Annotated in this window: 40 protein-coding genes, 6 tRNA genes, 2 pseudogenes and 1 riboswitch; of the genes and pseudogenes, 22 read left to right on the plus strand and 26 right to left on the minus strand. The window is 34.9% G+C overall.

Going from position 1 to position 44,349, the window contains the following annotated elements:
* Positions 1–110: 110 nt before the first annotated feature.
* Complete coding sequence (locus BM018_RS07815) at positions 111–269, minus strand: hypothetical protein (RefSeq protein ID WP_159428163.1); 159 nt, start codon at positions 267–269, stop codon at positions 111–113.
* A gap of 174 nt (positions 270–443) precedes the next feature.
* Between BM018_RS07815 and BM018_RS04610 the strand changes: the two genes are divergently transcribed.
* From BM018_RS04610 to pth2, 7 genes are all read left to right on the plus strand, one after another.
* Positions 444–518: transfer RNA gene (locus BM018_RS04610), tRNA-Pro, on the plus strand.
* 8 nt (positions 519–526) lie between these two features.
* Positions 527–600 (plus strand) — tRNA-Arg (locus BM018_RS04615).
* 11 nt (positions 601–611) lie between these two features.
* Positions 612–685 (plus strand) — tRNA-His (locus tag BM018_RS04620).
* A gap of 9 nt (positions 686–694) precedes the next feature.
* Positions 695–768: transfer RNA gene (locus tag BM018_RS04625), tRNA-Arg, on the plus strand.
* A gap of 48 nt (positions 769–816) precedes the next feature.
* A tRNA-Leu gene (locus BM018_RS04630) sits at positions 817–898 on the plus strand.
* A 31-nt stretch (positions 899–929) separates the two neighbouring features.
* Positions 930–1,001 (plus strand) — tRNA-Gly (locus BM018_RS04635).
* Positions 1,002–1,054: 53 nt separating this feature from the next.
* Positions 1,055–1,420 (plus strand): aminoacyl-tRNA hydrolase, encoded by a 366-nt coding sequence (pth2, locus tag BM018_RS04640; RefSeq protein ID WP_092319105.1) that lies wholly within the window; start codon positions 1,055–1,057, stop codon positions 1,418–1,420.
* Here pth2 and BM018_RS04645 read toward each other — a convergent pair.
* The 3 genes from BM018_RS04645 to BM018_RS04655 form a co-directional block, all read right to left on the minus strand.
* A complete protein-coding gene (locus tag BM018_RS04645) occupies positions 1,412–2,374 on the minus strand; it encodes a radical SAM protein (RefSeq protein WP_092319108.1) in 963 nt (320 codons plus the stop codon). The two genes, pth2 and BM018_RS04645, sit on opposite strands and share 9 nt — an antisense overlap.
* A gap of 2 nt (positions 2,375–2,376) precedes the next feature.
* Positions 2,377–3,789: an aminopeptidase gene (locus tag BM018_RS04650; protein WP_092319110.1), complete on the minus strand. Its 1,413-nt coding sequence runs from the start codon at positions 3,787–3,789 to the stop codon at positions 2,377–2,379.
* Positions 3,790–3,900: 111 nt separating this feature from the next.
* Positions 3,901–4,626 (minus strand): hypothetical protein, encoded by a 726-nt coding sequence (locus tag BM018_RS04655; RefSeq protein WP_092319112.1) that lies wholly within the window; start codon positions 4,624–4,626, stop codon positions 3,901–3,903.
* Between the two features lie 157 nt (positions 4,627–4,783).
* Between BM018_RS04655 and BM018_RS04660 the strand changes: the two genes are divergently transcribed.
* The gene (locus BM018_RS04660; RefSeq protein ID WP_092319114.1) at positions 4,784–5,908 is read left to right on the plus strand and encodes a hypothetical protein; all 1,125 of its coding nucleotides are present in this window, start codon (positions 4,784–4,786) and stop codon (positions 5,906–5,908) included.
* Positions 5,909–5,963: 55 nt separating this feature from the next.
* On the opposite strand, the gene pyk is transcribed toward BM018_RS04660, so the two are convergent.
* The 14 genes and pseudogenes from pyk to BM018_RS04725 all read right to left on the minus strand — a co-directional run bounded on the left by pyk (position 5,964) and on the right by BM018_RS04725 (position 22,223).
* Complete coding sequence (pyk, locus tag BM018_RS04665; protein WP_092319116.1) at positions 5,964–7,376, minus strand: pyruvate kinase; 1,413 nt, start codon at positions 7,374–7,376, stop codon at positions 5,964–5,966.
* 13 nt (positions 7,377–7,389) lie between these two features.
* The gene (locus tag BM018_RS04670) at positions 7,390–8,970 is read right to left on the minus strand and encodes a hypothetical protein (protein WP_143280417.1); all 1,581 of its coding nucleotides are present in this window, start codon (positions 8,968–8,970) and stop codon (positions 7,390–7,392) included.
* A 105-nt stretch (positions 8,971–9,075) separates the two neighbouring features.
* The gene (gene nifJ, locus BM018_RS04675; protein WP_092319120.1) at positions 9,076–12,609 is read right to left on the minus strand and encodes a pyruvate:ferredoxin (flavodoxin) oxidoreductase; all 3,534 of its coding nucleotides are present in this window, start codon (positions 12,607–12,609) and stop codon (positions 9,076–9,078) included.
* A gap of 35 nt (positions 12,610–12,644) precedes the next feature.
* Complete coding sequence (gene recR / locus BM018_RS04680) at positions 12,645–13,244, minus strand: recombination mediator RecR (RefSeq protein WP_092319122.1); 600 nt, start codon at positions 13,242–13,244, stop codon at positions 12,645–12,647.
* A 3-nt stretch (positions 13,245–13,247) separates the two neighbouring features.
* Positions 13,248–13,553, minus strand: a complete 306-nt coding sequence (locus tag BM018_RS04685) for a YbaB/EbfC family nucleoid-associated protein (protein ID WP_159428180.1) — start codon at positions 13,551–13,553, stop codon at positions 13,248–13,250.
* 17 nt (positions 13,554–13,570) lie between these two features.
* Complete coding sequence (dnaX, locus tag BM018_RS04690) at positions 13,571–14,887, minus strand: DNA polymerase III subunit gamma/tau (RefSeq protein WP_092319126.1); 1,317 nt, start codon at positions 14,885–14,887, stop codon at positions 13,571–13,573.
* A gap of 63 nt (positions 14,888–14,950) precedes the next feature.
* Positions 14,951–15,076 carry an iron hydrogenase small subunit gene (locus tag BM018_RS08285; RefSeq protein ID WP_407640965.1) on the minus strand — a complete coding sequence of 42 codons (126 nt, stop codon included), beginning with the start codon at positions 15,074–15,076 and terminating at the stop codon, positions 14,951–14,953.
* A gap of 138 nt (positions 15,077–15,214) precedes the next feature.
* A complete protein-coding gene (locus BM018_RS04695) occupies positions 15,215–16,642 on the minus strand; it encodes a [FeFe] hydrogenase, group A (RefSeq protein ID WP_200778568.1) in 1,428 nt (475 codons plus the stop codon).
* 38 nt (positions 16,643–16,680) lie between these two features.
* Positions 16,681–16,740 (minus strand): annotated as a pseudogene (locus BM018_RS08290) (hypothetical protein); the annotation flags it as partial.
* Between the two features lie 213 nt (positions 16,741–16,953).
* Positions 16,954–17,241: pseudogene (locus tag BM018_RS08295) on the minus strand (NADH-ubiquinone oxidoreductase-F iron-sulfur binding region domain-containing protein); the annotation flags it as partial.
* 241 nt (positions 17,242–17,482) lie between these two features.
* Positions 17,483–18,169, minus strand: a complete 687-nt coding sequence (locus BM018_RS04710; RefSeq protein WP_092319130.1) for an ABC transporter ATP-binding protein — start codon at positions 18,167–18,169, stop codon at positions 17,483–17,485.
* A gap of 7 nt (positions 18,170–18,176) precedes the next feature.
* Positions 18,177–19,670, minus strand: a complete 1,494-nt coding sequence (locus BM018_RS04715) for an ABC transporter substrate-binding protein (protein WP_159428181.1) — start codon at positions 19,668–19,670, stop codon at positions 18,177–18,179.
* 128 nt (positions 19,671–19,798) lie between these two features.
* Positions 19,799–19,899: riboswitch (TPP riboswitch) on the minus strand.
* 33 nt (positions 19,900–19,932) lie between these two features.
* Positions 19,933–20,466 carry a hypothetical protein gene (locus BM018_RS04720; protein ID WP_092319132.1) on the minus strand — a complete coding sequence of 178 codons (534 nt, stop codon included), beginning with the start codon at positions 20,464–20,466 and terminating at the stop codon, positions 19,933–19,935.
* Complete coding sequence (locus tag BM018_RS04725; RefSeq protein ID WP_092319134.1) at positions 20,463–22,223, minus strand: adenylate/guanylate cyclase domain-containing protein; 1,761 nt, start codon at positions 22,221–22,223, stop codon at positions 20,463–20,465. The genes BM018_RS04720 and BM018_RS04725 overlap by 4 nt, the downstream gene beginning before the upstream one ends.
* Positions 22,224–22,377: 154 nt before the next feature.
* Here BM018_RS04725 and BM018_RS04730 point away from each other — a divergent pair, with 154 nt between their 5' ends.
* From BM018_RS04730 to BM018_RS04745, 3 genes are all read left to right on the plus strand, one after another.
* Positions 22,378–23,496, plus strand: a complete 1,119-nt coding sequence (locus BM018_RS04730) for a GAF domain-containing protein (RefSeq protein WP_092319136.1) — start codon at positions 22,378–22,380, stop codon at positions 23,494–23,496.
* Positions 23,497–24,121: 625 nt separating this feature from the next.
* Positions 24,122–24,274 (plus strand): hypothetical protein, encoded by a 153-nt coding sequence (locus BM018_RS07820; protein ID WP_159428182.1) that lies wholly within the window; start codon positions 24,122–24,124, stop codon positions 24,272–24,274.
* An 847-nt stretch (positions 24,275–25,121) separates the two neighbouring features.
* Entirely contained in the window at positions 25,122–25,847 is a 726-nt protein-coding gene (locus tag BM018_RS04745) for a hypothetical protein (RefSeq protein ID WP_092319142.1), read from the plus strand.
* An 85-nt stretch (positions 25,848–25,932) separates the two neighbouring features.
* Here the strand turns inward: BM018_RS04745 and BM018_RS04750 are convergent, their stop codons facing one another.
* From BM018_RS04750 to BM018_RS04765, 4 genes are all read right to left on the minus strand, one after another.
* Positions 25,933–26,442 carry a GNAT family N-acetyltransferase gene (locus BM018_RS04750; protein WP_092319144.1) on the minus strand — a complete coding sequence of 170 codons (510 nt, stop codon included), beginning with the start codon at positions 26,440–26,442 and terminating at the stop codon, positions 25,933–25,935.
* A 78-nt stretch (positions 26,443–26,520) separates the two neighbouring features.
* A complete protein-coding gene (efp, locus tag BM018_RS04755; protein ID WP_092319146.1) occupies positions 26,521–27,078 on the minus strand; it encodes an elongation factor P in 558 nt (185 codons plus the stop codon).
* Positions 27,075–27,440, minus strand: a complete 366-nt coding sequence (locus tag BM018_RS04760) for a hypothetical protein (protein ID WP_092319148.1) — start codon at positions 27,438–27,440, stop codon at positions 27,075–27,077. The genes efp and BM018_RS04760 overlap by 4 nt, the downstream gene beginning before the upstream one ends.
* The gene (locus BM018_RS04765) at positions 27,430–28,521 is read right to left on the minus strand and encodes a M24 family metallopeptidase (RefSeq protein WP_092319150.1); all 1,092 of its coding nucleotides are present in this window, start codon (positions 28,519–28,521) and stop codon (positions 27,430–27,432) included. Before BM018_RS04765 ends, BM018_RS04760 begins: the two co-directional genes overlap by 11 nt.
* A gap of 148 nt (positions 28,522–28,669) precedes the next feature.
* Between BM018_RS04765 and BM018_RS04770 the strand changes: the two genes are divergently transcribed.
* The 9 genes from BM018_RS04770 to BM018_RS04810 all read left to right on the plus strand — a co-directional run bounded on the left by BM018_RS04770 (position 28,670) and on the right by BM018_RS04810 (position 38,447).
* Positions 28,670–29,542, plus strand: coding sequence for a tetratricopeptide repeat protein (locus BM018_RS04770; RefSeq protein WP_092319152.1), 873 nt, complete (start codon positions 28,670–28,672; stop codon positions 29,540–29,542).
* Between the two features lie 26 nt (positions 29,543–29,568).
* Positions 29,569–31,284 carry a hypothetical protein gene (locus BM018_RS04775; RefSeq protein ID WP_143280419.1) on the plus strand — a complete coding sequence of 572 codons (1,716 nt, stop codon included), beginning with the start codon at positions 29,569–29,571 and terminating at the stop codon, positions 31,282–31,284.
* 76 nt (positions 31,285–31,360) lie between these two features.
* Complete coding sequence (locus BM018_RS04780) at positions 31,361–32,569, plus strand: RNA polymerase factor sigma-54 (RefSeq protein WP_092319156.1); 1,209 nt, start codon at positions 31,361–31,363, stop codon at positions 32,567–32,569.
* 12 nt (positions 32,570–32,581) lie between these two features.
* Positions 32,582–34,510, plus strand: coding sequence for a DUF342 domain-containing protein (locus tag BM018_RS04785; RefSeq protein WP_092319158.1), 1,929 nt, complete (start codon positions 32,582–32,584; stop codon positions 34,508–34,510).
* Between the two features lie 74 nt (positions 34,511–34,584).
* Positions 34,585–35,427, plus strand: a complete 843-nt coding sequence (locus BM018_RS04790; RefSeq protein ID WP_092319160.1) for a hypothetical protein — start codon at positions 34,585–34,587, stop codon at positions 35,425–35,427.
* Positions 35,428–35,437: 10 nt separating this feature from the next.
* Positions 35,438–35,815, plus strand: a complete 378-nt coding sequence (locus BM018_RS04795; protein ID WP_092319162.1) for a bactofilin family protein — start codon at positions 35,438–35,440, stop codon at positions 35,813–35,815.
* Entirely contained in the window at positions 35,815–36,735 is a 921-nt protein-coding gene (locus BM018_RS04800; protein WP_092319164.1) for a PdxA family dehydrogenase, read from the plus strand. The genes BM018_RS04795 and BM018_RS04800 overlap by 1 nt, the downstream gene beginning before the upstream one ends.
* Before the next feature lie 56 nt (positions 36,736–36,791).
* The gene (fliS, locus tag BM018_RS04805) at positions 36,792–37,196 is read left to right on the plus strand and encodes a flagellar export chaperone FliS (protein WP_092319167.1); all 405 of its coding nucleotides are present in this window, start codon (positions 36,792–36,794) and stop codon (positions 37,194–37,196) included.
* 15 nt (positions 37,197–37,211) lie between these two features.
* A complete protein-coding gene (locus BM018_RS04810; protein ID WP_092319169.1) occupies positions 37,212–38,447 on the plus strand; it encodes a hypothetical protein in 1,236 nt (411 codons plus the stop codon).
* A 134-nt stretch (positions 38,448–38,581) separates the two neighbouring features.
* On the opposite strand, the gene BM018_RS04815 is transcribed toward BM018_RS04810, so the two are convergent.
* A complete protein-coding gene (locus BM018_RS04815) occupies positions 38,582–40,078 on the minus strand; it encodes an ABC transporter substrate-binding protein (RefSeq protein WP_092319171.1) in 1,497 nt (498 codons plus the stop codon).
* A gap of 135 nt (positions 40,079–40,213) precedes the next feature.
* On the opposite strand from BM018_RS04815, the gene BM018_RS04820 reads away from it, so the two are divergent.
* Together BM018_RS04820 and BM018_RS04825 are read left to right on the plus strand one after the other, a co-directional pair.
* Positions 40,214–41,623 carry a cation:dicarboxylate symporter family transporter gene (locus BM018_RS04820; protein ID WP_092319173.1) on the plus strand — a complete coding sequence of 470 codons (1,410 nt, stop codon included), beginning with the start codon at positions 40,214–40,216 and terminating at the stop codon, positions 41,621–41,623.
* Between the two features lie 14 nt (positions 41,624–41,637).
* On the plus strand, positions 41,638–42,966 hold the full coding sequence (locus BM018_RS04825; protein WP_092319175.1) for a CoA-disulfide reductase: 1,329 nt from the start codon (positions 41,638–41,640) through the stop codon (positions 42,964–42,966).
* Positions 42,967–42,992: 26 nt separating this feature from the next.
* Here BM018_RS04825 and BM018_RS08300 read toward each other — a convergent pair whose 3' ends face one another.
* The 3 genes from BM018_RS08300 to BM018_RS04840 all read right to left on the minus strand — a co-directional run bounded on the left by BM018_RS08300 (position 42,993) and on the right by BM018_RS04840 (position 44,032).
* Positions 42,993–43,211, minus strand: a complete 219-nt coding sequence (locus tag BM018_RS08300) for a hypothetical protein (protein ID WP_407640966.1) — start codon at positions 43,209–43,211, stop codon at positions 42,993–42,995.
* Positions 43,142–43,534, minus strand: coding sequence for a DUF2147 domain-containing protein (locus tag BM018_RS04835; protein ID WP_092319177.1), 393 nt, complete (start codon positions 43,532–43,534; stop codon positions 43,142–43,144). Before BM018_RS04835 ends, BM018_RS08300 begins: the two co-directional genes overlap by 70 nt.
* 159 nt (positions 43,535–43,693) lie before the next feature.
* Entirely contained in the window at positions 43,694–44,032 is a 339-nt protein-coding gene (locus tag BM018_RS04840) for a hypothetical protein (RefSeq protein WP_092319179.1), read from the minus strand.
* Between the last annotated feature and the right edge of the window lie 317 nt (positions 44,033–44,349).

Here is a 44,349-nt window from a genome sequence, read left to right on the forward strand (position 1 = left end):
CTAGAAAAGCAAGATGTTTTTATATTTAAGAATGAGTAGTTTAAGAAAAAATTGACTCCTTTTTAATTTTGATTTATAATAATCATGCAACATCTTAGCTGACAAGATGCTTATCCGGTTTCTGGATTTTTAGTAGACAGCATTTCCGTACCCCTATTATTAGTATAGCAGCCTGCAGAGGCTCGTACGTTTCTGGGCGGTGCGATAATTTTGCCATATAGCCAAGATGTTGCAGCGTGCGGCTCTGCAGGTTTTTCTATCCCAGGCAAGCGCGCTGGCAAATTGGCACTATCTCAGGTTATTTGGGGCAAACTTCTAGAGAACAACGTGCAGTAGTCCTAGATTATTGTACGTTGTTTTTTAAGACATTAAACAATAAGGAAAAAATACCAAAGAAAAATATTGACAAAATTTAAAAAATACAGTAGAATAATCGTACTCAACGGGGTATAGCGCAGTTCGGTTAGCGCACCTGCTTTGGGAGCAGGGGGCCGTAAGTTCGAATCTTACTACCCCGAAATGGAATGTGCCTGTAGCTCAGCTGGATAGAGCATCGGCCTTCTAAGCCGCTGGTCATAGGTTCGATTCCTATCAGGCACGAATTACATATGGTGGATGTAGCTCAGTTGGTTAGAGCACCGGATTGTGGTTCCGGGGGCCGTGGGTTCGAATCCCATTATCCACCCATAAATTTGCGCCCGTAGCTCAGCTGGATAGAGCGCCGGACTTCGAATCCGTAGGTCGCAGGTTCGAATCCTGCCGGGCGTGCAGTATTTGACAAAAAAAAATTATGTGTTATAATAAAAACACATACATGCGAGAGTGGTGAAATTGGTAGACACGCTAGATTTAGGATCTAGTGCCTTAAGGCGTGTGGGTTCGATTCCCACCTTTCGCACGGTACTGACATAAAACATGAATTACATATTGCGGGAGTAGCTCAGTGGTAGAGCATCGCCTTGCCATGGCGAGGGCCGAGGGTTCAAATCCCTTCTCCCGCTCAGAAAAACCGTCCTTATCTCAAGGCAGTTTTTGCAGGTTTTTAGGATAAATAATGAAACAAGTAATTATCATGCGTACCCAATTTCCTTCTATTAACGGCATCCGTAAAGGTAAATTAATCGCTCAAGGAGCTCATGCTTCTGTTACAGCTGTATTTGATGGGCTTTCTCATTCGAATACAGAAAACATGATTAAGCAATGGATACAGCAAGGACAAAAAAAAATTGTTGTTTGCGTGAAAACAGAAACAGAATTACTAGAATTATGGGAAAAAATAAAAAAAACAACACTTCCTAAAGCATTAATACTAGATACCGGTAAAACTGAATTCGGAGAACCAACGTATACTGCTATAGCAATTGGCCCCGGACCAAATAATCAAATAGACCAAATTACTAATACTTTACCTTTATTTTAAGTTTAACCTTGTATATACAATTTTCCCATTAATAATTTTTACTATTATTTTATTTTCGCGTTGTAGAATATCTAAGTATCCTCCTATTTTTTCAGCAGACATACCTGTCATTGCTTGTAAATCATCTAAAGATAAGGAGCGTCTTGCCAAGCTTTCTAAAACAACTGTTTCTATGCTTTTTTGATAATTTAGAATATCATTCCGGTTTTTACACTTACCAATAATCTCTATATTACTTAAACCAGCATCAATAAAACATTGTTTCATGTGCAATAAACTTTCCATACTAGCTGGCTGCAATGTAGACATCGTACCGGCTCTATCTAAACGATTGAGCTGCACGATAGAATATGGAATATTTTTCAATACATCAATAAAACAAGCAATTTCATGATCTGTATCATTTAGTCCTTCAACAACAAAAATTTCAATCCATAATTGTTTATTAGGATATGATAAAAATTTTTCTGCAAATTCTTTCAGGTTTTCACTTACCTTGCTTATATCAAGATTACTAGCTGGTGCATCAATTTTTCTAAAAATATCTTCACTGACTGCATCAAGCGATGGTGCAATAAGATCCGCATCTAATAATTCATTATGCAATGCTTTATCATGCAGCATAATGGAATTCGTCAAAACTGCCAATTTGATATGAGGATATTTTTTTTTCAGAAAAGAAAGCATTTCACCAAGCCGGGCATGAAGTGTAGGTTCACCAGATCCCGAAAAAGTAATAAAATCGGGAGGAATATTACACTCAAGGAAATCGTCAATTTCGGAAAGAATAGATTCAATAGAAATATATTCCTTACGCTCTGTAGTAAAATTGTTAGTAGCCCCACATTCGCAATAAATACAATTCAAAGGGCAAGTTTTGTGCGGAATAGGATCTACTCCCAACGAAATTCCTAAACGTCGTGAAGGTATCGGGCCATAAATATGCTTATACATAATCAAGCATTTTCAAAAAATGAGCGGTATCCTTTGATCATATGAAACAGATCCGCTTTACTGATAATTTCATATGGAGAATGCATTCCGATAACTCCTATACCGCAGTCAATAACCGGAATACCAAAACGCGCTATCAAATGCGCTATTGTTCCACCGCCGCCTTCGTCGACCTTGCCCATTGAGGATGCCTGCCATAAAACACCATTATCATTAAAAATCTTTCTGATCTTAGCCACTAATTCTGCAGAAGCATCAGAACCAGCATATTTTCCACCAGAACCCGTATATTTTTTAATAATGATACCGCAATTGAGAAAAGATGCATTATATTTATCGTGAACAGTAGCATACATAGGATTCAAAAGTGCGCCAACATCTGCAGATAAACAACAAGAATCTTTAAAAGCCCGGCGCAAATCCAGATCAGAATAATGAATTTGTTGTTTAAGGAAAATTTCTCCTATAAATAATGGCAATGCCGGAGATGCCGTCCCTGTAATACCAACCGATCCGATTTCTTCTTTATCTGTGAGATAAACAATACTAGTCCGGGACGGAATATCTTGAATTTGTGTTAACGCCTCAATGGCAGCAAAAGAACATACTCTATCATCATGAGCATAGCCTGCTATCATGCTTCTATCCAATCCCAAATCTCTAGTACGAAAGGCAGGAACTACTTCCAGTTCTGCAGAAATTAAATCTTCCTCAACAATACCAAACTGTTGATAAAGCTCTTGCAAAATCCATGCTTTTACTTTTTCTGTAAACTCCTCATTTTGAATCGGCATCGAACCAACAAATAAATTCAAATTCTCGGCTTCTATACCATCTAATAATTTTTTTTCACCTTGTATTTTGCGTGACAAATGAGGTAATAAATCAGATATAACAAAAACAGGATCATTTTCTTCATCACCTATGCTAATCTCAATTGATGTGCCATCACCACGAATTACAGTCCCATGAATTGCTAATGGAATGTTGAGCCATTGATACTTTTTTATGCCCCCATAATAGTGAGTTTTGAGCATCGCAATACCGAATTCTTCTATTAAAGGTCGGACTTTGAGATCTAAACGAGGGGCATCCAGATGGGCCCCTATAATATTAACACCATTTTTGATAGGCTCACTACCAATAATTGCTAAAAACATATTTTTATTTTCATAAGAAAAAAATACTTTATCTCCTGGCTTTAACTCGGAAAAAGTTTCCAATGCTTTAAAACCGTTATTCTGAGCATAATTCTGCACCCAAGACACAGCTTGACGTTCCGTGCGAACTTCATTGGAAAATGATTTATATAATTCAGCAGCAGCAAAAATTTCAGCAACTTGTTCTTTTGAGGACTCTTCCCAAATATTTTTCGGTTCATACCCATATGGTGACCTATTTTTTGACGGCGGCATAAATAACTCCTGAAAATATTATTATTTCTATGACTTTTGAATATTTTTTAGCTCTAATAAAAAACCTACAAAAGTATAACAAAAAAAGAAAATAAAAGCAACTTTCAAAAGTTATACTTCGAGAGTTTTGAAGTTATGTTTTTCCTGCTCCCGACGACAGTAATGGATATAATATGCTAAACGGTACGCATCTTCCTGAGCCATATTTCGATAGCGAAATACAAACATATTTTTCTTATTATAAATAAGATCCGCATACATACGGACATTAAGACCTTTGAGGTAGAGCAAAAGATTATCAGTCTGCCGCTCAACGTGCAAAGCATGCTGTATTTGATGGTCTTCTATATTAAGAACCACTTTAGAACTGTTGAAACCTAACAAATGGCCGTAACTCCATACATTGATTTTAGGAAGATGGATGCCAACATTTTTTCGATCTTTATCCCGTGAAGAAAGAATACTTTTTTCGGACTGCCGGATCGAATGAGCCAAGAGGCTGAGATATTTAATAATAGTCTCTACAATACTTTCTACATTCTCGGAATAAGGAATCAGTCCTTTAATTCCGAAATTTTTAAGATTTTGTAGATCTTCGGTGGATAAAGTTGGATGATAAAGAAGAAAAATATCTGTATGAGGCACACGTTTTTTGAGCTGCTCGTAAAATTGAGGATTGGTTTCTTCACAGATGAGTATCGCATGCTCATGTCTCGACAACAATGCCGGAATTTCTTCTGCTGCTTCAGCTTCGATAGAAGTAATTTTTCTTCCGGCAAGCGTAACTGCAAGTTGATGAGAAAGTAATCGGTCATAGACCCCTATGATTAGTTTCATTCATGCCTCATGAGAATATAAAAATATCAAGTATTAGACAAGAGAGTCGATACATATATATTATTTCTATTTTCGGAAGTGGCTCTTATACTTCTTAAATATTTGCAAAAAATAAAATTTTATATTAAAATAATCTATTTTAAGAGAGGTCAAACGCATGAAAAAATTAATTCATGTATCTTGTGTATCTATGGCTATTTTTCTTTTTCATATAAAGACAGCTGCTCAAGAAACACAAATTCAGTTTCCCTACCTAAACTTTCACATGCAAATGAATGACAAAATGCAACCTAGCGTATCCTATAATGTACAGACAGATATCGTCGTCGGAGATAAAAGCGGGATTGTTTTCGGTCTTGGTGTAGCAGGTAATGATATTCAAAACTTTCAAGGGTCCATTTCTGACATTATTCAGTTAGATAATTTAAAATTATCTATCAGGCCTGCTTCTGCCTTTGAATTTCATGTTTTTTACGGCCGTTATCAATATCTAGGACAAGATAAAGTTATCCCTCGAGGATTTCAATACTTCCAGACACCTGGAACAGCATATTATGGATACCGAACCATTCGTGGTGCTGGGATGGCCATGGCATTTCCAACACAAGAAGGTCGCTATGAGCCTCAGTTAATCGTCTATTCAGACAATTTTCAAGGTGTTACCTACTTTAATACAGATTCACTTATTAAATTTCGTTTTGAAAAATTCTATATCGATCTTTATTTAGGAGTTGCTGCACCTTCTATTGGTATTGGTACAGCAAGCAGTGGAAAAATAGGATTTCGTTTTGGAACAAGTATTATGACAGCTTTGAGTCCTGCAAATTTTTATTTTGCATTCTATATTCCAGCTCATTATGGAGAAAAATTTTCTTTTGACGATATTTACTTCCGATTTAGTGAACATCTTCTTATAAAAGGTTTTGAACAGACATTTAGTATTATGTCTCTAGATTCCGAATCTGATACAAGTACCAATCCTTTCGTAGGATATAACGGAACTCCAGACCTGAATATCTATTTATCTTTAGGTGGACGAATAAAAAGAATCGGATTTGGTGTTGACTATAGCTTTATCTACGGATTATATCAACAATCTATTAGTATCGGAGCTTTAGATCATTTAAGCCATCGTTTTGGTACTTACGTAGACTTTAAATTCTTCGATCTCACATATAAATTAGGTGTGTTTTATACTCTACCAAATAGTCCTGCGTATACTTCCAGCGTTTCAAAACCAGGAGATATAGGATTTTATATCAGTATTTTTGGTGATGCATAAAATACAAATATAAAAAATAAAAGCACTTTTTAATCTTAAAAAGTGCTTTTATTTTTTACTCTATGGTTAAAACTCTAATACTATTAGTAGTACCAGACGTATAAATTTTCCTTCCATAAGACAAGACTACACGATCACCTTTACTTAATTTAAAAATTTCTTGAGCTTTTTGAAGAGCAAAATCAGCAAAATCTTCATGATCGGAAAGATAAGGATTAGCAACTTCTGAATATACTCCTCTCAACAAAAGCAGCTGTCTGGCCACTAATTCGTTATCAGCTATAGCGAGTACAGGAATTTGAGGGAAATATTGCCGGACAGCAGCAGCAGCTCTCCCTGTATGTGTGCCTAAAACAATAACTTTAGCACTACAAGCAAGCGCAACTTCTACTGTACCACGCGCAATTGCTTCTGCAATATTAACTTGTTCTTCAAAATTAGCATGGATAGGCTCGATTAGGGGATCCACTTCTCGAGCTATATTTTGCATCACTTTAACTGCTTCAACAGGAAATGCTCCTTTTGCAGTTTCTCCTGATAACATTACTGCATCTGTACCATCAAAAATAGCATTAGCGATATCAGTAATTTCAGCCCGTGTAGGTCTAGGGTTTCTTATCATTGATTCTAACATTTGAGTTGCTGTAATTACAGGTTTACCCACCTGATTGCACAATGCAATCATCTCCTTTTGAGCTAAAGGTATTTTTTCAATTGGAATTTCAACACCCAGATCGCCACGAGCAACCATAATTCCATCAGAAATTTCTAAAATTTCTTCAAAATTATCTAATCCTTCTTGATTTTCAATTTTAGAAATTATTTTTATGTTGGTACCGCCATTTTTCTCTAGTATATCTTTTACTTCCTTGACATCAGACATCTTACGGATGAAAGAAGCAGCTACAAAATCAACTCCCATACGGCATCCAAATTCCAAATCTTCAATATCGTTTTCGGCAAGAGCGGGCAAATTTACTGCCACATTAGGAAGATTAACACCCTTTCTTTCACCTAAGATACCATTATTCAAGACTCGTGAAATTACATTATTGCCTTTAATTTTTTCTACTACCATCTCGATTAATCCGTCATCAATCAAAATAATATCACCTAACTTCAAATCTTGAACAAAATTTTCATAGGTAACCGATACTTTAGTATTATCGCCAACAATATCATCTGTCGTAATAACGAATTCTTGCCCAGCAACTAATGTTACTTCCTTACCATCTTTCAGATTTCTTGTGCGAATTTCCGGCCCTTTAGTATCCAACAGAACAGCCACAGGAATACCTGTTTCTTTAGATGCCTGACGTACTAATTCTATACGTTTTTTGTGCTCATCATGACTCCCATGAGAAAAATTCATACGAGCAACGTTCATTCCTGCTTTTAGCAAGCCGGATAAAATATTAATATCATCAACAGCTGGCCCCATAGTGCATACAATTTTTGTCTTTTTCATTGCAACCTCTTTTTTATATTTTAAATAAACGTAATTTCTGTTCTAATGTCAGTGGTGGTAGATTTTTTTCACGAGCTAAAACAGCAATTCCTTCAACTTGGCTTTGACTATCCAAAATAGGAATAATAAAAATTTCGGAAATATCACCTAAAATACTGTCCGAAAACAAACTATGAATATATTCTGAATTTTCAAGAGCTCCTGATATTATCAGTGCTTTTCCTTGAGATAGAAAATCTTGAAAAACAGGATCTGTCTGCGCAATGATAAATTCTTTGCCAAAATCTACTGCATTCTGAAATATACATAAGCCATCACTTAATGATGCTAATGCTTGATGAGAAATATCAAATTCTTTACCCACTTTCTGCAAATGATTGCTAAATCTTTGTATTGGTGTTAACAGATTGTTTTGATTTTCTGTATCCACAGGCATTGTAAAATCAGAAATATTAAAAACTGTTTCTGAATCATCTTTGAAATCAGGTAAATCAGTATTTTCTTGTTTTAAGAATTGGGATTCCGATGCCAGATATTCCTCTAAAACATCCACTGATTCAGAAGGTTCAGGGATGCTTATGTCTAAAGAATCATTTTCTGCTATTTCGTTAGGAATGGTAAATTCATTCTCGACATCATGATATAAAATGTCATTTTTTTCACTTTTTTCAAATTCTGATTCATCAAAATGAACATTTCCAAATTTTGTTCCATTATCAATCATCTGAAAAGCAACCTCCTGTGGATATGTATTTCCGTTATTAATATCTTTAATTAGCTGTGAAATATCACTATCCTGAGAACTATCATTATTTAATGATTTTTTCTCATAAAAAAGCTTCCATAATAAAAATACCAATAAAAAAATAAAAAGTGTAGATAAAACAGGGGGAATATAAAAATCATTTCCAACAAAATAAACAATACTCCCCAAAAACGGCATATTAAGTTTAAATCCAGTAACAGGTCCCGTCGAATTATTAGGATCTACAGCCATCACTTGTTCGTAAGAAACCCGGCTATTATCAGTAATTATTAACCAGGAATCCATTTTTTTCCTCTTTACAAAATAACGGGAAATATCCAAACCATGAAACATAATTGTTGCAGGAAACTCAAACATTATATATCCCTTATCCACAGAATTCAACGTATAAGGATTTTCATAGAACCCCAAAGCTACCAATACATCCCTATTAGGGAGAAAAAATATAAAGTTTGTTTTGATAGAGCGTGCTAATTCTAATATATGCGGAGTCATTATATTTCCAGCATCAGATATTCCATCAGTAGATAGGATTATTTTGCCTGAAGAATCAGTTAATCGAATCCTTTGAATTTTATTAGATATAATATCCGGTACTATAATTCTTTGATTTGCAAATATTTCTCCCAAATATGCTGCATTAGTAAATTGGTAGATATCTGAGGTACTTGTTTTAATATTTTGAGCTATTATATTAGCTTTTTTTAAGGCTTTTCTAGAAAAATGAAATTGACGTTCCCAAGAAACAATATAAGATTGTGTGATAAATTGAACACCTAAGAGTACTAAAATTAAAAATACAACAACCAATAACAATTTTTTACGCATAGACATCATTCTCCTAAAAATGATAGGATATTATAGCTGGAAATTTAAAAACAATCTACTTTTTTTTAAAATTTAATCCCTCCAATAAATAATGGAGGGATTAAACTAAATTGTATCAGAAAAATTCATTTCTGCTAATCGCTTGTAATGTCGATAGAGATGTTTAGCTTGAGATTCGGCTTCATCAAACAATTCTTTTGCACGTTGCGGAAATTCTCTTCCAAGTGCACTAAAACGAATTTCATGCCCTATAAATTGCTTAAATAATTCAAAATTTGGCTCTTTGGAATCCAATTGAAAGGGATTTTTACCTTCTAATTCTAATAAAGGATTATAACGCCACAAATGCCAGTATCCTGAATCTACAGCCAATTTTTCCTCCGCTTGCGCATCTTTTAAGCCTCCTTTAATACCATGCGCTATACAAGGTGAATATGCAATCACTAATGAAGGACCAGGATATGCCTCTGCCTCCTGCAAAACTTTAAGTGTATGAGCTTTATTAGCACCCATAGCAATCTGAGCCACATAAACATGCCCATAAGTTGCCATCATAAGACCTAAATTTTTCTTACGACCATCTTTACCAGAACGAGCAAATTGTGCCTGAGCTCCTAAAGGTGTTGATTTTGATGCCTGACCACCAGTATTTGAATAAACTTCTGTATCAACTACTAACATATTAACATTTTCATGCAGGGATAAAACATGATCCACCCCCTGAAAACCAATATCATAAGCCCATCCATCGCCACCAAAAATCCACATCGAAGGTTTGACTAGAAAGTCTTCAAGTTTTTCAATTTCTTTCGCAATCTCAGAATTTTCTGATTTTAAACACTCTTGTAATTTTGCCGTAACTTCACGTGTTTTTTGATCATCATCTCTAAAATCAAGCCATTCTTGAAATACTGCTTTTGCTCTCGGTGAAACCAAATCTTCTGATATAGCATTTTCAACAAGTGCTACCGCTCGAGCACGGATTTTACCACGTGCTACATGCATTCCCAAACCAAATTCAGCATTATCTTCAAACAAAGAATTTGCCCATGAAGGTCCATGACCTTCGTCGTTAGCAGTGTATGGAGATGAAGGCATCGAAGCTCCATAAATTGACGTACATCCTGTTGTATTTGCTATCATCATGCGATCACCAAATAATTGCGTCACCAATTTTAAATATGGTGTTTCACCACATCCAGGACACGCAGAATGAAATTCAAATAGAGGTGTTTCAAACTGTACCGCTTTGGCATTATTTTTACCAAAAGGATTTTTCGGCTTGACATGCTTAAAGAGCCAATCATAATTAATTTGTTCTTTTTCCTGAGTCGCAATTTCCTTCATTTGCAGGGCTTTGACTCCTCCTTTTCCAGGACAAACTTCAACACAAGCTGAACAACCCGTACAATCCGCCACCGAAACAGAAATACGATAATCTAAATCAGTCGCACCAACAGCTGCTAAAGTTTGCATCGCAGGCATTGTTTGTTTTTCTTCAGCATTAATTAAAAATGGGCGAATAACAGCATGAGGACATACAAAAGCACACTGATTACATTGAATACAGTTATCTTCTATCCATTCAGGAACAATATCGGAAACATAACGTTTTTCATATTTGGTAGTACCAGCAACCATCGTACCGTCCGCATAATCACTGAAAGCACTTACTGGTAAAGAATCTCCATTCAAGCTGTTGACTGCTGAAGCAATAATTTTAACAAAATCAGGAGCATTTTCATTCACCAACATATCAAAACTACCATCGAGATCTTTCCACTCAGGCTTGGGTTCAATTTTAATAAGATCACTGACACCTCTATCAATAGCATCATAATTCAATTTGACAATATCATCACCTTTACGTCCGTAAGCTTTTTTGACACTGGCTTTCATATATTCAACTGCTTCTGCATAAGGGATAACTTCCGATAATTTAAAAAAGGCAGCTTGTAATATAGTATTAGAACGCCGCCCCAGTCCTACTTCACGAGCTACTCGAGTTGCATCAATAATGTAAAAATTAATATTATGTTCAGCAATATACTTTTTAAGATGATTGGGCATTTTTTCATCAATTTCTTCCGGAGTCCAAGATGTGTTCAATAAAAAAATACCGCCATCTCGAAGCCCTTTAAGCATGTCATATTTGTAGACATAAGAAGGTAGGGAGCATCCCACAAAATGCGGTGTCTCCACAAGATAAGGCATCCTAATAGGATTTTTTCCAAAACGAAGATGCGAAACCGTATAGCCACCGCTTTTTTTAGAATCATAATCAAAATAGGCCTGTACATTAAGATCTGTATTATCTCCAATAATACTAATAGAACTCTTATTAGCACTGACTGTACCATCAGATCCTATACCGTAAAATTTACACTCTATAATACCATCAGGAACAATATCTATTTCTTCTATAATCGGCAATGATAAGAAAGTAACATCATCTACGATCCCGATAGTAAAACGATTTTTAGGTTCCGTTTGATCAAGATTTTCGTAAACAGCGACAATTTGCTGCGGCGTTGTATCTTTTGATGACAACCCATAACGTCCTCCAACGATCAAAGGAGCATTTGCCTGATCATATAAAGCAGAACGTACATCCAAGTATAAAGGTTCACCAATTGAACCATTTTCTTTAGTACGATCAAGCACAGCAATTTTTTTCACAGTTTTCGGAATGGCATTAAGAAATGCAGCAGTTGGAAATGGTCTATAAAGGTGCACACCAACAACCCCTACTTTCTGCCCTTGTTTGCTTAAATAATCAATAGTTGATTTAATAGTGTCCACCACAGATCCCATTGCAACAATAATTTTCTCTGCATCTTCTGCACCATAATATTCTACGGTAGACAATTTACGCCCTGTAACTGCTGAAACTTGCTCCATAACTTCTTCAACAAGTGCCGGTAAATTATCATAATAAGAATTACTAGCTTCTCTGGCCTGAAAGAAAATATCCGGAGTTTGAGCTGATCCTCGGGTTACAGGATGATTCGGACTCAGCGCACGACCACGGAATTCCTCTAGTGCTTTGAAATCATATAGTTTTTTAAAATCTTCATTTTCTAAAACTTTAATCTTTTGAATTTCATGGGAAATCCTATATCCTTCAAAAAAATGGACAAAAGGTACTCGTGACTTGATAGTAACAAGATGTGCAACTAAAGCATGATCATGGGCTTCTTGCACATTATTCGATGCTAACAATGCAAAACCTGTTTGACGGCATGCCATAACATCACTATGATCACCATAAATAGATAAAGCATGAGTAGCTACAGTTCGTGCAGCAACATGAAACACAGCAGGCAACAATTCCCCCGCCATTTTATACATATTTGGAATCATCAGTAAGAGACCTTGAGATGCAGTAAAAGTCGATGTTAACGCCCCGGCTTGTAAAGAGCCATGTACAGCACCAGCAGCACCGGCTTCGGATTCCATTTCTATCACACGAACAGTATCCCCAAAAATATTTTGATTCCCCATTGCAGACCATGTATCACATAATTCTGCCATAGGTGTCGACGGACTGATCGGATAAATAGCAGCTATTTCGCTGAAAGCATAGGCTACATAGGCAGCAGCCATATTTCCGTCCATTGTCATCATTTTACTGGGCATAAGCGCCTCCTATAACTATAGTTTTAATCACAAAATTAAAAATTTTCCCGTCCTTTAAAAGCCTCAGCTAAACTTCTTTTCCCTGCAAAGCGTATGCTAGTACCAACAGAAAGTCCCCTAGCTAAACTTGTTACTTTTATATTCTGATCAACTAATAACTCTTTGATATACATTGCTGTCACGTCAGCTTCTGTTGTGGTACCAAGTGCAATAATAATTTCTTTAATCTCTTGCTCTCGGACTATATTTTTTAGTTTATCAAACGGTAGATCAGAAATTGTTTTTCCTTCTAACGGTGAAATAACACCACCTAAAATAAAATACTTCCCCTTATAAGCTCCTGAAGCCTCAATATCCAGAATATCCAATTGCGCTTCAACAATACAAATACTCAAAGCATCACGAGTAGGATCCGAGCAAAACTCACAATAAGTATTACCCGATTCTATAAAATAGCCACAAAAATCACAAATATCAATAGAATTTTGTAAATTTGTTAAAATGCTACCTAATTCAGGAGCAAGACCTCTACCATCTGTTACAAACCATACTGCTAATTTTTCGGCACTTTTAGGGCCAATATGAGGCATTTTTCCTAATAGTTTTGCCAACTTAAGAATAGGCAACGGAAGCATAAATTATTTCCCAGGCTGAAGCAGAGATGCTAATGGAGAATTTTTAAAATTCTTTTTCTGAATTCCTTCTAATTCTTTTATAGCTGCTTTCATAGCATCTTTAACATACTTCGCTAAATCGTCTTTATTGAGCTTCATTGCTTCATCAGAGAATTCTAAATGCTTAATTGACCGCTCGCCATCTATTGTAATTTTCACATAATCTTTTTTAGAAGATGCTCTTATGCGCATTGCTTCTAATTCTTTCTTATAAGAATTCATTTGTTCGCGCATTTTCATCATATCTTTTATATTATCAAAAGGTCCCATGATCATTCTCCTTATTTTTATGAAATATCAAACAATTGACGGATAATATTTTCTGCACTGTTCGGATCGGAAGTTGACATACTATCAGGCTTATTCTCTTTAACAGGCTGAGGTTTAATATCCTCCTGCATACGTGTTGATAAATTTGTATTAACAGCCATTGTATTGCTTAATGATTCTTTAACCGGTATAGGCTTGTGATTTAAAATACGAAATATTTCCTGTCTTAATTCACTTAATGAAATTCTATTTCTAAAGTCCACCATTTTTAATAATGTGCTTTCTATCCAAAAACGTTCTCCCGATTCTTTTCTTAGAGTATCGTATAACTCTAACGCAAGATCTAACAATGTCAGTATATTTTTTTCGGAACACTCAGCAAATGTTTCCTGAAGTACTACACACATCTCTGGACTAAAATCTAATAAAGCTGATCCTATCGGTACTTTCTTTACCAACAATGCATTGCGCAAAAACTTTACTAAATTCTCTGCAAACGATATTCCACCACCAACTTCTGCTAAGTAAGTGTTTAATTGCTCTAGTATTGCAACAATATCTGCCCCTAAAACTGCTTTTATGATTTGCAGAAAATATAATATGTCAGGAATTCCTAAAATTTCTCTGACAGCTTCAAGAGTAAGATTACCTTGAGAATAAAGAGCTACTTGATCAAAAATTGTTTGAGAATCACGCATAGATCCATCACCAGCACGTGCAATTTCTTCTAAGGCAGATAATTGAAATTCATAGCCTTCAGCAATAGAAATCTGAGAAAGCCTTTCAACTACGACTTCAAGAGGTATCTTTTTTAAGATATAATGTTGGCAGCGAGAACGGATAGTTGGTAAAATTTTACTTGATTCTGTAGTTGCAAGCATAAAAATAACATGCATAGGAGGTTCTTCCAACACTTTAAGCAAGGCATTAGAAGCTTCCTTTGTAAGCATATGAACTTCATCAATAATAAAAATTTTATATTTAAGCGATAGAGGAGTATAAACAGCATTATCTCTGATTTCACGAATTTGTTCAATACCTCTATTTGATGCTCCGTCTATCTCTCGTACATCCAATGATTGGCCAGAAGCAATTTCAATACATGCTGGACATTGCCCACAAACTTTGGGACTCTCTACACAATTCAATACTTTTGCTAAAATACGTGCAGTACTTGTCTTACCTACCCCTCTAGGCCCTGAAAACAAATATGCATGAGATAACCTGCTGCTCAGCACGGCATTCGATAACGCTGTGACAACATGTTCTTGACCAATAACTTGACTAAAATCTTGAGGACGCCATTTACGGGCTGTCACTTGGTAACCGGACATAATACACCCATTTAAATTTCAATATATTATCGATTATTTATTTGAAAAATTCAATCTTTTCTTTTATTTATTTAACAACTCTTCTAGAGAGCGTATTACCGGCTTTTGCACAAAATGTGTATGTAATAAATGATGAGCCCATTCACCAAGTGGTTTATCAATACATTCTCTGCACATTTGCTGGATCATAGGATTGGTATGAGAACGTCGCCTTTTGGAATTTTTATCATCCACTATAAAGATCAGCAATATGCTTTTGACGTGCAATTTCGGAATCCGCAACATAAGGTTGCCCACCGCCACCAATACATCCTCCGTAACACGCCATTATTTTATTAAATCATAAAGAAGTGGTTCACCTTTGGCTTTTGCATCCTCAACTTCATTGAGTATGGCCTTAACATTCTGAATGCCGTGTACAACTGCAACACGTACTTCTCGATCTTTTATGTTGATAGTGACTACCTTATTCTTTACAAGTCCTCGTGCTTCTTGAAATTCAACAGCTGAATCAGGCAAATCTTCATTAAAAATATAATAATATGCTGTCCGTAATGCAGATTCCAGAACCCCTCCTGTTACACCAAAAATGGGTCCAGTCCCTGAATATTCACCCATTAATTGATCTGCTTCTTCCTCAGGAAGATTGAGAAAATCAATACCTAATTCACGAACCATACGTGCTAATTCTCTAGTAGTAATCACAATATCAACATCAACATACCCATTGACAAACATATCTTTGTGACACCCAATTTCATATTTCTTAGATGTACAAGGCATCACAGAAACAACATGAACCTTAGCCGGATCAATATTTTCACGTTCTGCATAGTAAGATTTGACCATTGCCCCAAACATCTGATGCGAAGATTTAGACGAAGATAAATTTTCTATAGTATTGGAATAATATTTTTCACAGTAGTCCACCCAAGACGGGCAACAACTGGTAATAACAGGAAGTTTTTGGGGTTCATTCACAAATCGATGGGTAAATTCTGGCACTTCTTCCATAATGGTAATATCAGCACCAAAATTGGTATCAAAAATTTTATCGAATCCCAAACACCGTAGCACCGCATAAATTTTGCCGGTTACCAAAGTACCTGCTTTCAGCCCAAATTCTTCTCCAAAAGCTACCCTAACTGCCGGCGCAATTTGTACAACTGTATGGATTTCAGGATCATCTAGTGTTTCCCAAACTCCATGGATATGATCTTTTTCATAAGTACCTGCTACCGGACAATGTGCTGTACATCCACACTTAACACATGGAGTTTCTTCTAAAGTTAGTCCTCCAATAGCACGGATCTGAGTCGTATGTTCCATATCACCAACTTCTAACGCCTCAATTTGTTGCAATACCTTACAAGCCACCACACAATACCCACATTTTATACATTTATTGGGATTAATATGAATAGAAATACTACTGCTATCATGTTCAACATTCATAGGCTTTGAAATATATGGAATTTCCCTAATATTCACTTTTGCCACAAGTGCTTGAAGTTCGCACCGTGTATTTCGGATGCAAGCAAGACATTCTAAAGGATGGTTTGCTAAAATCAATTGAAGAGCTGTTTTACGGGCTTTTTTGCATTCTTTGTCTTCCGTAGAAATATCCATTCCAGGAGCAGTTTTCATAAGACACGAACGAAATACTTTTCCAGTTGCATCATTTTTGACGATGCAAAGGCCCCTGGATCCAACCCCCGAAGTCCCGGCTCGATAAAAATCTGCATGATAAAACATAAACGCGGAATTTCTATACCAGCTGCATCAGCCGCTGCAATAACAGGAACTCCTTTTTGTGTCTGAATTTGGCGTCCATTAATAGTGATATTATTAATTCTTCTTTATCTTTTATTTCTTCTGCCATAGCATTTTCCTCAACTAAATACTATCGCTCTCTGTGGGAAAACAGCCACACATGCATCGCAGCGGTAGCATTTTTCCTGATTAATTATATGTACGCCCTTGTCCACCTGATATCGCCTTTACTGAACAAACAAGCACACACCGTACAGTTTCTTCATGAGCACATACATCACATGGATTAGTGTTTATTTCAAACTTAGGCAACTCCATAAATAGATGTACAGAATCTTTTTATTAATCATTGCATGAATATCTTCTTTAAAATATTTTAATACAGACTGCACCAAATAAGGTGAAACCAAACCCAAACGGCACAAACTGGATGTCAACATCAAATGATTAATTTCTTCTAGACGCTCGATATCATGATGTGTAGCCTAACCTTCTACAAACTTATGCAAAAGCAGATTCCATTCTTTAGTACCATAACCACAAGGCACACACTTCCCGCAAAACTCAAGAGAACAAATTTCTGCATATTTTTTTTTAAAATATCTATTGTTGTCCCCGGCTCAGGCAACCGGACATCATAAGGAACACTAGTACTACGAACCGTTACAGCTATTTTTCCTCTTATTTATTGATTATGACATACTCTATTTGACATAATATGGAAATTATAGTCTATTTTCAAAATTTTTACAAGCAAATATACCATTCCAGATTTAGACACATTAATTCTATATAAAGAAAGAAATTAAATTTAATGACAAACTAATTTTTTGATAAGAAAGCAGAAATTCTTTGCTTTAGAAGCGGCTCTCGAGATAGAGCATTATATACTTGGCGAGTCGGCCGACCAGCAAATATTAAGACTCTATCACCGATCCTCAAGGCTTCCTGAATATCATGAGTAATAAAAATAATAGTTTTTCGGATAAACTTTTCTTTCAAAATATCTACTAGTGCCTGCCGTGAAAGCATATCCACAGAAGCAAACGGTTCATCAGCAAAAAGAATTGTTGAATCAGTAACCAAAGCCCTGCATAAAATTGTTTTTTGTTTCATGCCTCCGGATAATTCATCAGGAAAAAAATGCCAATAATTTTCCAATCCGAATTCTTCCAGCACCTGCATTACTTTAAGATTAATAATATCTTTATCCATGCCTTGCAAAATCATCGGCAAAGCAACATTTTCCTGGACAGTTTTCCAAGGCAGAAGAGAATTATTTTGATCAATGTAAGCAGAAATTTCCGGCAAATCGGAATACCACTGACCCTCTATGCGCGCATTGCACTCGATCCCTGCCATAAGACGCAGCAACGTGCTCTTACCACAGCCACTGTGGCCTATTAAAGCAATTTTTTCTCCAGAAGAAATCGAAAAATTCAAATCCTTCATGATCAGTGTGCTGTCGTAAAAAACAGAACAATTACGTGCCTCAAATAGTTGTATCATCAGTCCCTCACTCTGCGATTAGCACTTTGGGATCAAACCCAGGTTCGATAAGGCCAGCATCAATCCATTCTTGGGTACGTTCCTGCCACACTTGCAAATCCATAATACCCCACTGCTCTGTTTCCGTGAACCAATGTGGACTTAGTATATTCAGGCTTTCCCGAATAAATGCCCTGGTGTATTCGGGATTGCGCTTGACAAAAATTTCCACAGCTTCGTCGGGATATTCGTAAGTATAACGATAGCCTGCTTCTGTGGCTCTGAGAAATCCTGCAACTTTTTTAGGATCGTTTTCCAGCAAGGCTTTAGATGCAATCAAAACCGGAGAGTAGTATTCCCCTTGATTCTCAAAGTTTCTTTTTGGAATAAAAGAAACTTTTTTGCCTTGTATTTTTAGGTCGACAAATGCCCAGTCTTCAAAAGTGTTGATAAAATCTGGTGCATTAGGAGAATCCGTACCAAAAGGAACCACTCCCGGCGCTGAAATTTCCAAGATTCTAACGGTACTAAAATCCGCACCTTGACGCTCGAAAATTCTTTTCAAGCGCTCTATTTCCTTTGCACCACCGTAGGAACCGTATGTTTTTCCCTCAAGATCCTTGAATGATATAATTCCGTCCCTATTAACTGCCCAGCCCGAAAGATCACGCCTTACAAGAGCAGAAACCACATTAATCGGTAGCCCGTTTTGATAAGCCAGCAGAACTTCTGTCAGATAAGAAATCCCAAAATCTGCTTTTCGCGCAGCAACTAAATTTTCGGGCTTACTGTTCGCCTCGATAATTTTCAAATTAAGCCCTTCTTTTTGATAAAAACCTTTATCCTGCGCAACGTAAAAACCAATATGGCGTGTATTAGGTGTCCAGTCGAGCGCTAAACTAACATCCTCCTGACGCATACACGCCGATAAAAACAAAATAAGGAACCATACACTCTTCATAATAACTCCTTTTTTGAGGAAAAAGTCTCTTTGAAAACGAGGCTGAAACAGAAGATCCAGCAATACCACAACAGCATACAATAAAATTCCGCATAAAGCGCTGGCTGCTGCTCCGTAAAACACGAGATCCATTCGGAACAAGCTGAGTGCTTTAGCAAAATAAACTCCTAATCCTTTCTCGGAACCGAGTCCTTCTGCGCTGATCGCAGCGCTCACAGCCCATATTCCTGCGGATTTAAATCCGGAAAAAAAATACGACCTTAAAAACGGCAGATACAAGTGAAAAAGTTTTTGCTTTTGGTTGGCTTTAAGGGTATCAAAAAGATAAACCAAAGATCCAGATAACTCTTTGAACCCCCTTGATATACTCAAAAAACAAGGAAAAAAAGCCATCCATGCTACTATGATGATTTTCACATATATAGAAAAACCGAAAATCAATACTGCTAACGGCGCAAGTGCAATAAATGGTATAATTTGTAAAGTGAATATAAAATATACCCCTATTTTTGATAATTTTGGATATCTTATGGTCCACAAAAATATTACAATAGAAACCAAACCTCCTAAAAGGAGACCAAAAAAAGATTCGAAAAAGGTTGTAAAAGTACACATAGATAAAGAATAAAGTAGATTGGTATAAAAGTCCAAAAATACCCCCATTGAAATACAGGGAGCTGAGCAGACTTTTATCGAAAAGAAATACTCCCTACGCCAGTATGAACTGGATCAGGTTATATCGGTCGCCGAAATATCGGCCTCTCAGCAAAATGCTCCCGAGTATTTCAAGTATTATAGCTTATTTTTTCGGCACAATGCAAGTTTAAAATGTTTTTCTCCTCAAAATAAAATATTGATTACGGGCCAACAAAAAGGACAATTGGTATAAAATATAAGTATCATCAATATGATCCTTATATTTAAATTGCAAAGAAGTAGGCTCATTGAGAATATCAAAACGTACCAGTTCTTGGTTAAGGATGTACCCTTGACAATGGTCATAATCAGGTACTTCAAGCAATTGGGCTTCTGTCCAATGCACCAAGGCTTCGAAATTTTGAAGAGCATTGTATATCGGAGCACGAAAAGAACCACAAATTTCAACAAAATTATTCAGCAACTCTAAACATTCCTGCAACGAACTACGATACACAAAAATAGAACCTATTTCAATATTAACACCAGCAATTTTTTTGAAAGTCGGATAGTAATAGTTTAATTTTAAACGATCATGGCTGATATTAGAATACTGCTGCATTTCCTCGTGAAGTTTTCCGCCATCGACAAAACTAATGTATGAATGAAACATTTCCTTTGTCCAAACACGTGCTTTAGATAAAGGCTGTAATGATATCATTTAATCCCCCAAGTTGCGGCACCATCCCAATTTTGAGGAGGTTGTTCAATAAAATGAGAGCAACGATCGGTATACAAAAAAGCCAAATAAAAATCAGGATTTTCTTGCTTCAAAGCTGAAAATTTAGGCAACGCTTGAGCAAACAGACCCTCAAAATAAAGCTGTAACGCTTCGTGATAGCGACGATAGAACATTATTTGAGGTGAAGTAAGGAGTTGCTTTAACTTTGGTTCAAAAATCTTCACCGGAAACGCTTTACCTTTAACCCTAACAGTATCAACCTTAACAAAGAAATAGCGGTCTTTATCAAACAATGCATCCTTTGTGAACTCGCTGATCAAAATTGGACATTTATACTGTTTGGTCAAGCCTTCCAGACGAGAAGCAAGATTCACCGTATCGCCAATTACCGTAAACTCTATTTTTTGTTCGGAACCAATATTTCCAACCACAGCTTCTCCTGTATTGATGCCAATACCTACTTCAAAAGTAATTTTACCTTGCCCCTTCTGCCGTGCATTAAAACGTTCGATGCCGTTCAACATGCCAAGTGCTGCAGCTACTGCATGATCTGCATCGTAAGGTGTACTTTTGGGAGCACCAAAAACTGCCATTATGGCATCACCGATAAATTTATCAATAATACCTTCTTTTTGAATAATTTCGTTGACCATTTCAGTAAAATAAGCATTGAGAGACAAAACCAGATCCTCTGGATGGAGCATTTCAGCAATTGTCGTAAAATCACGAATATCCGAAAAAAGAACCGATACTATTTGCTTATTGCCGACCAGCAAAGCTTCTGATGATCTGTTCAAAACATAATCGATTACATTGCTCGGAACATATTTTTGAAAAATAAAACGGATTTGTTCTTCTTTTGTTTTTGCTAGCACTGCCTGGTATGCATAATTTTTAATCTGATTATAGGCTTTCTCCAGCTCTTCGATCATATCATTAAAACTACGTCCAAGATAACCAATTTCATCAAGATATGAAATCTTGATGCGCTGAGTCAGATCCATATTTTTAGTAATAGCCTGGATCGTATTCACTGAATCTTTTAACGGTTTTGTCAGAAAATCAACAAAACTCCATACTATAAGAGTAGAAATAAAAAGACCCGCAGCAAAAATAACTCCTAAATACTTCATAATTTCATGAACAGGACTATAAAAATAATCGTAAGGAACTACCATTACAATCCATGCTTGAAGATCAATATTGGGCAGAAAAACACCGACTCTTTTAGTACGATCAGGAGCTGTGTATTCAAGCCAGCTACTTTCTAAATTAGGATTTTGCGCGGCTTGTTCTTCATATTTTTTAAGCAGCACAAACAATTCCTCTATTTCTTCCATATTCATATTGGTTTTGGATGCCCAAAACGATGCTCTGTCAACAGTAAACTCTCCGGAATAAGGAATTAATACAACTGTTTCTTCTGGAAATTTTTTGCTGTATTCCAGAATATTAATTCGGCAGTCCTCTCCCAAATAACCTTCTAGTTGAGGAACATCCCTTCTTAAAATCTGAGCTTGAGCAAATCGAAAAACTTCTCCCAGACGATAACCTAAAAATTCTTTAGCAATTTTCGTAATACCGTTACTTGACGAAAAATATGTCGTTACTCCTAGAAACACAAATACAACAATAATTAAAGGTATAATAACTACTAAAATCTTATATCGTATACCAAATTTGACAGCCATATGCTCAGGAGTACCGGAGGAACTATTACTTTTCTTTTTCTGCATTATTCTACATTATACGTAGCATTATTTTTATTATCATTAATTCTTTCAAAAAAATCAAGTATTATATCAAATAAAAAAAATTTCTATACAAAAGGGATTGCATTTTTTAGATATTTCTTTATAATATTACAATATAAAGAATTGGAGCTTTTCAATGAGCGAAACAGATATTAAGTGCTTAGAAAAACGTATCAAACAGCTGAAACGTATTTATTATTTAGAGCAAACTATGTTCGACGCACCTGATCTCAACTCTATGTTAAATACCGTACTCAAAGATTGTATTGCTCTTACAGAAGCTACCAGTGGTTCCATTATGTTCTGGGATGAAAACTCGGATTGGCTATACTTCTGCACATATTATGGGTATGATCCCGAAATAATTAACTCAACACAAATGAAAATAGGCGACGGAATTACAGGAACCACAATTCAGAATGGTCTTCCTCAAATTATTAATAATATTTCGTTGGATCCTAAATATATTACACTTCATGAGTCTATTCAATCAGAAATGTCTGTACCTCTAAATATTAAGGGATTTACTTTAGGAGCGATCACACTGGATAATATAAAAAAAAATTCATTTACCGACTGGCATTTAGAACTTATTCAAATGATTGCTGGGTACAGTTGCTCAGCGACCAATTATTTTTTGGAAAAAATGCAGTTTAATAAACTGTCCGGGATTTTACAACTGTTATTAGAGCTGCCTTCCATCCAAGACCCACAAGATCTATTTGCCAAACTGGCTCAAAGCATTCATGCACAAGGAGCATGTATTATCAATAAGTCAGGGACTCTACTTTACGAATTCGGCCGAATGGCAGCCCCTGTTATCCCTAATACAGAAATTTTTGACAACACAACTATTAACGTTCTGCATCATCAAAATAATCAAATGCCTTCTCATATTCGCTTAACTATTCCTTGTGCAGCTGACCAATTTTTTTTTGTTGTTGACAAAAATTACTACTGCTTTGAAGACAAAATCATCGATCTTACCGTATGCCGTAAAATACTAGAAATTTTATTTCCGATAAATAATTACACTCAACAGCATTTCTCTTATAATGAATATATTTACCAATGGGCTTCTAAAAAAATGTCTGAATCTTCTGGCAACATTTACAATAACGCCATCGCAGAAATAGAAACTATACTCATCTCACAAGCATTAAATTTAAACAATTATAACAAATTAAAAACTGCATGTTTTCTTGGCATCAACAGAAATACTCTTCTTAATAAAATAAATCTTTACAATCTATAACATAACAAAATGTTAAATAAGGAATTTTCATGAATCAAGACAAACCGTACCTTTCAATTATTTATATTTCGATATTTGGATTTTTTCTCACAGGAATTTTAGCTTATCCTTACGGAATCAACTGGGATAATTCTTATGTTTATTACAATATCGATATATTCAATAACTGGATGGGTTGGTTTTACCCTTCTTTGTGGAAATACCTAATTAATATAATTGATCTAAAGAATTCTATAGGCCTGCTGCATAATATATTCTACTGGATTGGCATACCTCTTATTTACCTAAACTTTATCTATATCCCTCCCCTTTTTCTTTCAAATAAAAAATATCTCTATAATTATATAATATTTGCATTTTGTCCCAGTATTGTTATTTTTTTGACCAACATCACTAATAATGTTCTTTTATTGAGTTTTTTAACACTTGCAATTGGCAGTTATACGGTTTTTCGAAAAAATAAATCTAAAATATTTTTTTACTATCGATAATACTATTGATTTCTTCTACCTTTATTAGAAGAGATGCAGTAATCATTATTATTCCTTTACTCGTATATTTTCTATTCACGGCATTTCGGTCAAAATTTTATTCATTTTTAGCTTGTATCATCTGTATAACAGCAATGATAGGCTTCAATTACTTAGCAAAAAAGAATATCAAAGATTATGATAGCACAATCAACAGTATTGAACTCATTACAATTTACGATATTACAGGAATGAGTTATTATAAAAAAGAACTGCTGATCCCTGATGAAATATTAAAAGAAGAATAATCGAGGTTCTAATCGCAATCAGGTCTTGGACACTATTTTAAGCAGTACAAACATTCATGTTGATTATATAACATTTGAGAATACAGGAGTCAATGAGAAACTTTTAAGCGGAACTTCATGGAAGTCTGGCCTTACACTAAAGAAAGCACTGCCAATTTATATAAATAATCTTCCTTATTATTTATTTTTTCGGCTTAAAACAATGAAGGGTTATTTTGTTGAGATGCATTCTCTTTATGAACCAGCTTTTCATCAAGATATATTGGATCAAAAAGGATTATCCCACCCTTCATTTAATATTGTTGAATTTCTTAGGAAAACATTCATCAGAACCACAGAAATAGTTCTCGTGTTTTTCTTTCTACAATGGTTCTATTTTTTTCTTAGCATTTTTTCCTTATATCTTTTATATTCCAAACGTTTTTTCATGATATACCCTCTACAAGACCGATCTTTTTGCACTGTATTGATTATCACGGGTTGTATTGGATCCTTATTAAGAATGATTTCTTCAGTTTCCATACAATTACGATATCTTACGCCAGCTAATTTCTTAATATGGATTGCATTTATTTACAGTGTACAAACGTTTTTAGAGCATTACGACATATCTCTGACCAAAAAAAACAGATAAATCAATCAAATATGACTTCTTGAAAGATAATTGGATTTATTGGTAATAGATTCTTTAAGAATAGCCAATTTATAAATGCATCATGTCTATTCTGCATATTATTCCAAATTATACAATATCAATTTTTACGGTTGACACAAAAATAAAAATATAGTATAATGCATATGTAAATATGCTCGAGGCAATATGAGCAATATTTTAAGGAGATCTTAGATGGAAAGACTGTATACTTTAGCAGTACTTGTTTTAGCTATAAGTCCTGCGTTTTCTGCTGTTGGGGCACACAATTTCGTAATCAAAGCAGGAGGAGGTTTATCTGCTAGTACTACTCAACCATTAGAATATTTGGATGGGAAAAAACGCCCTGAAGTAGAAATACAGCAGGAAACAACAACTTTTGTTGGAGGTGTAATAGCTGTAGACTTAGGATATCAATTTTTCGGCACAAAAAATTCTGTAGTACAAGGTGTTGATGCACTTATTGGTTTTGGTATGAATTTTGACACCATGCTTACAATAGCTGAGAGAAAGTTGCCGCCAGGATTAGGCGCCAGATTAGACATACCATATGGATATATTAGTTCTACTTATTCAGTAGGACGTCAATTTGATAATGCTAAATTGATGTTTGATATTCTAGGTATTAATCTCGCTATTGGAAACATGACACTCCACTCTTCAGAATACGATGAATACCACAGTACAGAAGCCGGGGGTGTTTTTCACGTGGGAATCAACCTTCCTATCGGTACACAATATATTATGAATAATGGATTTGTAATAGGATTTAGACATTCTCTTAACTTTTTATTCCCTGCATATAATAATAAAGATGGCGATAATTTCCTTAATGAAAAAGTAAACAATAAAACATTAAGAGCTATCAATTATATTAATTATAATCTTATTGTATCTTTTGGTTATATGTTTGGAAAATAATTCAAAGTTATTTCTAAAACTATTTAATATTTGTTAATCATCTCCCAGTCTATATAGACTGGGATTTTATTTGACATTATCAGAGCTAAAACATAACTTCAGGATATACTGCTGTTCCTGAAATATCATTTTTATGAAGCTGGTATACCATAAAATATTCATCTGGAACATCAAAAGGTGATTTAATACCATATTTTGATGCAGTCTTAAAACCGCATTTTGTATATACTTGCGGAAGTCCTAATACAATAATCAAAGGGTAAGTCGATTCTTTTGCTCGAGCTATTGCTTCTTGAATTAACATAGTACCATATCCTTTTCCGTGTTGCTGAGGCAGCACAGCCAGAGGTGCCAGACTCAAACAAGTAAATTCTTCTTCCTCTTCATTCACAAGAAATATAGGATGCAGCAATATATAACCAACAATATTTTCATCCTTTTCAAGAACTAAAGAAAATTGAGGAATAAAAAATTTACTCGCATGCAGACGATTAACTAAATTTGATTCATCAAAACGATTAAAAGCTCGTACTAGTACTTCTGCAATCTTCATACGATCATCAGGCTGTTCAGCTCTGATAAAAACATGATCCATAATGATCTCCTAAAAAACGCACTAATGAATAGTGCGTTTATTCAGTATAAAAATAGCAATAACTCTTTCAAATGTCAACTATTTTACACGCTCAATATAACGATCATCACGGGTATCAACACGGATTTTTTCACCAACATTCACAAAAAGTGGTACTTGAACTACAGCTCCTGTTTCTAGAGTAGCAGGCTTTGAACCCCCACTCACTGTATCTCCTCTGAGACCAGGATCAGTTTCAACAACTTCAAGTTCCACAAACATAGGAGGCTCTACTGCTATAACTTCATCCTGATATATCTTCAATTCAGCAAGCATTTGATCTTTCAAGTATTTGACAGCATCTCCTACGATATCTTCCGATACCGTATATTGTTCGAAAGTGTCTTGATCCATAAATACAAAATCCAAACCATCACGATAAAGTAATTGAGCAGTTTTATTATCAACACGTGCCTGTTCAAGAGTATCTCCTCCTCTAAAAACACGTTCCAACATATTACCACGCAGCACATTCCGAAGTTTCGTTCGCATCACAGCTCCGCCTTTTCCTGGCTTATGATGCTGGCACCAAGCCACATACCACAAATCATTCTCAAATTTCAGAATCATACCTTTTTTAATATCTTCATAATTCATTTTTTCTTCTCCAAACTAAAATTTTGTTTTTTCACTGATTTTAATACAGGCTGCTGTTTGTTTTTGATATACTGTTGGATTAATTTATTTGTTTTTTGAGTATTATCTGCAATTTGAACAATCTTGATAAACAAAAACATATTCATAAACGTAGGTACTAAAAAGACCGTGGGTATTAAAACAGCCAAGCCTGTCCAAAAATTTTTGTTTCTCCAGTTAAAAAATGTAGTAAAAACATCAGAAAAATGGCTGACAATCCATGCTGTTGCCGCAAAACAGATCGCAAAAAATACAAAACTTTTAATCCAAGAATTCCAAAAAACTGTTTTTATTATATTCTGAATTGTTTCTTTAGAAATCATATCCACACTCAGTAATATATTCAAATCCTGTACTACGCATTACCATAATATCTTCTAAACGTACACCGCCTAAACCAGGAAAATAAACTCCAGGTTCTACAGTTAACACCATATTTTCAGTAATAGGATAATTCCAAGTTTGGTTAAGACGTGGATTTTCATGGACTTCCAGACCTAAAGAATGTCCTAATCCATGAACAAAATACTCATCATACCCATGTTGGTGGAGATAATCACGGGCAATCTTATCGATTTCACTGCCTGTCATCCCGCAACGACTATCTTGTTGTACTTTTTTAATAGTATCCTCAATAATTTGCCTTGCTTGAAGAAGCTTAGAATCCACTTCACCAACTCTCACAACTCGACTGAAATCCGAACAATAATGATCTTTCACAATTCCAAAATCAAATTGGATTAAATCACCCTCTTCTATTTTTTTAGAACTTGCAGCACCATGAGGCAAGGCTGCTCTCTTTCCTGAAGCAATAATAATATCAAATGCCACCGCAGAAGCACCCTGCTTACGGCAATAATATTCCAGCTCCGCCGCTAATTCCAATTCTGTTATTCCTGGTTTAAGTAAGCTTTGTATATACAAAAATGCCATTTGAGTGATACAGGTATTCTGTCTAATGGTTTCTATTTCGAGTTCATCTTTGATCATTCTGGTTTGTGCAATCGTCACATCCTGCATAACTTGAGTGTAAGGAGGAAGTGCTTCGATCATAGATTTACCCATTAGATAACTCATGCTGTCGGTAGAAAATTTCAGCTTTTTAAGAGAAGTTCCTTTTAAGATCGATTTTAATGCAGCACCAAAAGGATTATTAACCCCTATTTCCTCCAAAATAATAGTAACTTGACATTGCTCCTCCACTTGAAGAAGATAACGCCCATCTGTAAACAAATATACCTTATCAGGAAAAATAAGCAAATGATTATTACTCCCCGTGCAGCCTGTAAGGTAAAAAATATCAGGAGCATGAACAGTTAAAAGAGCCTCATCTGCAGAAAGGAGTTGCGTTACTTTAATAAGACGCTTTTCAAAGATAGGATTTTTTATCATTCCCTTTGGCATACTGCCTCCTTAATGAATAAAGAAGATAAATCATAATTGATTTTTCAAAAAGAATCAAGCATCTTTTTTTGATTTTTTTATTAATCCACTTCAGATTTAAGATTGTTAATTCCGATATCTCTAAAGTAGAATTTTTTTGAGGCGCATTATGAAAAAAAGTTTACTTTTTGCTGCTATTTTCGTATTTCTATTCTCTGGATTTAATTTTTCTCAAACTTTTGATACTATTGATACAGCTTCATTCCGAGACGAACCAAAATACACCGAAGATGCACTCAACAGGCTTTATATTGTCGGGCTTCAATATATGACTGAAGGCAATTTAACACAAGCAGAAATTTCTTTTCGAAGTATTTCAGCATTTCCTTTCCGTTCGAAAGACTGGCGTGCTGTAAGATTTTATAAAGGAAAATCCCATTTCTATTTAGGTGACATCTACTTCATACAAAAAAAATATAACCAGGCAATAGAACAATATAAAGCAGTTGCTCAAGAATACACAGAAATTGAAGAGTATACAAGTTCATTGTTTAAGCTGGGAAAAAGCTATATTTTATCAGGCAATTCCAAAGAAGGAATTGAGATCCTACGCACTTACAATTTCAATTACGGAGGTCAGGATGGGTTAGCTGATAATACTTTGTATTGGATAGCTCGTGGCTATCTTTTGGAAGAAAATTACCCCGCAGCACTTAGAACTTTGGAACAAATTCTTTCGGAATACCCTGATTCTGCAATGTCTTACGACGTAAGGATTTTGATTGCACAGCTCAAAACAGACTCTTATCAGAATAAAAATCCCGACGCTCAAAATGCTATCAATTCGAGTCAGGAAAAGGCATTAGCAATTGAGTCGAAAAAAGAATTAATCGTAAGAATCGAAAATATTTTACAGCTCAAAGAACGGTTGCTTATGGTAAAAGAAAAAAAACTCGAACTGCTAGAAAAAATAAGCAGCATCAGATCCAAAGCTATTTCAAACCGCCAGGCATTCGCAGCTAAAGATGGAAATTCGCCATGATGAAAATAAAAAAATCAGGAGAAAATATGTTGTGTCAGTCTCTGTCAAAATTAAAGTATATTGTTATCATCACTCTTGTTTTTTTACCTCATGCACTTTATTCTCAAGATAATTGGGTCAGTATCAGCAACGAATTTCTTAAAGTGAGCCTTGATCCTCAAACAGGGCGTTATATTATTGCCGATGCACAAAATCCATATCTTCCTAAAATTACATCATTGAACGCGCCAGAATTTATTGTTCCATTGACTCCTGTTCAGGATAAAATTCTATCAGAAAACGCTATTTTAGGTCAAATCCAAAATGCTCTTAACTTTACTACCTTAAATATCAATGGAACACCAATTGTCTTCGGGTCGCCTGAAGGGCGTTGGCTTTCTGTGCCGATCATTTCCGAAGCGAGAGATCAAATACTTTATGCATGGCGCTTGGGTGATGTTGATATTTTGCAAATTATCTCTATTATCAAAAATCCCGATACGCTGCTTAATGATGCGGTTTCGGTAACATATCAGTTCAGAAATAACAGCGGCCGTATCCAAAAAATAGGAGCACGTTTGGTATTGGACCCAACTCCTGGGGATGGACAGGATATTCCTTTTATGCTTCCGGGAGACATAGAAATTAATACAGAAACTGAACTCAGTAGTAGCGATATTCCTGAATATTGGTTTAGTACTGATCAATCAGGACAACTATCGCCTTATACGGTACGAGGTATTCTTCAGTCGTCACGAACGACCAAGCCAGATCGTATCCTTTTTACGTCACTTAACAATGCATTGTCTAATCCTTGGACTATAAGACATAATCCACGCAACCTGCTTTCCGATCAAGATACAGCCGTTGTCATGTATTATAATCCTCAAGAACTCAGCCCTAATTCATCACGCTCTATTACGACTATTATTGGGATTTCAGGGGTGATCAACACCAGTAACAACGGATTAAAAATTAATTCCAGCGTAATGAGCGCACAGGATCAGAATCCTATCAGGCTTGATTTTTGGGTTCAAAATACATCAACCGAAATTTTCGATCAAGTTAATCTGGATTTGAAAATTCCTCCTGGATTTAATATGCTCAGCTCCAATCCTAAAACCCTAGAAGACCTAGGACCTCAAAGTTCGGCAAGATTTGTAGGCTGGAAAATCAGTAGTATCAACAATACAAGCAGCACATTCCAAGCAACGCTAACAGCACAAGGACTACGAAATGGCAATGTAGTAGCCACTTTAAACATTCCTATTACATTTACTATCGAATCAAACATGGCTGCTAATGAAGAATTTCTCATCAAAGAAACAGCTGCCCAAACTCTAGAAACCTTACAAAATGAAGACAATATACCAAGTATTTCTCTAGTTTTAGAGGGTTTTATGCCGGAAGATACTTACGGGAGCACCAGTGAGAACTTGGATGCCCTTTACCAATACTTTGCCGACAATACACAAGAAGATAGTTCATATATCATTAAAATAATTGAAACAGAACGGCAATTGTTGGAAGAAATTCGAGAAGCAGAACGAAATATTAATGAAGTCAACCAACAATATAAAATTCTAAGAAGCGTATACAAACAATTATACGAAAATAAGAATACTATTGATAGCTATCAAATTAACATCCAACAAGTGCAGGATAAGCTTAACAGCACAGAAGAAAAATTGAAAACGCAGCAACAAAGTTATTCTAATCTTACTAAAAAATTTGATTCTTCAGCAATTTCTTGGATAGAATAGAGGAATATTAATAAAGAACTCATTATATGAGGAAATGTGACCGAAAATAAGATATAACAAAAAAAAGAAGGAATATGTGAATTTCGAGCAAAGGTCCGATCAGACATTTATTTTTTCGCAGATTATGAAACAAAAATTATCTATTTTATCGATGAATAGAGCACAAATTACTATACTTATTGATTCGATATCAGAACACAATCCTTTTATTAAGACGCGCTCGTTTGAAACCGCGAAAAAAAATAAAAATTCCTACCCTGCTGCCATTGATGAAATTTTAGCACAGGAAACAAATTTCTATCAAGAAATCCGCGAAGAATTGATCCTCGACCTGCAGGACGCAAATGACGATAAAATACTTTATCTGATTCTTGGAAGCCTAAACAGCCAAGGATTCTTAGAAACCACTTCTCAAAAACTTTGTGATTCATTATCGCTTGATGCCGAGCGTACAGAATTCCTGAGAAAAAAAATCATGCATGGTTCTTATCTCGGACTTGGTTCAATTGATTACTATGAATACTTAGAATTTATCACAAAAAATCAATTTGGAGAAACTTCTGTAGAACATCAAATAGCAAAAGTCATTACACATTTCAAAAAAAACAAAATCCGTAAGGAATTTTTATATAAGAAATTAAAACTTCCTCAACACGAAATTGATCAGGCTTTAGAGCATATTAAAAAAATTCCTCTTAGTCCCCTTGGAACACAAACATTGAAAATTATTCCGGATTTTGAAATAAAAATTCATGCTGATCATATTTCAGTGATACCTTATCGCGACATTACGGAAGAAATCATCATACCCTTGCAAGCAGTATCTTCAAAACAAGGGAAAGAAGCAAAATTACTTTTGGATGCTTTAACCCTCAGAAAACAAGGCCTACAACAACACGCTGATGCATTAGTAAATTTACGAAAAGATTTTTTTCTGGGAGGCCCATCTCCATTACAGCCTGTTGGATTGAAAGAAGTCGGCAAAATCACGGGCCGCCATATTTCTACCGTCTCACGAGCTCTATCAGGGAGACATTTTATGTTTAACGGCGAAATTTATCCGTTTTCATCCCTCCTGACACACAAAGTAGGAAAAAGCAACAGTCTGATCGTCAAAAGCTTAATAAAAAAAATTATTGATAATGAAGACAAAAATATACCTCTTTCGGATGATAGTATTGCTCTTATTTTAAAGAAGCAGGGACATTCCATTGCACGCAGAACCATTTCAAAATATAGGCATGATTTAGGAATTGGCTCTATCCATGAAAGAAAATTAAAATAGGTAAGGTGAATTATGGATCGGTTAAGAGAGTTAATAGAGCGTGATCAATGGGCGGAATTGCTGCAGGACGCTCAACAAATTGCAGATCATGCTAAGCACTCTGATATTGAAGTTCTGGCATTTTCTCGGAAAGAGGCACTGAAGAAAGCAGTGGATATTTTCGGAATTGATAGTAGTTACTTGATCTGCGAAGAACTAATAAAAGGAAATCCTGGTTTTCTGGGTTGGTTTAAAATTCCTAATCAATACTTAATTTCGATCAAACCAGAAGTTCTGTCTTCCCTGAAGAAAAAAAGTGACTACACTCAAAATAACGAGTTAGCTCAAAATAAAAATGGCACTTTCCGTTTGATCATGAGAAAAAAAGGGTTAGAATTGGTTGTTTACCCTCCAAAAGGTATAGGAAAACCAGTATATACTAAAGACATCGAAGCAGAATTGGAACGCCGGAATATCACAGATATTAATAATATTCTGATCCAAAAGGCATTAAAAAGTCCAGGAGAAACATTAATTATTGCTCCATATATCAAATCAGAGCAGGATGCTACTTTTTCAATCAGCACTGACAAAAATGATATGACAGCATTTCTGAGTATTTCAAATCCAGGAAATAAAGGTAGAATACCTGAAAAAAATGAGATAATTGACGGCCTCAAAAAAATAGGTGTTGTCCACGGTATCAATGAACTTGCTGTAACAGAAGCACTAGATAATGAACTATATCAAATCTCTATTCCAATCGCAGAAGGTACGCCAGTCCAAAACGGGACTAATGCTTATATTGAATACTCCTTTCCAGTAGGTGAAGATCGTATTAAATATGCTGTGCGCCCTGACGGAAGTGTAGATTTCAAAGAATTAAACATAATCCACAACGTCCATAAAGGTGATGTTGTTGCGGTGATGCATCCTCCCACCAACGGCACCAACGGTATGACTTTATCAGGAGAAATTATCCAAGCAATACCTGGTAAAGAATTAGCTTGGAATATCGGAGATAACATAACTATTTCAAAAAACGGTTTGGAAGCCATTGCAGCAACAACCGGCCAAGTGTACCTCAACAAAAACAATCAGCTTTGCGTTGATCCGTCATTTGAAGTAGCTGGTGATGTCGATCTAAGCATAGGAAACATTGATTTCTTAGGCAGCATTATCATTAAAGGGAATGTCAATGACGGATTTTCCGTACATTCCGGAGGAAACATTGAAATTCATGGGCATGTTGGCAAATGCGTCATTCATGCTGAAGGCGATATTATTGCACACAAAGGAATCCAAGGAAAAGACGAAGCACATATAGAATGCAGTGGCAGCTTATATGCCAAATTTATCGAACGTTGCCAGTTATCAGTAGGGCAAAACATTATCGTAAGTGACTCTATTCTTCACAGCAAAGTAATCTGCCAAAAAAATATTATTGTACTGGGAGGCAAAAAATCAATTATTGCAGGCGGCATATTACAAGCTAAAAATCGCATTTACGCTAAACAAATCGGCGCGGAATCATATATCGAAACGCAGATTGAAGCAGGATATTCTGCTCAACTACTTAATGAACTCGAAAAAATGCATCTGTTCGTAAAGGAAAAAGAAAAACAATATGGCATCATGAAGGACGAAATTAACGGATTATCCAGCAAATTGCCTCCGCAAAAAGTACACCAGCTGGAACAAAATCTTTTTGCTTTGAAAAAACAACAAAATAAAGGTTTACAAACTATCGAGCACATTAACGAACAAATACGATTAAACCACTCAGAAGCGATGATTTCTGTAGAAAAAAAGATTATGCCTGGTGTAAAATTAACAATTGGAGATGCACATTTAGAAATTTCAACACCGCAAAATAGCGGCTCTTTTGTTAAAAAAGATAACAAAATTATCATGAAACCTTATGAAGCTCCGCAATTATTACAAAATCAAGCTAAAAAATAAACCATCCATTTAGTTGATTTTTTAGTATAAATCAACTATACTGTTATTAATTTACAGATTGTGAGGAAAATTTTATGTATATCAGTGAAGTGGATGGCTATATAGAGCCTATTTACAATAAATTAAAAATCTTGGAAAGAAAATTCGAATTATCATGTATTGGTTTGAAAGATCAAGAAAAATTACTCCAGATATATAAAGATCTTAAACAGATAAAACATGATTTAGAAAAATTGAAGAAATATGAATTAACATGGGAAGATCTCAAAAAATATAATATTACAGCTAATAATTTAGAAAAAAGCATACAAGTTTCAACCTCAAAAGAAGCAAACTATAAAACATCAATAGAAGATTTTATGGCTTTAGCAGAAGTTCCTATCGAGCAATATTCAAAATATGGAAAGCAACCTATTAACGAATTTTATTCAATCATTAACTATTTTAATGACAATTATTTAAACTTATTTACACAAAAAATTTTAATTTCATCCTCAAAAACTAGCAATATCAGAGAAATAATTTATTTACAATATCAAGAAATTTTAAGATTATTTAAAAATTATATCAACTATATTGATTTTGGAACAGATTATTACGGAAAAACAAAACAACACAATATGAAACAATCTATTAGTCAAAAAGAATATCAAAATTTATTGCAAAAATTACTCATTTTTATTACAAGTATAAAAAATTATATTTATAATATACAAAATGATTCTTCTTTTACAGAAGAGGATTTCAATAAGAACATCAGTGGTGTATCACCGGACAGCCGTATTTATGGGTTAACGTTAAAAGTAGCACTTGAAGAATGCCTGACATTTACTCAAGAACTTGAGGAATATCTTCATATTGCAGAAAAAGATATTATCGATACTATCAATATAAATGAAAATAAAAAAGAATTGTAGGAGTTTTGTTATGCCACACCGAATCACCAATAAAAACAACGTTATCGGCGAAAATTCTACCTTTGAAGGTACGATTCAATTGCAGGGTGAATTACGTATTGATGGCACCTTTTTAGGCAACGATCTTAATACAGAACATATTACTGTCGGTAAATTGGGACGTGTTAAATCAAATATTACCGCTTCCTCCATTGTTATTGAAGGAACCGTACTGGGAAATATTGTTGCTCATGTGCGTACAATGTTGCTACCTACAGCAAAAATTTTAGGCGACATCACTTCACCAGAATTAATCATTCAAAACGGTGTAATGTGGGACGGACATTGTCATATCAGTATAAATCCTTCTGCAAACATAGCTAATGAGATTCATAAATTATTTGAATAATGAGTAAAATCATTATTACTTTAGGAGATCCTAATGGCATTGGTCCTGAAATCACTTGTGATATGCTATCCCAATTAGTACCACAAGAATTAAAACGCATTGAAATAATTGGGGATCAATTTTCTTGTAATATAATTTCAAGATTATATCCTTCGTTAAAATATTACATTTCTGCTCATGATTTTATTCCTGATTTTGGCAAAATATCTGCTTCAGCGGGAGCAATCGCATTTCAAAATCTTGAAATTGCTGTTTCCTTATTAAGGACAGGGCAATATTCTGGACTCGTGACGGCACCTGTTTCTAAAGCTGCTATTGTTCTTGCCGGCAAAAAATTCACAGGCCATACAAATTATTTAGCAGAACAGTTTTGTTGTGAAACCGAAATGATTTTTTGGAGCGAGAATTGGTCTACTTTATTAGCAACTATACATATTCCGCTGTCTGAAGTCTCCTCTTCACTTACAGCATTACGTCTCACACAGGCTATTATTCATGCCCATTCTTTTGCTAAAATTTATCATTCTGAATCTCCTATCGTAGCAGTTGCTGGACTCAATCCTCACGCTGGCGAAAACGGAACTATAGGATTAGAAGAACAAAATATTTTTATTCCGGTGACTCAAAAACTCCAAAATCAAGGATATAATATTCAAGGCCCGATTCCAGGAGATATTGTTTTCCGTAACGCCGAACAAGGAAAATATCATATAGTAGTTTCGCCTTATCATGATCAAGCATTAACAGCATTCAAACTGCTTCATTTTTATGATGGAGTGAATGTTACTACAGGACTTCCGTTTATCCGCACTTCACCAGATCATGGAACCGCATTTGATATTGCGGGCAAAAACAAAGCAGATTCATCTGTAATGCTTCAGGCACTTTTATTTGTTCTGAAAAAAGGTCATCATATCTAAATATTTTTCAAAAAAAATCCGATGTAAATATTATCATCTTAAAATAGGAGTGTTTCATGCAAGGGCATCACGTTTACAAAACAAATGACATCGAAACCGCAAGCAGTATTAAATTAGTTGTCATGCTTTACAGTGGGGCTGTCCGTTTTACACAACTGGCTATTGATGCCATTAATCAAAAAAACTACGAAAAAGCCAATGAAAATATCATTAAAACGCAAAATATTGTAGGAGAGTTATTGTCATCACTTAATTTTGAAGCAGGAGAAATTTCAAATACTTTATCACAATTATATTTATACATACACAGACGTCTTTTAGAAGCAAATCTTCAAAAAAAGAGTGATATTTTACAGGAAGTATCTGAAATCCTACAAAATTTAAAATCTGCTTGGGATGAATTATTAAATAAAGAAGAAAACAATACTCTTGAAATAAAAAATATCAATATTTCAGGATAAGTTGAGGAAATTATTATGTCTGAAAATTTACATGTGGAAATTTTTGATTTGGAAAAAGAAAATCTTGAAACTCCTATAGAAACACCGGATTTCCTTCAAGAAAAACATTTTACTCCATTAGATCCAAATTTAGACAAGATTTTTAGTGATACACCTACAGAAAGTGAATTGGAAGAAAAATTTAATATTCAACCAGCTCCTGAGAATGAAGTCTCTCTTTTACCTAGACCTGAATTTTTAGAAAAAGAAGAAATTTCGGAATTGGATGCTTTTGCTCGATGGAATAATCATCATACATCTTCATCCCTAGAAAATGAAGAGGTTACTAAATCGGACGGACTTATTCCATACCATAATAAAGACCATTTTTCTCTAAATTCTCATGAAAATGTGCTTAAGGAAAGCGAAGATATGTTAAATGAAATTTCTGATTTTTCAACACAAAACGATGAATTAGATGATATGCTTAATCAATTTGACATCGAAGTCAATCAACTAGAACAAAATCTCGAAGAACTAAAAGGTACATTAGCTTCTCTTAATCAAGGACTGCTGTCACCTATCTCTTCTTCAAATAATGATTTAGATCAGATTTTCGCAGATTTCGATAAAGAAGTTCATCAAACATTTCAGAATATTCCTCTAGAAGAAATTAGTATCTCTTATAAAAATAGTGAGCTGACTACTGAGGACAATGATGATTTTGAGCAACAGATCGAAAACATTATCTCTTCAGAAATAAATGATGATCAATTTTCAACTCCCATAACACCAGATATCTCAGATTATACTATAAATACATCTACTTTAACACCACAAGATGAAATTGACTATTTAACTAATTTTATTCCTCAAGAATTAGAAGAAAATAAAATTTCTTTAAATCTATCAGAATTTAATAATATTGCAATAGAAGAAGAAGAAGAAGAAGAAGAAGAAGAAGAAGAAGAAATAGTAAAGTATGAAAAAGAAGATTCAACACCAACAACTATTGAAATTGACGATATTCACCCAACTGACATTATTCTTCCTCAAGAAAAAATTATTTCAGAAGACACTCTTACTTTATTAAACAACAGTATCCCTATGTCATCATCACCGTTTACTACACTATCAAAGGAAGAATTTACAGCAGTTTTAAAAGAATTAGATACTTTACTTGAATTTTTACCAGATTCAAAAATAGAAGAACTTATTCACAAAGATTTCTATCATTTATATATTCGTTTAATGGATGAGTTAGGAATATAAAATGGGGCTTAAGAAAAAGTTAATTCAAGCCAAACATCAATTTTCAATTAAGAAAAATTCCTTAGAACATAAAGGATTACGCTATAAATTAGTCTATTTTCGGAAAATGGATACTAATTACCAAAATCAATAATTTATTTTTTTCCTACTGATGCTAATTTATGTATAGAAAACTGATTAAGCATAAATCCTTCAATATTATTTTGTACCACAACATTCTGATATGGATAGTACAAAGGAATTAAAGGTACATCTTTATATATTTGCTCTTGTATAGTTTGATATAAACGCTTACGTTTTTGTGGGTTGAGTTCTTGTCGAGCAACATCTAACGTATTATCAACTATAGAATTAGAATAAAAAGTAAAATTCCCTTTTGGGCCGAAACTAGACGAATGTAATAAAGGATAAATTCCTAAATCTGCATCTGCTGGTACACTGGTCCATCCTAACAAAAATAACTCTGAATCTCCATTTTTGATTGCTTCCAAATATTTACCCCACTCATAAATATCAACAGTGACATTAAAACCTAATTCATAGAGATTAGCCTGAATAACTTCTGCAATTTTCTGCCTCAATCCTTCTGTAGTCCATAAGGTAATTTTTACATTTTCAGAAATATTGGCTTCTTTGAGAAGCTTTTTTGCTAAAGCCACATCTCGTTCACGTTGAGGTAATCCATCATAATAACCTACAACAGAATTTTGAATTACAGAAGAAGCAATATCACCTGCTCCAAATAATATAGCATTAATAATGCCTTGATAATCTAAACTGGATGCAACCGCATTACGGATTTTTTCATTTTTCCACATAGGATTTCGTGATTTTCCAACATTAATACCTAAATATTCAATACGAGGCAATGCCATTTCTAAAAAAGTCAGCTGTTGATTTTGTTTTAATCTTTCACGATCACTACCATCAATATCATAGGCAATATCAACTTCACCTGTTTCTATCGCAATAGAGCGTGCTGATGAATCCGCAACAAGTAGAAATTTTAATGTTTGAACATTAGCAGGAGTCCCCCAATAATCATTAAATTTGTGAAAAATAATATTTTGACCCCTATTCCAATGCGAGAACATAAAAGGTCCCGTACCTACATGTTCTGAATTGGCATTTTGACTTTCCACAACTTTCTTATTGACAATAATCATACCAGCATGCGTCAGTAGTGCTAAAGCAAATGCTGTAGGATCTTTTAAGATTATTTTTACTTTCAAATCATTAATAGCAGTAGCAGATTTAATAGGTCCGAAAAGTGTTTGAAATGCAGGTGAAGATATCACCGTATTAATACTATAAGCAACATCTTCAGCTGTCAATATACTACCGTTATGAAATCTAACATCCGGTCTGATATCTATCTCAAGTTCAGTAGGAGTAACATAACGCCAATCAGTCGCTAATACAGGAATAATATTCCCATCTTTATCCATATCAAAAAGCCGTTCAAACATTTGATTCATAATTCTATGAGTATGCGTATCATTTGATTGATAAGGTACTAAAGAAACCGCTTCCACAGGTACAGCAACAGTAATTTGGCCACTATTGGTTGCACTGCCGCAAGAAATAAAAATAAAAAATGCCGCCAGGCTATAAAACAATTTCTTTTTCATGTCTGCCTCCTACATAGACCTTTACATTATAAAAGAAAAAAAAGACATTGTCAAATATAAAGTCTTTATTTAATATATTTGCATTTTCATATAAACATAGTATAATTTAAACATATCTAATCTAAGGAGAAAGCAATGTTTCAAAACCCGTTTTTTAGAGACTTTTTAGCTCTATCAGAACCAATGGCTGCTTTATCATTAATTTTATTAATAGCATGTTTTTTTATTATAAAAGTGTTAGAAAATAAAAAAATCGATTTTTCTATCCGGATGTTTGTAGGCTTGATCATTGGGATTATTTTAGGGCTCGGAATCCAAGCTATTTCAGGATTTCCAACACCTGAAACAATAAAATCGAGCCTTTGGATTCAACAATGTATATCTTGGTATTCATTATTTGGGACTGCATTTGTTAGTTTTATCAGAATGTTGGTTATTCCCATCATTCTTGCATCAATGATCCGTGTTATCCTCAATTTACAGAGCAGTATCGATATTAAAGCATTAATTAATCACGCTTTGTTTTGGTTGTTATTTACTACAGGAATCGCAGCAATTGTTGGTATCATTTTATCATCTATCGTCGATCTCGGAGCTGATATTGCTGTCAAAGAAAGTACAAGAGCTGCTCGTGAAGTCACTAATATTGTTGGTGTATTGCTCGGTTTAATTCCCTCAAACACTGTTGCTGCAATGGTTAACGAAAATATCGTCGGTGTTGTTATTTTTGCATCATTCATTGGGTTTTCTGCACGTATTATGTCCAGCAAAGAAAAATATCAGGCTGTTATGAAAGTGTTCAACGACCTAATCGAAGCTATCTATAGAATTGTTATGTCCATGGCTATGACTATCATTAAATTTATGCCTTATGCAGTTATTGCTTTGATAGCCCAGACACTTATTTCCAATGGTATGTCCGCTATCAGAGAAGCTATGACATTTATTATTTTAGTATATATTGCATCAGCAATTATGATTATTGTTTATATGGTTATTATCTTAGTACACGGACTCAATCCCATAACATTCGTCAAAAAATCAATGAACGCATGGTTGATGGCATTTTCAAGCCGTTCATCTATAGGCTCCCTACCAATGACTATTTCAACTCTAGAAGAAAAATTAGGAGTCAACACAGGAACTGCCAATTTCGTAGCATCTCTCGGATCAACAGTAGGCATGAATGGTTGTGCAGGTTATTTTCCAGCAATGGTAGCAATGTTGGTAGCACGCATGACAGGGACACCTATTGATTTAAATTTTATGATTATGGTGGTTATGGTAGCAATATTAGGTTCTTTAGGTATAGCAGGTATTCCAGGTAGCGCGACTATGGCAGCATCAATTATGCTTTCTGGAATTGGTTTGAGCCAGCATTTTAACTTATTGGCTATTGTTTTAGCAATTGATCCCATCATTGATATGGCACGGACAATGGTCAACGTTGCTGGAGCAATGACCTCTGCTGTTAGTACCGATAAAGAATTAAACACTCTTGATATCAAGAAATACAATTCTAGTGAAAATCAAGAAAATATCTAATCAAAGAGGGAAATATGAATATAATAATTGCTGGGGGTAATGCTGCAGGAATGTCAGCAGCTTCACGTTTAAGAAAAAACCTCCCCAACGCTAATATTATTGTGTTGGAAAAAGGAAATTTGGTATCCTTTGGAGCTTGTGGGCTGCCGTATTTTGTTGCAAGCGAATTTGACGACCAAAACGAAATGATCGCTCGTCCTTTAGAAGCATTTCAAAAAATAAATATTGATGTACGCTTATTTCACGAAGCAATTTCTCTGGATCCTCAAGCAAACACCATATCAGCCAAAAACACACAAACTCAGGAGATGATCACTTTACCTTATGATAAACTTCTTATTTCCACAGGAGCTGCTCCTTTTATTCCAAACATAGAAGGTATTAATTTGGAGGGGGTTCATACATTAACTAAAATGGAAGACGGTGCAGCATTGCGTACAGCTCTTCCAAATGTAGAAAAAGTTGTAATTATCGGTGGAGGATTTATTGGTTTGGAAACAGCAGAAGCTATGTTGCATCAAGGAAAAGAGGTAACCATTATTGAATTGGATTCGCGAGTGAGCAGTCGAGTATTCGATCCTGAAATTACCGAACATTTGGAAAACACCATCCGAAAACATGGCGTTAATCTTAGATTAGAAGAAAAAGTAATAAAATTCAGTGGCAAGAAAAAAATCCAATTTGTCCATACAAATACAAACACTTATGCTGCAGATCTTGTAATTATTGCTGCAGGTTTTAGTCCAGCAACCAAATGGTGTCAAAATATTGGTTTGGAAATGCTTCCCAATGGTGCAATTATCATTGATGACCAAGCAAAAACAAATATTAAAGGAATCTATGCAGCAGGAGACTGCGCAACTATAAAACATTGTGTACTTAATCAGCAACGTTATATTCCTTTAGCAACAAGTGCAAATAAATTAGGACGATGCTTAGGGGATATTTTAGCAGGGAAAAATATAAAATTCCAAGGCACGCTTGGGTCTTCAGCGCTACGTTTTATGGATTTCGAAGCAGGACGTACGGGTATCAGCGAACATGAAGCACAGAGTGCTGGATATAATTACAGTACCAATACTATTCAAGATTTCAACCATACCAGCTATATACCCGGTAAAACTCCTCTATATATTAAATTGATTTATGATAATAATAGTCGGATTTTGTTAGGAGGACAAATATGTGGTCCTCAAGATGCCGTTTTAAGAGTAGATGCATTAGCAGCAGCTATCTTCAAAAAAATGACGGTTGATGAATTAGGTATGTTAGATTTTATTTATGCGCCACCATTTGCACGAACTTGGGAAGCACTTAATATAGCAGGCAATACATCAAAATAAAAACTCCCCGAAATGGGGAGTTTTTATTATTTTTTATGTTTTTTTACAGTAGAAAGCAAAGAAATTAATGTACTTTTTGACTTTCTTAATTCATCAAACTTAGAAGTATTTGCCAACCGAGACCATTCCTGTGTAACACCAAAAACTCCAGCTTTATCTATAGTAGATCTTAAAATTAATTTCTTTTTGTCATCTGATAGCTTAGTGCGGTTATAGAAATATTTTCCGTCTTTTGGTCGGTAAATTTCACCATTCGTCCATTCTCTTTGCCATCAAATACAAGCTCATACAGAAAAATCACATCACTAATATTACGATCTCTTAGTGCAGGATCAGGATTTTGAGCATCTTTCTGATTATTTACAGATCCATCGAGATATGCATAACCATAGCCATAAAACTTGCCGTTATGTTCGAAAATTTCTACAACAGTATCTAAATTATGCCCGCTTTCTTTATCGGAGGGCATCACCCACGATCCTAAAATATCTTCTGCTTTAACTTGCGACCAACTGTCAATTGTTGATGTCAAGATGGTCAAAAAACTGAAAACCAATATTTTTTTCATTCTTTTCTCCTTATATTTAAGTTTTAATTAAATTTCCATTTTATACCTGTATCTATTTGTATAGCAAAATGTTGCTTAAGATAACGATCTACCAGCCATGTACCTACTTGCCCACGGAAATATGGAATAAGTGACGGATACTTCTTGGGAAGCTTTTTCCTATGAAAAAGCTCCAAATATTCCTGCTCTAACGAGTCTTCCTGAGGACAAAGTGTGTTCCAACAACGAAACTACAGCAAATGACATCCCTCTACCGGTCAAACTGTATCCTAACTTGATATCATGACGGAAAAAAAAGTCACGAGCTTTTAAGATAACAGACTCTCTGTTATGGAAATAGTACTTGCTAGGATCAAGACCAATGCTGTTAAAATAATATATTGAAGGTCTGTATATTAAAGCCAGCATTCCTCGCCCTGCAGGTCCTCCAAAAGTAAATTCAGGAGAAATTTCTACAATTAAATTGTGAAATCGTTGGAAAGCTGGTTTTAATATCATAGGATTCAAGCCTGTTGTTATGTAAAGTTTAGTATGAGATTATTTAAAGTTTAGTTTGAGACTTAAAGGATATAATATATAACAGTATTAGGAGGAAAAAACAAGACAAAAACCGACGACATAAGATATTTTCATCCCTCTTATTCTTCTTAAATACTCTAAGAGTAGAATATACCTATACACGAAGAGAAATTTTATGAAAATTTAACTTCATAACCGACGACATAGATTTTCTCCTTTCTGAAAATGTTTAGAAAATGTTTAACTACTGTATTTATCAATACTTATAGTTATAAGAAAGGAGGTTTAGGCTTCCA

This window comes from Brevinema andersonii, from assembly GCF_900112165.1.
Lineage (GTDB): Bacteria > Spirochaetota > Brevinematia > Brevinematales > Brevinemataceae > Brevinema > Brevinema andersonii.

Excerpts from the sequence above, each read along its gene's own strand:
- BM018_RS04765 (WP_092319150.1), bottom strand. The coding sequence starts at position 28,521 with ATGCCAAAGGGAATGATAAAAAATCCTATCTTTGAAAAGCGTCTTATT.
- pth2 (WP_092319105.1), top strand. The coding sequence starts at position 1,055 with ATGAAACAAGTAATTATCATGCGTACCCAATTTCCTTCTATTAACGGC.
- BM018_RS04785 (WP_092319158.1), top strand. The coding sequence starts at position 32,582 with ATGGATCGGTTAAGAGAGTTAATAGAGCGTGATCAATGGGCGGAATTG.
- nifJ (WP_092319120.1), bottom strand. The coding sequence starts at position 12,609 with ATGCCCAGTAAAATGATGACAATGGACGGAAATATGGCTGCTGCCTAT.
- BM018_RS04810 (WP_092319169.1), top strand. The coding sequence starts at position 37,212 with ATGTCTGAAAATTTACATGTGGAAATTTTTGATTTGGAAAAAGAAAAT.
- BM018_RS04720 (WP_092319132.1), bottom strand. The coding sequence starts at position 20,466 with ATGATATCATTACAGCCTTTATCTAAAGCACGTGTTTGGACAAAGGAA.
- BM018_RS04840 (WP_092319179.1), bottom strand. The coding sequence starts at position 44,032 with ATGATATTAAAACCAGCTTTCCAACGATTTCACAATTTAATTGTAGAA.
- recR (WP_092319122.1), bottom strand. The coding sequence starts at position 13,244 with ATGCTTCCGTTGCCTATTCTTAAGTTGGCAAAACTATTAGGAAAAATG.
- BM018_RS07820 (WP_159428182.1), top strand. The coding sequence starts at position 24,122 with ATGATAGGCTTCAATTACTTAGCAAAAAAGAATATCAAAGATTATGAT.
- BM018_RS04800 (WP_092319164.1), top strand. The coding sequence starts at position 35,815 with ATGAGTAAAATCATTATTACTTTAGGAGATCCTAATGGCATTGGTCCT.
- BM018_RS04835 (WP_092319177.1), bottom strand. The coding sequence starts at position 43,534 with ATGAAAAAAATATTGGTTTTCAGTTTTTTGACCATCTTGACATCAACA.
- BM018_RS04825 (WP_092319175.1), top strand. The coding sequence starts at position 41,638 with ATGAATATAATAATTGCTGGGGGTAATGCTGCAGGAATGTCAGCAGCT.
- BM018_RS04685 (WP_159428180.1), bottom strand. The coding sequence starts at position 13,553 with ATGGGACCTTTTGATAATATAAAAGATATGATGAAAATGCGCGAACAA.
- BM018_RS04695 (WP_200778568.1), bottom strand. The coding sequence starts at position 16,642 with ATGTTTTATCATGCAGATTTTTATCGAGCCGGGACTTCGGGGGTTGGA.
- BM018_RS04790 (WP_092319160.1), top strand. The coding sequence starts at position 34,585 with ATGTATATCAGTGAAGTGGATGGCTATATAGAGCCTATTTACAATAAA.
- BM018_RS04820 (WP_092319173.1), top strand. The coding sequence starts at position 40,214 with ATGTTTCAAAACCCGTTTTTTAGAGACTTTTTAGCTCTATCAGAACCA.
- BM018_RS04655 (WP_092319112.1), bottom strand. The coding sequence starts at position 4,626 with ATGAAACTAATCATAGGGGTCTATGACCGATTACTTTCTCATCAACTT.
- BM018_RS04645 (WP_092319108.1), bottom strand. The coding sequence starts at position 2,374 with ATGTATAAGCATATTTATGGCCCGATACCTTCACGACGTTTAGGAATT.
- BM018_RS04660 (WP_092319114.1), top strand. The coding sequence starts at position 4,784 with ATGAAAAAATTAATTCATGTATCTTGTGTATCTATGGCTATTTTTCTT.
- BM018_RS04760 (WP_092319148.1), bottom strand. The coding sequence starts at position 27,440 with ATGATTTCTAAAGAAACAATTCAGAATATAATAAAAACAGTTTTTTGG.
- BM018_RS04725 (WP_092319134.1), bottom strand. The coding sequence starts at position 22,223 with ATGCAGAAAAAGAAAAGTAATAGTTCCTCCGGTACTCCTGAGCATATG.
- BM018_RS04750 (WP_092319144.1), bottom strand. The coding sequence starts at position 26,442 with ATGGATCATGTTTTTATCAGAGCTGAACAGCCTGATGATCGTATGAAG.
- BM018_RS08285 (WP_407640965.1), bottom strand. The coding sequence starts at position 15,076 with ATGATCCAGCAAATGTGCAGAGAATGTATTGATAAACCACTTGGTGAA.
- BM018_RS04670 (WP_143280417.1), bottom strand. The coding sequence starts at position 8,970 with ATGCGTAAAAAATTGTTATTGGTTGTTGTATTTTTAATTTTAGTACTC.
- BM018_RS04745 (WP_092319142.1), top strand. The coding sequence starts at position 25,122 with ATGGAAAGACTGTATACTTTAGCAGTACTTGTTTTAGCTATAAGTCCT.
- efp (WP_092319146.1), bottom strand. The coding sequence starts at position 27,078 with ATGAATTATGAAGATATTAAAAAAGGTATGATTCTGAAATTTGAGAAT.
- dnaX (WP_092319126.1), bottom strand. The coding sequence starts at position 14,887 with ATGTCCGGTTACCAAGTGACAGCCCGTAAATGGCGTCCTCAAGATTTT.
- BM018_RS04770 (WP_092319152.1), top strand. The coding sequence starts at position 28,670 with ATGAAAAAAAGTTTACTTTTTGCTGCTATTTTCGTATTTCTATTCTCT.
- BM018_RS04710 (WP_092319130.1), bottom strand. The coding sequence starts at position 18,169 with ATGATACAACTATTTGAGGCACGTAATTGTTCTGTTTTTTACGACAGC.
- BM018_RS04730 (WP_092319136.1), top strand. The coding sequence starts at position 22,378 with ATGAGCGAAACAGATATTAAGTGCTTAGAAAAACGTATCAAACAGCTG.
- pyk (WP_092319116.1), bottom strand. The coding sequence starts at position 7,376 with ATGAAAAAGACAAAAATTGTATGCACTATGGGGCCAGCTGTTGATGAT.
- BM018_RS04815 (WP_092319171.1), bottom strand. The coding sequence starts at position 40,078 with ATGAAAAAGAAATTGTTTTATAGCCTGGCGGCATTTTTTATTTTTATT.
- BM018_RS04650 (WP_092319110.1), bottom strand. The coding sequence starts at position 3,789 with ATGCCGCCGTCAAAAAATAGGTCACCATATGGGTATGAACCGAAAAAT.
- fliS (WP_092319167.1), top strand. The coding sequence starts at position 36,792 with ATGCAAGGGCATCACGTTTACAAAACAAATGACATCGAAACCGCAAGC.
- BM018_RS04775 (WP_143280419.1), top strand. The coding sequence starts at position 29,569 with ATGTTGTGTCAGTCTCTGTCAAAATTAAAGTATATTGTTATCATCACT.
- BM018_RS04795 (WP_092319162.1), top strand. The coding sequence starts at position 35,438 with ATGCCACACCGAATCACCAATAAAAACAACGTTATCGGCGAAAATTCT.